Annotated in this window: 47 protein-coding genes (1 of these 47 running past the window's edge); 31 read left to right on the top strand and 16 right to left on the bottom strand. The window is 64.1% G+C overall.

Annotated elements, in window-relative coordinates; translation table 11 throughout:
* Positions 1 to 121: 121 nt before the first annotated feature.
* Complete coding sequence (locus tag DFS21_RS21460; RefSeq protein ID WP_111533049.1) at positions 122 to 1,564, bottom strand: SulP family inorganic anion transporter; 1,443 nt, start codon at positions 1,562 to 1,564, stop codon at positions 122 to 124.
* Between the two features lie 175 nt (positions 1,565 to 1,739).
* On the opposite strand from DFS21_RS21460, the gene DFS21_RS21455 reads away from it, so the two are divergent.
* The 17 genes from DFS21_RS21455 to DFS21_RS21375 all read left to right on the top strand — a co-directional run bounded on the left by DFS21_RS21455 (position 1,740) and on the right by DFS21_RS21375 (position 22,690).
* Complete coding sequence (locus DFS21_RS21455; protein WP_173862476.1) at positions 1,740 to 2,504, top strand: secretin N-terminal domain-containing protein; 765 nt, start codon at positions 1,740 to 1,742, stop codon at positions 2,502 to 2,504.
* Between the two features lie 490 nt (positions 2,505 to 2,994).
* Positions 2,995 to 4,320 carry an isocitrate lyase gene (gene aceA, locus DFS21_RS21450; protein WP_110700796.1) on the top strand — a complete coding sequence of 442 codons (1,326 nt, stop codon included), beginning with the start codon at positions 2,995 to 2,997 and terminating at the stop codon, positions 4,318 to 4,320.
* 187 nt (positions 4,321 to 4,507) lie between these two features.
* Positions 4,508 to 5,170 (top strand): lysoplasmalogenase, encoded by a 663-nt coding sequence (locus DFS21_RS21445; protein WP_110700798.1) that lies wholly within the window; start codon positions 4,508 to 4,510, stop codon positions 5,168 to 5,170.
* Between the two features lie 380 nt (positions 5,171 to 5,550).
* Positions 5,551 to 5,964, top strand: coding sequence for an NADH-quinone oxidoreductase subunit A (locus tag DFS21_RS21440; protein ID WP_011534614.1), 414 nt, complete (start codon positions 5,551 to 5,553; stop codon positions 5,962 to 5,964).
* A gap of 9 nt (positions 5,965 to 5,973) precedes the next feature.
* A complete protein-coding gene (locus tag DFS21_RS21435; RefSeq protein WP_008096180.1) occupies positions 5,974 to 6,651 on the top strand; it encodes an NADH-quinone oxidoreductase subunit B family protein in 678 nt (225 codons plus the stop codon).
* A 79-nt stretch (positions 6,652 to 6,730) separates the two neighbouring features.
* Positions 6,731 to 8,512 carry an NADH-quinone oxidoreductase subunit C/D gene (gene nuoC, locus DFS21_RS21430; protein ID WP_023630474.1) on the top strand — a complete coding sequence of 594 codons (1,782 nt, stop codon included), beginning with the start codon at positions 6,731 to 6,733 and terminating at the stop codon, positions 8,510 to 8,512.
* Between the two features lie 2 nt (positions 8,513 to 8,514).
* Positions 8,515 to 9,012 carry an NADH-quinone oxidoreductase subunit NuoE gene (gene nuoE, locus DFS21_RS21425; RefSeq protein ID WP_012313767.1) on the top strand — a complete coding sequence of 166 codons (498 nt, stop codon included), beginning with the start codon at positions 8,515 to 8,517 and terminating at the stop codon, positions 9,010 to 9,012.
* Positions 9,009 to 10,373 (top strand): NADH-quinone oxidoreductase subunit NuoF, encoded by a 1,365-nt coding sequence (gene nuoF, locus DFS21_RS21420; protein WP_110700800.1) that lies wholly within the window; start codon positions 9,009 to 9,011, stop codon positions 10,371 to 10,373. Before nuoE ends, nuoF begins: the two co-directional genes overlap by 4 nt.
* 132 nt (positions 10,374 to 10,505) lie before the next feature.
* Positions 10,506 to 13,220, top strand: a complete 2,715-nt coding sequence (nuoG, locus tag DFS21_RS21415) for an NADH-quinone oxidoreductase subunit NuoG (RefSeq protein WP_111533048.1) — start codon at positions 10,506 to 10,508, stop codon at positions 13,218 to 13,220.
* Complete coding sequence (gene nuoH / locus DFS21_RS21410) at positions 13,217 to 14,224, top strand: NADH-quinone oxidoreductase subunit NuoH (RefSeq protein WP_046855038.1); 1,008 nt, start codon at positions 13,217 to 13,219, stop codon at positions 14,222 to 14,224. Before nuoG ends, nuoH begins: the two co-directional genes overlap by 4 nt.
* An 11-nt stretch (positions 14,225 to 14,235) precedes the next feature.
* On the top strand, positions 14,236 to 14,784 hold the full coding sequence (gene nuoI / locus DFS21_RS21405; RefSeq protein ID WP_003251442.1) for an NADH-quinone oxidoreductase subunit NuoI: 549 nt from the start codon (positions 14,236 to 14,238) through the stop codon (positions 14,782 to 14,784).
* Positions 14,785 to 14,794: 10 nt separating this feature from the next.
* Positions 14,795 to 15,295 (top strand): NADH-quinone oxidoreductase subunit J, encoded by a 501-nt coding sequence (nuoJ, locus tag DFS21_RS21400; RefSeq protein WP_023631348.1) that lies wholly within the window; start codon positions 14,795 to 14,797, stop codon positions 15,293 to 15,295.
* Positions 15,296 to 15,298: 3 nt separating this feature from the next.
* A complete protein-coding gene (nuoK, locus tag DFS21_RS21395) occupies positions 15,299 to 15,607 on the top strand; it encodes an NADH-quinone oxidoreductase subunit NuoK (RefSeq protein WP_023631349.1) in 309 nt (102 codons plus the stop codon).
* Positions 15,604 to 17,457, top strand: a complete 1,854-nt coding sequence (nuoL, locus tag DFS21_RS21390; protein ID WP_102685133.1) for an NADH-quinone oxidoreductase subunit L — start codon at positions 15,604 to 15,606, stop codon at positions 17,455 to 17,457. Before nuoK ends, nuoL begins: the two co-directional genes overlap by 4 nt.
* A 40-nt stretch (positions 17,458 to 17,497) precedes the next feature.
* A complete protein-coding gene (gene nuoM, locus DFS21_RS21385) occupies positions 17,498 to 19,030 on the top strand; it encodes an NADH-quinone oxidoreductase subunit M (protein ID WP_102685132.1) in 1,533 nt (510 codons plus the stop codon).
* A 7-nt stretch (positions 19,031 to 19,037) separates the two neighbouring features.
* Complete coding sequence (gene nuoN / locus DFS21_RS21380; protein ID WP_102685131.1) at positions 19,038 to 20,507, top strand: NADH-quinone oxidoreductase subunit NuoN; 1,470 nt, start codon at positions 19,038 to 19,040, stop codon at positions 20,505 to 20,507.
* Positions 20,508 to 20,638: 131 nt separating this feature from the next.
* Entirely contained in the window at positions 20,639 to 22,690 is a 2,052-nt protein-coding gene (locus DFS21_RS21375) for a TonB-dependent receptor domain-containing protein (RefSeq protein WP_111533047.1), read from the top strand.
* 27 nt (positions 22,691 to 22,717) lie between these two features.
* Here DFS21_RS21375 and DFS21_RS21370 read toward each other — a convergent pair whose 3' ends face one another.
* Positions 22,718 to 23,782 carry an AI-2E family transporter gene (locus tag DFS21_RS21370; RefSeq protein WP_110700806.1) on the bottom strand — a complete coding sequence of 355 codons (1,065 nt, stop codon included), beginning with the start codon at positions 23,780 to 23,782 and terminating at the stop codon, positions 22,718 to 22,720.
* A 123-nt stretch (positions 23,783 to 23,905) separates the two neighbouring features.
* Here DFS21_RS21370 and yegQ point away from each other — a divergent pair, with 123 nt between their 5' ends.
* The 6 genes from yegQ (at position 23,906) to DFS21_RS21340 (ending at position 29,931) form a co-directional block, all read left to right on the top strand.
* Positions 23,906 to 25,240, top strand: a complete 1,335-nt coding sequence (gene yegQ, locus DFS21_RS21365) for a tRNA 5-hydroxyuridine modification protein YegQ (RefSeq protein WP_110700808.1) — start codon at positions 23,906 to 23,908, stop codon at positions 25,238 to 25,240.
* A gap of 79 nt (positions 25,241 to 25,319) precedes the next feature.
* Complete coding sequence (locus DFS21_RS21360) at positions 25,320 to 27,056, top strand: copper resistance system multicopper oxidase (protein ID WP_110700810.1); 1,737 nt, start codon at positions 25,320 to 25,322, stop codon at positions 27,054 to 27,056.
* Positions 27,049 to 27,954 carry a copper resistance protein B gene (locus DFS21_RS21355; RefSeq protein ID WP_110700812.1) on the top strand — a complete coding sequence of 302 codons (906 nt, stop codon included), beginning with the start codon at positions 27,049 to 27,051 and terminating at the stop codon, positions 27,952 to 27,954. Before DFS21_RS21360 ends, DFS21_RS21355 begins: the two co-directional genes overlap by 8 nt.
* Positions 27,955 to 27,996: 42 nt before the next feature.
* The gene (locus DFS21_RS21350) at positions 27,997 to 28,425 is read left to right on the top strand and encodes a DUF411 domain-containing protein (RefSeq protein WP_110700814.1); all 429 of its coding nucleotides are present in this window, start codon (positions 27,997 to 27,999) and stop codon (positions 28,423 to 28,425) included.
* Positions 28,425 to 28,862 (top strand): YqaA family protein, encoded by a 438-nt coding sequence (locus tag DFS21_RS21345; RefSeq protein WP_110700816.1) that lies wholly within the window; start codon positions 28,425 to 28,427, stop codon positions 28,860 to 28,862. The genes DFS21_RS21350 and DFS21_RS21345 overlap by 1 nt, the downstream gene beginning before the upstream one ends.
* A gap of 70 nt (positions 28,863 to 28,932) precedes the next feature.
* Positions 28,933 to 29,931 (top strand): alpha/beta fold hydrolase, encoded by a 999-nt coding sequence (locus tag DFS21_RS21340; protein ID WP_111533046.1) that lies wholly within the window; start codon positions 28,933 to 28,935, stop codon positions 29,929 to 29,931.
* A 69-nt stretch (positions 29,932 to 30,000) separates the two neighbouring features.
* Here the strand turns inward: DFS21_RS21340 and DFS21_RS21335 are convergent, their stop codons facing one another.
* From DFS21_RS21335 to DFS21_RS21290, 11 genes are all read right to left on the bottom strand, one after another.
* Positions 30,001 to 31,212 carry a hypothetical protein gene (locus DFS21_RS21335; RefSeq protein ID WP_146603163.1) on the bottom strand — a complete coding sequence of 404 codons (1,212 nt, stop codon included), beginning with the start codon at positions 31,210 to 31,212 and terminating at the stop codon, positions 30,001 to 30,003.
* A gap of 72 nt (positions 31,213 to 31,284) precedes the next feature.
* Positions 31,285 to 32,076, bottom strand: coding sequence for a YopD family type III secretion system translocon subunit (locus tag DFS21_RS21330; protein ID WP_158539573.1), 792 nt, complete (start codon positions 32,074 to 32,076; stop codon positions 31,285 to 31,287).
* 43 nt (positions 32,077 to 32,119) lie between these two features.
* Positions 32,120 to 33,253, bottom strand: a complete 1,134-nt coding sequence (sctE, locus tag DFS21_RS21325; RefSeq protein ID WP_158539572.1) for a type III secretion system translocon subunit SctE — start codon at positions 33,251 to 33,253, stop codon at positions 32,120 to 32,122.
* Between the two features lie 22 nt (positions 33,254 to 33,275).
* Positions 33,276 to 33,773, bottom strand: a complete 498-nt coding sequence (locus DFS21_RS21320) for a SycD/LcrH family type III secretion system chaperone (RefSeq protein ID WP_110700826.1) — start codon at positions 33,771 to 33,773, stop codon at positions 33,276 to 33,278.
* A gap of 8 nt (positions 33,774 to 33,781) precedes the next feature.
* The gene (locus tag DFS21_RS21315) at positions 33,782 to 34,708 is read right to left on the bottom strand and encodes a virulence-associated V antigen (protein WP_158539571.1); all 927 of its coding nucleotides are present in this window, start codon (positions 34,706 to 34,708) and stop codon (positions 33,782 to 33,784) included.
* A 162-nt stretch (positions 34,709 to 34,870) separates the two neighbouring features.
* Positions 34,871 to 36,970, bottom strand: a complete 2,100-nt coding sequence (gene sctV, locus DFS21_RS21310) for a type III secretion system export apparatus subunit SctV (RefSeq protein ID WP_110700830.1) — start codon at positions 36,968 to 36,970, stop codon at positions 34,871 to 34,873.
* On the bottom strand, positions 36,967 to 37,296 hold the full coding sequence (locus tag DFS21_RS21305) for a type III secretion protein (RefSeq protein ID WP_110700832.1): 330 nt from the start codon (positions 37,294 to 37,296) through the stop codon (positions 36,967 to 36,969). Before DFS21_RS21305 ends, sctV begins: the two co-directional genes overlap by 4 nt.
* A gap of 4 nt (positions 37,297 to 37,300) precedes the next feature.
* On the bottom strand, positions 37,301 to 37,666 hold the full coding sequence (locus DFS21_RS26675) for a hypothetical protein (protein ID WP_158539570.1): 366 nt from the start codon (positions 37,664 to 37,666) through the stop codon (positions 37,301 to 37,303).
* Entirely contained in the window at positions 37,663 to 38,034 is a 372-nt protein-coding gene (locus tag DFS21_RS26670; RefSeq protein WP_158539569.1) for a type III secretion chaperone SycN, read from the bottom strand. The genes DFS21_RS26675 and DFS21_RS26670 overlap by 4 nt, the downstream gene beginning before the upstream one ends.
* Positions 38,035 to 38,036: 2 nt before the next feature.
* The gene (locus DFS21_RS21295) at positions 38,037 to 38,321 is read right to left on the bottom strand and encodes a TyeA family type III secretion system gatekeeper subunit (protein ID WP_110700836.1); all 285 of its coding nucleotides are present in this window, start codon (positions 38,319 to 38,321) and stop codon (positions 38,037 to 38,039) included.
* Entirely contained in the window at positions 38,302 to 39,150 is an 849-nt protein-coding gene (locus DFS21_RS21290) for an HrpJ domain-containing protein (RefSeq protein WP_110700838.1), read from the bottom strand. The genes DFS21_RS21295 and DFS21_RS21290 overlap by 20 nt, the downstream gene beginning before the upstream one ends.
* Positions 39,151 to 39,355: 205 nt before the next feature.
* Between DFS21_RS21290 and sctN the strand changes: the two genes are divergently transcribed.
* The 8 genes from sctN to sctU all read left to right on the top strand — a co-directional run bounded on the left by sctN (position 39,356) and on the right by sctU (position 45,605).
* The gene (sctN, locus tag DFS21_RS21285; RefSeq protein ID WP_111533051.1) at positions 39,356 to 40,684 is read left to right on the top strand and encodes a type III secretion system ATPase SctN; all 1,329 of its coding nucleotides are present in this window, start codon (positions 39,356 to 39,358) and stop codon (positions 40,682 to 40,684) included.
* Positions 40,675 to 41,145 carry a YscO family type III secretion system apparatus protein gene (locus DFS21_RS21280; protein ID WP_111533044.1) on the top strand — a complete coding sequence of 157 codons (471 nt, stop codon included), beginning with the start codon at positions 40,675 to 40,677 and terminating at the stop codon, positions 41,143 to 41,145. The genes sctN and DFS21_RS21280 overlap by 10 nt, the downstream gene beginning before the upstream one ends.
* Before the next feature lie 473 nt (positions 41,146 to 41,618).
* Positions 41,619 to 41,933, top strand: coding sequence for a type III secretion system needle length determinant (locus tag DFS21_RS21275; protein ID WP_158539568.1), 315 nt, complete (start codon positions 41,619 to 41,621; stop codon positions 41,931 to 41,933).
* A complete protein-coding gene (sctQ, locus tag DFS21_RS21270; RefSeq protein ID WP_110700844.1) occupies positions 41,930 to 42,853 on the top strand; it encodes a type III secretion system cytoplasmic ring protein SctQ in 924 nt (307 codons plus the stop codon). Before DFS21_RS21275 ends, sctQ begins: the two co-directional genes overlap by 4 nt.
* Positions 42,850 to 43,503, top strand: coding sequence for a type III secretion system export apparatus subunit SctR (gene sctR, locus DFS21_RS21265; RefSeq protein ID WP_110700846.1), 654 nt, complete (start codon positions 42,850 to 42,852; stop codon positions 43,501 to 43,503). Before sctQ ends, sctR begins: the two co-directional genes overlap by 4 nt.
* A 1-nt stretch (position 43,504) precedes the next feature.
* Positions 43,505 to 43,771, top strand: coding sequence for a type III secretion system export apparatus subunit SctS (sctS, locus tag DFS21_RS21260; RefSeq protein WP_110700848.1), 267 nt, complete (start codon positions 43,505 to 43,507; stop codon positions 43,769 to 43,771).
* Positions 43,768 to 44,556, top strand: a complete 789-nt coding sequence (gene sctT, locus DFS21_RS21255) for a type III secretion system export apparatus subunit SctT (RefSeq protein WP_110701004.1) — start codon at positions 43,768 to 43,770, stop codon at positions 44,554 to 44,556. Before sctS ends, sctT begins: the two co-directional genes overlap by 4 nt.
* Positions 44,553 to 45,605 (top strand): type III secretion system export apparatus subunit SctU, encoded by a 1,053-nt coding sequence (gene sctU, locus DFS21_RS21250; protein ID WP_111533042.1) that lies wholly within the window; start codon positions 44,553 to 44,555, stop codon positions 45,603 to 45,605. The genes sctT and sctU overlap by 4 nt, the downstream gene beginning before the upstream one ends.
* 39 nt (positions 45,606 to 45,644) lie before the next feature.
* Here the strand turns inward: sctU and DFS21_RS21245 are convergent, their stop codons facing one another.
* The 3 genes in view from DFS21_RS21245 to DFS21_RS21235 are tightly spaced (each overlapping or abutting the next) and all read right to left on the bottom strand, a layout consistent with a single transcriptional unit that may run on beyond the window.
* Positions 45,645 to 45,833, bottom strand: a complete 189-nt coding sequence (locus DFS21_RS21245; RefSeq protein ID WP_110700852.1) for a hypothetical protein — start codon at positions 45,831 to 45,833, stop codon at positions 45,645 to 45,647.
* The gene (locus DFS21_RS21240) at positions 45,830 to 46,465 is read right to left on the bottom strand and encodes an HrpE/YscL family type III secretion apparatus protein (RefSeq protein ID WP_110700854.1); all 636 of its coding nucleotides are present in this window, start codon (positions 46,463 to 46,465) and stop codon (positions 45,830 to 45,832) included. The genes DFS21_RS21245 and DFS21_RS21240 overlap by 4 nt, the downstream gene beginning before the upstream one ends.
* Positions 46,444 to 47,038, bottom strand: the 3' portion of a protein-coding gene (locus tag DFS21_RS21235) for a SctK family type III secretion system sorting platform protein (protein WP_256591480.1). Its footprint extends 20 nt past the window's final position; 595 of the gene's 615 nt are visible here — the last part of the coding sequence; the start codon falls outside the window, past its right edge — the gene reads right to left on this strand; its stop codon occupies positions 46,444 to 46,446. Before DFS21_RS21235 ends, DFS21_RS21240 begins: the two co-directional genes overlap by 22 nt.

Raw genomic sequence — 47,038 nt, 5'->3', positions numbered from 1 at the left:
TGCTCTAGGGCACCGCCGGCTTGCAGTCTGCCATCCACCGCTCTCACCCCTTCAGTCTAAGAGCCTTTCAAGACACAAGCCGGCTTGCCGGCGATAGGGCCGGTGCAGGCAACCATTGCCTTCAATGCTGCTCCCCTGCCCGCTTCAACAGCTTCTTGCAGCGTTCGGAAAGATGCACCACCCGCAACTGCTTGCCCGCCTTGGCATAGCGCTCGCGCAGGGTCTTGAGCGCCGCGATCGCCGAATAATCGACAAAGCTCAGGTGCTGGCAATCCAGCGTCACCTTGGCCGGGTCGTTGGCCGGGTCGAACTGGTTGAGGAACGGCGTGGTCGAGGCGAAGAACAGCGTGCCGTGCACCTGGTAATGCTTGCTCCCCTCGGCGTCCTCATGACTGTCGGCATACAGCTCGCGCGCGTGCTGCCAGGCAAAATTGATGGCCGCGATGACGATACCGAACAGCACCGCCGTGGCCAGGTCGGTGAACACCGTGACCACGGTCACGGCGATGATCGCCAGCACATCGCTCACCGGCACCTTGTGGAGCACCCGCAGCGATGCCCAGGCGAAGGTCTGCTGGGCCACCACGAACATCACCCCCACCAATGCCGCCAGCGGAATACGTTCGATCAGCGGCGACAGGAACAGCACGAACAGCAGGATCATCACCCCCGCCACCACGCCCGACAATCGACCACGGCCATTGGAGCTGAGGTTGATCACGGTCTGGCCGATCATCGCGCAACCGCCCATGCCGCCGCACAGGCCCGAGACCATGTTGGCCGCGCCCAGGGCCACGCACTCGCGGTCCGGGTAACCGCGACTCTCGGTGACCTCGTCGGTGAGGTTGAGGGTCAGCAGGGTTTCCAGCAGGCCGACCATGGCCATCAGCACCGCGTAAGGCGCGATGATCTTCAAGGTCTCAAGGTTCCAGGGGATGTCCGGCATCGCCAGTCTTGGCAGGCCGCCGGCGATGTGCGCCATATCGCCGAGGGTGCGGGTTGGAAGGCCAAGCAGGTAGACCAGCAGGCCGACGCCGAGGATCGCCACCAGCGCCGGCGGCACGGCGCGGGTCAGCCTGGGAAGCACGTAGACCACCAGCATGGTCAACGCCACCAGGCCGATCATCAGGTACAGCGGCGCGCCGCTGAGCCAGTGTTCGCCTTCCTTGAAGTGCTCCAGCTGGGCCAGGGCGATGACGATAGCCAGGCCGTTGACGAAGCCGAGCATCACCGGGTACGGCACCAGGCGCACCAGCTTGCCCAGGCGCAGGGCGCCGAACAGGATCATCACCAGCCCGCCCAGCAGCACCGTGGCCAGCAGGTACTGGACGCCGTGCTGCACCACCAGGGCGACGATGACCACCGCCATCGAACCGGCGGCGCCGGAGATCATCCCCGGGCGGCCGCCGAACAGCGCGGTCAGGGTGCAGATGATGAAGGCACCGTACAGGCCCATCAGCGGGTTGAGGTGGGCCACCAGGGCGAAAGCGATGCACTCCGGTACCAGGGCGAACGAAGTGGTGAGGCCGGCGAGCAGGTCGGCGCGTAGGCGTGCGGGTTTCATGGAGTTCCTGTAAACAACCCCGGCATTACGCTGCGTGGGAGCGTAATGCCGAGGGAATGAGCTCGAAATCGAGGATCGGGATGTTACGGAATTTGCCTGACTGCAACCACTGAAAAGCCGACCTGTGCATGCCGCTGTGATCCACAACCAGCAAGATGCCGACAAATTTGCCATCATGTCCATTCCACCCGCGGAGATCATGGACATGCCGCTACGCCCCCTCCTCGCCTCGCTGCTGCTGGCCGCCAGCCTTACGGCCCAGGCCGCCACCGAGGTCATTCCCTTGCAACACCGCAGCAGCGCCGAACTGCTGCCCGCCGCCCAGTCCTTCCTGGGCAAGGACGGCAGCGTCAGCACCTTCGAGGACAAGCTGATCGTCAACGCCAGCCAGGAACGCATTGACGATCTGCGCGCCCTGCTGCAACAGCTCGACACCGCGCCCAAACGCCTGCTGATCAGCGTCGACAACAACGACAGCAACTTCCAGGACAACCGCGGCAATGCCCGCGTGATCCGCTACGGCACCGCCAACCGCGAAGGCGGCATGCAGCAGGTACAGGCCAGCGACGGCCAGCCGGCACTGATCCAGGTGGGCCAGAGCATCCCCGTCACCAGTACTTCCACCGACGGTTACGGGCGCATCCAGAGCAACACCGAATACCGCAACGTTACCCAGGGCTTCTACGTCACGCCACGCCTGAGCGGTGATAACGTTCGCCTGCAAATCAGCACCAATAACGACCGAATGAGCCAGGAACGTGCCGATGTAGTGAAAGTGCAGAGCACCGACACGACCGTCACCGGCAAGCTCGGCGAGTGGATCACCCTGGCCGGATTCAACCAGCAGAGTCAGTCCGATCGCAGTGCGTCAAGCCTCAGTTACAGCACCCAGCGCGGTGAAAACATGACTTTGCGGGTCAAAGTCGACCTTCTCGACTGAACCCAGGCAATTCAAGGCCTCGACCAAGGGCCTTGAAACTGACCGCCAAGTCGCATTAGACCAAAGATGTAGTAAGCCCAAAAAAGCACTACAAAGTGTTTGACAGGCTGTTTTCGCCAAGGGCATGATGGCCTCGCTCCCGCTAATCAGAGGCCCTGGCTAGGGTCTTCGAGGTGCGCTCCTCCCACCGTGGAGGCACCTCGTGTCCATACGGCCCACAAGGCGGTTCGACGGGATTGCGACTGCAACGAAGAAGTTGTCCCGAGGGACGGAAGCGCATCACCGCAGTTCTGGCAATCGCGTCGCACCGCAGCAAGGCATCCACGAGCCAACCTGCAGGGCACACCTTCGCCTGGCCTGCCCACCCTTCCCCTTCGCACTTCCCCGTTCGCCGCCGCACTCCCCCGGACAGCACAGCCTGGCCCTCTGACCCGCGTATCCGAGCATCAGCACAATTACACTCAAGATCGATGCGACGAGGTTTATTTCCATGGCACTGACACGCGAACAGCAAATTGCAGCCCTCGAGAAAGACTGGGCCGAAAACCCGCGCTGGAAAGGCGTGACCCGTACCTACACCGCCGCCGATGTCGTTCGCCTGCGTGGCTCGCTGCAACCGGAGCACACCCTGGCTCGCCAGGGCGCGGAAAAACTGTGGAAGCTGGTCACCCAAGGTGCCCACCCGTCCTTCCGCCCAGAAAAAGATTTCGTCAACTGCATGGGCGCCCTGACCGGCGGCCAGGCAGTGCAACAGGTCAAGGCCGGCATCCAGGCCATCTACCTGTCCGGCTGGCAGGTTGCCGCCGACAACAACTCGGCCGAGTCGATGTACCCCGACCAATCGCTGTACCCGGTTGATTCGGTACCGACCGTGGTCAAGCGCATCAACAACTCGTTCCGCCGCGCCGACCAGATCCAGTGGAAAGCTGGCAAGAACCCAGGTGACGAAGGCTACATCGACTACTTCGCACCAATCGTGGCTGACGCCGAAGCCGGTTTCGGCGGCGTACTGAACGCCTACGAACTGATGAAAAACATGATTGAAGCGGGCGCCGCCGGCGTGCACTTCGAAGACCAGCTGGCCTCGGTGAAAAAATGCGGCCACATGGGCGGCAAGGTACTGGTACCGACCCAGGAAGCCGTACAGAAGCTGGTGGCTGCCCGTCTGGCCGCCGACGTTGCCGGTGTACCGACCATCATCCTGGCCCGTACCGACGCCAACGCCGCTGACCTGCTGACCAGCGACTGCGACCCGTACGACCAGCCGTTCGTGATCGGCGAGCGTACCCGTGAAGGCTTCTACAAAGTCCGCGCCGGCCTCGACCAGGCGATCTCCCGCGGCCTGGCGTACGCGCCGTATGCCGACCTGATCTGGTGCGAAACCGCCAAGCCGGACCTGGACGAAGCCCGTCGCTTCGCCGAAGCGATCAAGAAGGAATACCCGGACCAACTACTGTCGTACAACTGCTCGCCTTCCTTCAACTGGAAGAAGAACCTGGACGACGCCACCATCGCCAAGTTCCAGCGCGAACTGTCGGCCATGGGCTACAAGCACCAGTTCATTACCCTGGCCGGCATCCACAACATGTGGCACGGCATGTTCAACCTGGCGCACGACTACGCCCGCAACGACATGACCGCCTACGTGAAGCTGCAAGAGCAGGAATTCGCCGACGCCAGTAAAGGCTACACCTTCGTGGCGCACCAGCAGGAAGTCGGCACCGGCTACTTCGACGACATGACCACCGTGATCCAGGGTGGTGCATCGTCGGTAACCGCACTGACCGGTTCGACCGAGGAAGAGCAGTTCCACTGAGTCTGGTGAACTGTTGAACAGGAAGGCCCGGGGCTTGGAAAGCCCTGGGCCTTTCTTCTTGCCTGTACCGACCCTTTCGCGGGGCAAGCCCGCTCCCACGCAACATTGCAGCCCCGCGAAAGGGCCGGCACGGGCAATACCGCAGATCAGGTCTATGCTTGTGGCTACCCAGCAGCAAGGACCGCCCATGCCTCGTCCAAGCCACCTGATCCTGATCGCCGTCGCAGCCGCCACCTGCTATCTATATGCACTGGCGAGCGACAATGCCCTGCTTGGCCTACTGGTCAAACCCATTCCGGTACTGGCCCTGATCGCCTGGCTTAGGACCATGCCCACTACGCCCTACCGTCGCTGGATCATGATCGGCCTGGCCTTCTCGGTACTGGGCGACATCCTCCTGGCCATCCCCCGCGATCTGTTCGTGTTCGGCCTGGCCGCGTTCCTTTGCGCCCACCTGGCGTACCTTCGCGGTTACTGCAGCCTGACTCAACGCCCGGCCTACCCGTCACTGGCCCTCGCACTGCTGGTGGGCGCCTCGCTATTCGGCCTGCTCGCCAGCCACGGCCTGGGCCCACTGCTGATCCCGGTGGCGCTGTATGCCCTGGCGATCGGCTGCATGCTCTGGCGCGCCTTGGCCTGCGGCGGTGTCGCCGCACTGGGTGCCTGCGCCTTCGTCTTCTCCGACAGCCTGATCGGCATCGACCGCTTCGTCAGCCCGTTTGCCGCTGCCGAGTACCTGATCATCCTGTCCTACTGGCTTGGCCAGTGGCTCATTGCCGCGTCGGTCAGCCGCAGCACAAACGACAAAGCATTGATCCAGAGCGGTACGCGCTGCGCCGGAAGCTGCTAGAACGAGAGTTTTTCGCATTTGCAAGCGGACAGATCGGCTGATGAACTTTGCAAGGCCCAGAACAGCTAAAACAATACAGCCCAGGTTAAATGATATCAATTATCATTACGCAACTAACCAGTCATTACGCGAGGTAAGAAACATAATTAACAAATCCACGTGCAATGCCCGAAACTCAAGGCTTTCAGCCAGTTACGAAAGATTTTTGTTCTTAAACCTACGAATAAATTTGCAACGGAAATTTTACTTGCACTGGGTTTACCCATAAAATCAGCGCGATTGATTCAGCTGCGACATTTGGTCACTGCGTCTGCGACACCACGTCGCCGCTCTACTTATTTCAGACTGCAGAGCTGGGTCTCTGTATAAGGATTTCTAGCATGTCCGATTCGGCAGGACTCATCGCCCACAACTGGGGCTTTGCCATCTTCCTCCTGGGTGTCGTCGGCCTGTGTGCCTTCATGCTCGGCCTGTCCAGCCTGCTCGGTAGCAAGGCCTGGGGTCGCGCCAAGAACGAACCCTTCGAATCCGGCATGCTGCCCGTCGGCAGCGCCCGCCTGCGCCTGTCCGCCAAATTCTATCTGGTCGCGATGCTGTTCGTGATCTTCGATATCGAAGCCCTCTTCCTGTATGCATGGTCTGTGTCCGTCCGCGAAAGCGGCTGGACCGGATTCGTCGAAGCACTCGTTTTCATAGCAATTCTGTTGGCAGGTCTTGTCTACCTATGGCGCGTCGGGGCGCTCGATTGGGCTCCCGAAGGTCGCCGCAAGCGGCAAGCGAAGCTGAAACAATGAGGCTTTGGCATGCAATACAATCTCACCAGAATCGATCCGGACGCACCTAACGAGCAGTATCCGGTCGGTGAACGGGAAACCGTCACCGATCAACTGCTGGAAGACCAGGTCCACAAGAACATCTACATGGGGAAACTCGAAGATGTGCTGCGTGGCGCGGTCAACTGGGGTCGCAAGAACTCCCTCTGGCCGTACAACTTCGGCCTTTCCTGCTGCTACGTGGAAATGACCACGGCCTTCACGGCGCCCCACGACATCGCCCGCTTCGGCGCCGAAGTCATCCGGGCCTCGCCGCGTCAGGCCGACTTCATGGTCATCGCCGGTACATGCTTCGTGAAGATGGCGCCGATCATTCAGCGCCTGTACGAGCAGATGCTCGAACCCAAGTGGGTCATCTCCATGGGCTCGTGCGCCAACTCCGGCGGCATGTACGACATTTACTCGGTCGTTCAGGGGGTCGACAAGTTCCTCCCCGTGGACGTGTACGTGCCCGGCTGCCCACCGCGCCCCGAGGCGTTCCTGCAAGGCTTGATGCTGCTGCAGGAGTCGATCGGCCAGGAGCGACGCCCGCTTTCCTGGGTGGTTGGCGATCAAGGCATCTACCGTGCCGAGATGCCCGCCCAGAAAGACCTGCGTCGCGAACAGCGTATCGCGGTAACCAACCTGCGCAGCCCCGACGAAGTCTGATCCAGCGACCTGCCGCCCGCTCCCCCAGGAGCCGGCGGCCTGGCTTCATTCTTAACGTTGACCCAAAGCGACCGAGACCATGACAGCGGACAACGCTATTTATATTCCGCCTTACAAGGCTGACGACCAGGATGTGGTCGTCGAACTGCACAACCGATTCGGCGCCGACGCTTTCGTCGCCCAGGAAACCCGTACCGGCATGCCGGTACTGTGGGTAAAGCGTGCCCAGCTCAAGGAAATCCTCACCTTCCTGCGCAACGTCGCCAAGCCGTACAGCATGCTGTACGACCTGCACGGCGTCGACGAGCGCCTGCGCACTCAGCGCCGCGGCCTGCCGGCCGCCGACTTCAGCGTGTTCTACCACCTGCTGTCGGTCGAGCGTAACAGCGACGTGATGATCAAGGTGTCGCTGAGCGAAGGCGACCTGAACCTGCCCACCGTGACCGGCATCTGGCCCAACGCCAACTGGTACGAGCGTGAAGTCTGGGACATGTTCGGCATCGACTTCGCCGGCCACCCACACCTGAGCCGCATCATGATGCCGCCGACCTGGGAAGGTCACCCGCTGCGAAAGGACTACCCCGCCCGCGCCACCGAATTCGACCCCTACAGCCTGACCCTGGCCAAGCAGCAGCTTGAAGAGGAATCGGCACGCTTCAACCCGGAAGCCTGGGGCATGAAGCGTTCGGGCGCCAACGAGGACTACATGTTCCTCAACCTCGGCCCCAACCACCCTTCGGCCCACGGTGCCTTCCGTATCGTCCTGCAGCTGGACGGCGAAGAGATCGTCGACTGCGTCCCGGACATCGGCTACCACCACCGTGGCGCCGAGAAGATGGCCGAGCGTCAGTCGTGGCACAGCTTCATCCCCTACACCGACCGTATCGACTACCTCGGCGGGGTGATGAACAACCTGCCGTACGTACTGGCGGTGGAAAAGCTGGCCGGCATCCAGGTGCCGCAGAAGGTCGACGTGATCCGCATCATGCTCGCCGAATTCTTCCGCATCACCAGCCACCTGCTGTTCCTGGGTACCTACATCCAGGACGTCGGCGCCATGACCCCGGTGTTCTTCACCTTCACCGACCGCCAGCGCGCCTACACCGTGATCGAAGCGATCACCGGTTTCCGCCTGCACCCGGCCTGGTACCGCATCGGTGGCGTCGCCCACGACCTGCCGCGCGGCTGGGACAAGCTGGTCAAGGACTTCGTCGAATGGCTGCCCAAGCGCCTCGACGAATACACCAAGGCTGCCCTGCAGAACAGCATCCTCAAGGGCCGTACCATTGGCGTTGCCGCGTACAACACCAAGGAAGCCCTGGCCTGGGGCACCACCGGTGCCGGCCTGCGCTCCACCGGTTGCGACTTCGACCTGCGCAAGGCGCGCCCCTACTCCGGCTACGAGAACTTCGAGTTCGAAGTACCGCTGGCCCACAACGGCGATGCCTACGATCGCTGCATGGTCCGTGTCGAGGAAATGCGCCAGAGCATCCGCATCATCGACCAGTGCCTGCGCAACATGCCGGAAGGCCCGTACAAGGCGGATCACCCGCTGACCACGCCGCCGCCGAAAGAGCGCACCCTGCAGCACATCGAGACCCTGATCACCCACTTCCTGCAAGTCTCGTGGGGCCCGGTCATGCCGGCCAACGAGTCGTTCCAGATGATCGAGGCGACCAAGGGCATCAACAGTTACTACCTGACGAGCGATGGCGGCACCATGAGCTACCGCACCCGGATCCGTACCCCGAGCTACCCGCACCTGCAGCAGATCCCTTCGGTGATCAAAGGCAGCATGGTCGCGGACCTGATCGCGTACCTGGGCAGTATCGACTTCGTTATGGCTGACGTGGACCGCTAAGCATGAACAGCACGCTTATCCAAACCGACCGTTTCGCCCTGAGCGAAACCGAGCGCTCGGCCATCGAGCACGAGATGCACCACTACGAGGACCCGCGCGCGGCGTCCATCGAAGCCCTGAAGATCGTGCAGAAAGAGCGCGGCTGGGTGCCGGATGGCGCCATCTACGCCATCGGCGAAGTGCTGGGCATCCCCGCCAGCGACGTCGAGGGCGTGGCCACATTCTACAGCCAGATCTTCCGCCAGCCAGTCGGCCGTCACATCATCCGCGTGTGCGACAGCATGGTCTGCTACATCGGCGGCCATGAGTCGGTGGTCAGCCAGATCCAGAGCGAACTGGGCATCGGCCTCGGCCAAACCACCGCGGACGGACGCTTCACCCTGCTGCCGGTGTGCTGCCTGGGCAACTGCGACAAGGCCCCGGCGCTGATGATCGACGACGACACCTTTGGCGACGTGCAACCTGCCGGCGTCTCCAAGCTGCTGGAGGGTTACGTATGACCATCACTTCCTTCGGCCCGGCCAACCGCATCGCGCGCTCGGCCGAAACCCACCCGCTGACCTGGCGCCTGCGTGACGACGGCGAGCCGGTCTGGCTAACCGAGTATGAATCGAAGAACGGCTATGCCGCCGCGCGCAAGGCGCTGGCCGACATGTCCGCCGACGACATCGTGCAGAGTGTCAAGGACTCCGGCCTCAAGGGCCGTGGCGGCGCGGGCTTCCCCACTGGCGTGAAGTGGGGCCTGATGCCCAAAGACGAATCCATGAACATCCGCTACCTGCTGTGCAACGCGGACGAAATGGAGCCCAACACCTGGAAAGACCGCATGCTGATGGAGCAACAGCCCCATCTGCTGGTCGAGGGCATGCTGATCAGCGCCCGCGCGCTGAAGGCCTACCGTGGCTACATCTTCCTGCGTGGCGAATACACCACCGCGGCGAAGAACCTCAACCGCGCCATCGATGAAGCCAAGGCCGCCGGCCTGCTGGGCAAGAACATCCTCGGCAGCGGTTTCGACTTCGAGCTGTTCGTGCACACCGGTGCCGGCCGCTACATCTGCGGCGAAGAAACCGCGTTGATCAACTCGCTCGAAGGCCGTCGCGCCAACCCGCGCTCCAAGCCGCCCTTCCCTGCCGCCGTCGGCGTGTGGGGCAAGCCGACCTGCGTGAACAACGTCGAGACCCTGTGCAACGTGCCGGCCATCGTCGCCAACGGCAACGACTGGTACAAGTCGCTGGCCCGCGAAGGCAGCGAAGACCACGGCACCAAGCTGATGGGCTTCTCCGGCAAGGTGAAGAACCCGGGCCTGTGGGAGCTGCCGTTCGGCGTCACCGCCCGCGAGCTGTTCGAGGACTACGCTGGCGGCATGCGCGACGGCTTCAAGCTCAAGTGCTGGCAGCCTGGTGGCGCCGGTACCGGCTTCCTGTTGCCCGAGCACCTCGATGCGCAGATGTATGCGGGCGGCATCGCCAAGGTCGGCACCCGTATGGGTACCGGCCTGGCCATGGCGGTGGACGACAGCGTCAACATGGTGTCCTTGCTGCGCAACATGGAAGAGTTCTTCGCCCGCGAATCGTGCGGCTGGTGCACCCCTTGCCGTGACGGCCTGCCGTGGAGCGTGAAGATGCTGCGCGCGCTGGAGAACGGCCAAGGCCGCGCCGAAGACATCGAGACGCTGCTGGGGCTGGTCAACTTCCTCGGCCCAGGCCGTACCTTCTGTGCTCACGCACCAGGTGCCGTCGAGCCGTTGGGCAGTGCCATCAAATACTTCAGGTCCGAGTTCGAGGCCGGTGTCGCGCCAGCAACTGCTACCGACACTCTGCGCCCGAACCTGGCGAAGCCGATTGTGGTCGGCGCATAAAAAGATAGAACGCGGGTGGTCCGTGCCACCCGCCAGCCTGCAGGCCGGCCCGCATGAAGCGTGGCGTGCCACAGGCGTACAGATTTCCATTAGCCACGCCCGCTCACGCGGGCCAACGAAGAACTTTGAACAATGGCCACTATCCACGTAGACGGCAAAGCGCTCGAAGTCAACGGTGCAGACAACCTGTTACAGGCGTGTCTGTCACTCGGCCTCGATATCCCTTATTTCTGCTGGCACCCGGCGCTTGGTAGCGTCGGTGCCTGCCGGCAGTGTGCAGTCAAGCAGTACACCGACGAGAACGACACCCGTGGTCGTATCGTCATGTCCTGCATGACCCCTGCCTCCGACGGCACCTGGATCTCCATCGAAGACGAAGAGTCCAAGGCGTTCCGCGCCAGCGTCGTCGAATGGCTGATGACCAACCACCCGCACGACTGCCCGGTGTGCGAGGAAGGCGGTCACTGCCACCTGCAAGACATGACGGTAATGACCGGCCACAACGAGCGCCGCTACCGTTTCACCAAGCGTACCCACCAAAACCAGGACCTCGGCCCGTTCATCGCCCATGAGATGAACCGCTGCATCGCCTGCTACCGCTGCGTGCGCTACTACAAGGACTACGCCGGCGGCACCGACCTGGGCGTATACGGCGCCCACGACAACGTGTACTTCGGTCGCGTCGAAGACGGCGTGCTGGAAAGCGAGTTCTCCGGCAACCTCACCGAGGTCTGCCCGACCGGTGTGTTCACCGACAAGACCCACTCCGAGCGCTACAACCGCAAGTGGGACATGCAGTTCGCCCCGAGCATCTGCCATGGCTGCTCCAGCGGTTGCAACATCAGCCCCGGCGAGCGCTACGGCGAACTGCGCCGCATCGAGAACCGCTTCAACGGCTCGGTGAACCAGTACTTCCTGTGCGACCGCGGCCGCTTCGGCTACGGCTACGTCAACCGCAAGGACCGCCCACGCCAGCCACACCTGGCCGACGGCACCAAGCTGTCCCTCGACGCCGCCCTGGACAAGGCCGCCGACCTGCTGCGCGGCCGCACCATCGTCGGTATCGGCTCGCCACGCGCCAGCCTCGAGAGCAACTACGGCCTGCGCGAGCTGGTCGGTGCCGAATACTTCTACTCCGGTATGGAAGCTGGCGAACTGGCCCGCGTGCGCCTGGCGCTGAACGTGCTGAACGACAGCCCGCTGCCGGTGCCGACCCTGCGCGACATCGAAGACCACGACGCCGTGTTCGTGCTCGGCGAAGACCTCACCCAGACCGCCGCCCGTGTTGCCCTGGCCGTGCGCCAGGCCACCAAGGGCAAGGCCGAGGCCATGGCTGACGCCATGCGCGTGCAGCCTTGGCTGGACGCCGCGGTGAAGAACATCGGCCAGCACGCGCTGTACCCGCTGTTCATCGCTTCGCTGGCTGAAACCAAGCTGGACGACGTGGCCGAAGAGTGTGTACACGCCGCACCTGCGGACCTGGCCCGCATCGGTTTCGCCGTGGCCCACGCCATCGACCCAAGCGCCCCTGCCGTCGAAGGCCTGGACACTGAAGCCAAAGCCCTGGCCCAGCGCATCGCCGACGCCCTGGTCGCTGCCAACCGCCCGCTGGTGGTCGCCGGTACCTCGCTGGCGGATCCTGCGCTGATCGAAGCCGCCGCCAACATCGCCAAGGCCCTCAAGCTGCGCGAGAAGAACGGTTCGCTGAGCTTGGTCGTGCCTGAGGCCAACAGCCTGGGCATGGCGATGATGGGCGGTGAGTCCGTCGACGCGGCGCTGGACGCCGTGATCAGCGGCAAGGCCGACGCCATCGTCGTGCTGGAAAACGACCTGTACGCCCGCGTACCGGCCGCCAAGGTCGACGCAGCCATGGCCGCGGCCAAGGTGGTGATCGTCGCCGACCACTCGAAAACCCCAACAGTCGACCGCGCCCACCTGGTGCTGCCAGCCGCCTCGTTCGCCGAAGGCGACGGCACCCTGGTCAGCCAGGAGGGCCGTGCCCAGCGCTTCTTCCAGGTGTTCGACCCGCAGTACCTGGACAGCAGCATCCAGATCCACGAAGGCTGGCGCTGGATGCACGCCTTGCGTGCGACCCTGCTGAACAAGCCGGTGGACTGGACCCAACTGGACCACGTCACCAGCGCCTGCGCCGAAGCCGCCCCGCAACTGGCCGGCATCGTCAACGCAGCGCCAAGCGCCGCATTCCGCATCAAGGGCATGAAACTGGCCCGCGAGCCGCTGCGCTACTCCGGCCGTACCGCCATGCGCGCCAACATCAGCGTGCACGAGCCGCGTACCCCACAGGACAAGGACACCGCGTTCGCCTTCTCCATGGAAGGCTACTCGGGCTCGGCCGAACCGCGCCAGCAGGTGCCGTTCGCCTGGTCGCCGGGCTGGAACTCGCCGCAAGCCTGGAACAAGTTCCAGGACGAAGTCGGTGGCCACCTGCGTGCCGGTGACCCGGGCGTGCGCCTGATCGAGTCGCAAGGCGATCGCCTGAGCTGGTTCAGCGCCATCCCGGGCGCGTTCAACCCGGCTCGCGGCACCTGGACCGCGGTACCGTTCTTCCACCTGTTCGGCAGCGAAGAGTCCTCCTCCCGCGCCGCCCCGGTGCAGGAGCGCATTCCGGCCGCCTACGTCGGCCTGGCCAAGTCCGAAGCCGACCGCCTGGGCGTCAACGACGGTGCGATGCTGAGCCTGAACGTGGCCGGCGTGTCACTGCGCCTGCCGCTGCGTATCAATGAAGAACTGGGCGCTGGCCTGGTTGCGTTGCCCAAAGGCCTGGCCGGCATTCCGCCCGCCATCTTCGGTGCAGCCGTCGAAGGCCTGCAGGAGGCAGCACAATGAGCTGGTTCACCCCCGAAGTGATCGATGTGATCATTCAGGTCGTCAAGGCCATCGTGGTGCTGCTGGCCGTGGTGGTCTGCGGCGCGCTGCTCAGCTTCGTCGAGCGTCGCCTGCTGGGCTGGTGGCAGGACCGCTACGGCCCGAACCGCGTCGGCCCGTTCGGCATGTTCCAGATCGCCGCCGACATGCTGAAGATGTTCTTCAAGGAAGACTGGAACCCGCCCTTCGTCGACAAGATGATCTTCACCCTGGCGCCTGTGGTGGCCATGAGTGCGCTGCTGATCGCCTTCTCGATCATCCCGATCACCCCGGGCTGGGGCGTGGCCGACCTGAACATCGGCCTGCTGTTCTTCTTCGCCATGGCCGGCCTGTCGGTCTACGCCGTGCTGTTCGCCGGCTGGTCGTCGAACAACAAGTACGCCCTGCTCGGCAGCCTGCGGGCCTCGGCGCAGACCGTGTCGTACGAAGTGTTCCTGGGCCTGGCGCTGATGGGCGTGGTGGTGCAGGTGGGTTCGTTCAACATGCGCGACATCGTTGACTACCAGGCCCAGAACCTGTGGTTCATCATTCCGCAGTTCTTCGGCTTCTGCACCTTCTTCATCGCTGGCGTCGCCGTGACCCACCGTCACCCGTTCGACCAGCCGGAAGCGGAACAGGAACTGGCCGACGGCTACCACATCGAATACGCCGGCATGAAATGGGGCATGTTCTTCGTCGGTGAGTACATCGGCATCATCCTCATCTCGGCGCTGCTGGTGACCCTGTTCTTCGGTGGCTGGCACGGCCCGTTCGGCCTGCTGCCGCAGGTGCCGTTCCTGTGGTTCGCCCTGAAGACCGCGTTCTTCATCATGCTGTTCATCCTGCTGCGCGCCTCGATCCCGCGCCCACGCTATGACCAGGTGATGGACTTCAGCTGGAAGTTCTGCCTGCCGCTGACCCTGATCAATTTGCTGGTGACCGCTGCGATCGTGCTTTACAACACGCCAGCCGTCGCGGCCCAGTGAGGATTTGACCCATGTTCAAGTATATCGGCGACATCGTTAAGGGCACCGGCACCCAGCTGCGCAGCCTGGCAATGGTGTTCTCCCACGGGTTCCGCAAGCGCGACACCCTGCAGTACCCCGAAGAACCCGTGTACCTGCCGCCGCGCTACCGTGGCCGCATCGTCCTCACCCGCGACCCCGACGGCGAGGAGCGCTGCGTGGCGTGCAACCTCTGCGCGGTGGCCTGCCCGGTCGGCTGCATCTCGCTGCAGAAGGCCGAGACCGAGGACGGCCGTTGGTACCCCGAGTTCTTCCGCATCAACTTCTCGCGCTGCATCTTCTGCGGCCTGTGCGAAGAGGCGTGCCCGACCACCGCGATCCAGCTGACTCCGGATTTCGAAATGGCCGAGTTCAAGCGTCAGGACCTGGTGTACGAGAAAGAAGATCTGCTGATCTCCGGCCCCGGCAAGAACCCTGACTACAACTTCTACCGTGTTGCGGGTATGGCGATCGCTGGCAAGCCGAAGGGCTCTGCACAGAACGAAGCCGAGCCGATCAACGTGAAGAGCTTGCTCCCATAAGGACAGAAAGATGGAATTCGCTTTCTACTTCGCATCCGGTGTCGCCGTTGTCTCCACGCTGCGCGTGGTGACCGGCACCAACCCGGTGCACGCCCTGCTCTACCTGATCATCTCGCTGATTTCCGTGGCGATGATCTTCTTCTCCCTCGGCGCCCCCTTCGCCGGTGCCCTGGAAGTGATCGCCTACGCCGGTGCCATCATGGTGCTGTTCGTCTTCGTGGTGATGATGCTCAACCTCGGGCCGGCCTCGGTCGCGCAAGAGCGTGGTTGGCTCAAGCCGGGCATCTGGGCGGGGCCTGTGATCCTCGCCGCCCTGCTGCTGCTGGAGCTGCTCTACGTGCTGTTCGTCACCCCGTCGGGCGCCGCCATCAGCGGTACCACCGTCAGCGCCAAAGAGGTCGGCATCAGCCTGTTCGGGCCGTACCTGTTGGTGGTCGAACTGGCGTCGATGCTGCTGCTCGCGGCAGCCGTCACCGCCTTCCACCTGGGCCGCAACGAGGCGAAGGAGTAAATCATGGGTGCTATCCCTCTCGAGCATGGTCTGGCGGTCGCCGGCATCCTGTTCTGCTTAGGTCTGGTTGGCCTGATGGTCCGCCGCAACATCCTCTTCGTGCTCATGAGCCTGGAAGTCATGATGAACGCCGCTGCCCTGGCGTTCATCGTCGCCGGTGCCCGTTGGGTCCAGCCCGACGGCCAGGTGATGTTCATTCTGGTGATCAGCCTGGCAGCCGCCGAGGCCAGCATTGGCCTGGCGATCCTGCTGCAGCTGTATCGCCGCTTCCACACTCTCGACATCGATGCTGCCAGTGAGATGCGCGGATGAACCTTATCTTCCTGACGTTCGTATTCCCCCTGATCGGCTTCCTGCTGCTGTCGTTCTCGCGCGGCCGCTGGTCCGAGAACCTGTCGGCGCTGATCGGCGTCGGCTCGGTCGGTCTATCGGCGGCCACCGCCGCCTACGTGATCTGGCAGTTCAACGTCGCCCCGCCTGAAGGCGGCGCTTACAGCCAGCTGCTATGGCAGTGGATGTCGGTGGACGGCTTCGCGCCGAACTTCACCCTGTACGTGGATGGCCTGTCGGTCACCATGCTGGGCGTGGTCACCGGCGTGGGCTTCCTGATCCACCTGTTCGCCTCCTGGTATATGCGTGGCGAAGCCGGCTACTCGCGCTTCTTCTCGTACACCAACCTGTTCATCGCCAGCATGCTGTTCCTGGTGCTGGGCGACAACCTGCTGTTCATCTACTTCGGCTGGGAAGGCGTGGGCCTGTGCTCGTACCTGTTGATCGGTTTCTACTACAGCAACCGCAACAACGGTAACGCGGCACTGAAGGCATTCATCGTCACCCGCATCGGCGACGTGTTCATGGCCATCGGCCTGTTCATCCTGTTTGTCCAGCTGGGTACCCTGAACGTGCAGGAACTGCTGGTACTGGCGCCGCAGAAGTTCCAGGCCGGTGACACCTGGATGGTCCTGGCGACCCTGATGCTGCTGGGTGGCGCGGTCGGTAAATCGGCCCAGCTGCCGCTGCAGACCTGGCTGGCCGACGCGATGGCCGGCCCGACCCCGGTTTCGGCACTGATCCACGCCGCCACCATGGTGACCGCGGGCGTGTACCTGATCGCCCGTACCAACGGCCTGTTCCTGCTGGCGCCGGACGTGCTGCACCTGGTTGGCGTCGTGGGCGGCGTGACCCTGGTCCTGGCCGGCTTCGCCGCCCTGGTGCAAACCGACATCAAGCGTATCCTCGCCTACTCGACCATGAGCCAGATCGGCTACATGTTCCTGGCCCTGGGCGTTGGCGCGTGGGACGCGGCGATCTTCCACCTGATGACCCACGCCTTCTTCAAGGCCCTGCTGTTCCTGGCCTCCGGTGCGGTGATCGTCGCCTGCCACCACGAGCAGAACATCTTCAAGATGGGCGGCCTGTGGAAGAAGCTGCCGCTGGCCTATGCCAGCTTCGTGGTCGGTGGCGCCGCCCTGGCCGCCCTGCCGATCCTGACCGTGGGCTTCTACTCCAAGGACGAGATCCTCTGGGAAGCCTTCGCCAGCGGCAACAGCGGCCTGCTGTACGCCGGCCTGGTCGGCGCATTCATGACCTCGCTGTACACCTTCCGCCTGATCTTCATCGCCTTCCACGGCGAAGCCAAGACCGAAGCCCACGCCGGCCACGGCATCAGCCACTGGCTGCCGCTGGGCGTGCTGATCGTGCTGTCGACCTTCGTCGGCGCCTGGATCCACCCGCCACTGGCAGGCGTGCTGCCTGAAAGCGCCGGCCACGCCGGTGGCGAAGCCAAGCACTCGCTGGAAATCGCCTCGGGCGCCATCGCCATCGCCGGTATCCTGCTGTCGGCCCTGCTGTTCCTGGGCAAGCGTCGCCTGGTCACCGCGATCGCCAACAGTGGTATCGGTCGCGTCCTGTCGGCCTGGTGGTTCGCCGCCTGGGGCTTCGACTGGATCTACGACAAGCTCTTCGTCAAACCTTACCTGCTGATCAGCCACATCCTGCGCAAGGATCCGGTTGACCGCAGCATCGGCCTCATTCCTCGCCTGGCTCGCGGCGGTCACGTCGCCATGAGCAAGACCGAGACCGGCCAGCTGCGCTGGTACACCGCTTCGATCGCCGTCGGTGCCGTACTGGTACTCGGTGCCGTGGTAGTGGCCGCGGTATGACCATGAATCTTGCGACTTTGCCAAAGGAAACCAACCCGTCATGATTTTGCCTTGGCTGATCCTGATCCCCTTCATCGGCGGCTTCCTGTGCTGGCTGGGTGAGCGCTTCGGCTCCACCCTGCCGCGCTGGATCGCGCTGCTGACCATGTCCCTGCTGCTTGGCATCGGCCTGTGGCTGTGGGCGAACGGCAACTACACACTGGCCCCGGCGCCGGGTGCCGAACCGGCCTGGGCCCTCGAATACAAGGTCGAGTGGATCAAGCGCTTCGGCATCAGCATCCACCTGGCCCTCGACGGCCTGTCGCTGCTGATGATCCTGCTCACCGGCCTGCTCGGCGTGCTGTCGGTGCTGTGTTCGTGGAAAGAGATCCAGCGCCACGTCGGCTTCTTCCACCTCAACCTGATGTGGATTCTCGGCGGCGTGGTCGGTGTGTTCCTGGCCCTGGACCTGTTCCTGTTCTTCTTCTTCTGGGAAATGATGCTGGTGCCGATGTACTTCCTCATCGCGCTCTGGGGTCACAGCTCGTCGGACGGCAAGAAGACGCGGATCTACGCGGCGACCAAGTTCTTCATCTTCACCCAGGCCAGCGGCCTGATCATGCTGGTGGCGATCCTCGGTCTGGTGCTGGTCAACTACAACAGCACTGGCGTAATCACCTTCAACTACAGCGACCTGCTCAAGGCCGAACTGCCGGCCGGCGTCGAGTACATCCTGATGCTGGGCTTCTTCATCGCCTTCGCGGTGAAACTGCCGGTGGTGCCGTTCCACTCCTGGCTGCCGGACGCCCACGCCCAGGCGCCGACCGCCGGTTCCGTGGACCTGGCCGGTATCCTGCTGAAGACCGCGGCCTACGGCCTGCTGCGCTTCGCCCTGCCGCTGTTCCCGAACGCTTCGGCCGAGTTCGCGCCGATCGCCATGACCCTGGGCCTGATCGGTATCTTCTACGGGGCCTTCCTGGCCTTCGCGCAAACCGATATCAAGCGCCTGGTGGCCTTCTCCAGCGTCTCGCACATGGGCTTCGTGCTGATCGGCATCTACTCCGGCAGCCAGCAGGCCCTGCAGGGCGCGGTGATCCAGATGCTGGCCCACGGCCTGTCGGCCGCCGCGCTGTTCATCCTGGCCGGCCAGCTGTACGAGCGCCTGCACACCCGTGACATGCGCGAGATGGGTGGCCTGTGGCACCGCATCGCTTATCTGCCAGCCATCAGCCTGTTCTTCGCCGCCGCCTCGCTGGGCCTGCCGGGTACCGGCAACTTCGTCGGCGAGTTCCTGATCCTGATCGGCAGCTTCGCCCACGTCCCATGGATCACCGTGATCGCCACCACCGGCCTTGTGTTCGGCTCGGTGTACTCGCTGATCATGATCCACCGCGCCTACTTCGGTCCGGCCAAGGCCGACACCGTGCTGGCCGGCATGGACAGTCGCGAGCTGATCATGGTGCTGGGCCTGGCTGGCCTCTTGATCCTGCTGGGCGTGTATCCACAGCCGTTCCTCGACACCTCTGCCGCCACCATGAGCGGTGTGCAGCAGTGGCTCGGTTCCGCTTTCACTCAACTCGCTTCGGCCCGGTAAGAGCGCTATGGAATTCACCACTCAACACTTCATCGCATTGGCGCCGATGCTGATCACCACCATCACCACGGTGGTGGTGATGCTGGCGATCGCCTGGAAGCGCAATCACTCGCAGACCTTCCTGCTGTCCACCGTGGGCCTGAACCTGGCCCTGCTGTCGATCCTGCCGGCGCTGAAGGTCGCGCCCTTGGCGGTGACCTCGCTGGTGACCATCGACAAGTTCGCCTGCCTGTACATGGCGATCATCCTGGTGGCCACCCTGGCCTGCGTCACCCTCGCCCACGCCTACCTCGGCGAAGGCTCCAAAGGCTTCCCGGGCAACCGTGAAGAGCTGTACCTGCTGCTGCTGATGTCGGCACTGGGTGGCCTGGTGCTGGTCAGCGCCAACCACCTGGCCGGCCTGTTCATCGGCCTGGAGCTGCTGTCGGTGCCGGTCTACGGCCTGGTGGCGTATGCGTTCTTCAACAAGCGCTCGCTGGAAGCCGGCATCAAGTACATGGTGCTGTCGGCCGCCGGTTCCGCCTTCCTGCTGTTCGGCATGGCGCTGCTGTATGCCGACGCCGGCGCCCTGACCTTCGACCAGCTGGGCAAGGCCCTGGCCGCTACCAGCATGCCAAGCCTGCTGGCGCAACTGGGCCTGGGCATGATGCTGGTGGGCCTGGCCTTCAAGCTGTCGCTGGTGCCGTTCCACCTGTGGACCCCGGACGTGTATGAAGGCGCCCCGGCGCCGGTCGCCGCCTTCCTGGCCACCGCCAGCAAGGTCGCGGTATTCGCCGTGGTCGTGCGCCTGTTCATGCTCTCCCCCGCCGCCAGCAGCGGCGTACTGAGCACCGTACTGGCAGTCATCGCCGTGGCGTCGATCATCATCGGCAACCTGCTGGCGCTGACCCAGAGCAACCTCAAGCGCCTGCTGGGTTACTCGTCCATCGCCCACTTCGGCTACCTGGTCATAGCCCTGGTCGCCAGCAAGGGCCTGGCCCTGGAAGCCATGGGCGTGTACCTGGTCACCTACGTGATCACCAGCCTCGGCGCCTTCGGCGTGATCACCCTGATGTCCTCGCCATACGCCGGCCGTGACGCCGACGCCCTGTACGAGTACCGCGGCCTGTTCTGGCGCCGTCCGTACCTGACCGCGGTACTGACCGTGATGATGCTGTCGCTGGCCGGTATCCCGCTGACCGCAGGCTTCATCGGCAAGTTCTACATCATCGCCACCGGCGTCGAGTCGCACCTGTGGTGGCTGGTCGGCGCCCTGGTGATCGGTAGCGCCATCGGCGTGTACTACTACCTGCGTGTCATGGTCACCCTGTACCTGGTCGAGCCGAACTTGCGTCGCCACGACGCCCCGCTGAAGTGGGAACAGCGCACCGGCGGCGTGATGCTGCTAGCCATCGCGATCCTTGCCTTCGTGCTGGGCGTGTACCCGCAGCCGCTGCTGGAGATGGTGCAGCAGGCTGGTTTGCAACTGATCGGCTGATCGGCTGCCAGCGTCACTAGACACCCCGCCTCGGCGGGGTGTTCTTTTTTGGGGTCCTACAGATCGTCCCCTGTGCTTCGTCTGCCCTTTGCAGCGTCAGACTCCCGCACCCGATCTGGAACCTCGTCCCCATGCGCCCAACCCTGCCCTACTCCCTGCTGGCCCTGTTCGTCGCCGGCTCCGCCCAGGCCGCCAACCGCGTCGAACTCGACCAGGTGCTGATCCAGGACCATCAACAGTCCGAGCTGGAAGCCGCCGCCGATCACCTGCGTGAAATCCCCGGCGCCAGCAACCTGGTGGACATGGACAAGGTGGGCCAGGGCCGGGTGGCGACCAATCAGGATGTGCTGGCCTACCAGCCGGGAGTGTTCGCCCAGTCGGCGGGCAACGACGGCATCAAGCTGTCGATCCGTGGTTCGGGCATCAACCGTGCGCCGGGTGCCCACGGTTCGGGCGTCTACACGATGTTCGACGGCCTGCCGCTGACAGGTCCCGGCGGCACGCCCTATGAGCTGTTCGAACCGCTGTGGCTGAGCCGCGCCGAAGTGCTGCGCGGTGCCAACGGTTTCGCCCAGGGCTCGCTGGCCCTGGGCGGCGCGATCAACTACGTGACCCACACCGGTTACGATGCCGCGCCCTTGCAGGTGCGCTACGAAGTCGGCAGCCGTGGCTACCAGCGCCGGCACATCAGCTCCGGGCAGGTGCTGGGCAACCTCGACTATTACGTAGCGCTTACCGACGCCGAGTACGACGGCTTCCAGCGGCACAGCAGTGGCAGCGCCAAGGGCATCGCCGCCAACGTCGGCTATCGCTTCAACCCGAACCTGGAGACGCGCTTCTACCTGCGCTACCGCGAGACCGAGAACGATCTGGCCGGACGCCTGACCAAGGATCAGATCAAGCACGATCCGCGCGCGGCAAACCCGGCCTACCTGGCCCGCGATGACAGCCGCCCGCAACCGGGCAGCACCTGGGTGGGCAACAAGACCACTTTCTTCCTGGATGACGACTCGCGTCTGGAGGCGGGGCTGGTCTATCACGACTACCCGATGGACCTGCGTGAAGGCCCGATGCGCCTGAAGGTCGCCTACACCGATGTCAGCGGCACGCTGAACTACTTGCGTCGTGACACCCTGTTTGGCCATGAGAGCAAGACCACGCTAGGCTGGCGCACCACCAAGCACCTGCCCAACAGCGGCGCCTCGCAGTTCGCCCGCCCCGGCGGCGACAACTTTGGCGCCCGCACCCGCGACTTCAGCTACCAGGGTTCAGATACCGTGCTGCATGCAGGCAACGACCTGGAGCTGATTCCGAACCTGTGGCTGAGCACGGGCCTGGCGATGATCTACACCCGCCGCGAAAGCGACGTAACCTACCCATCCAGTGGCGGCAAGGTCAGCCAGCACGACTGGGACTACGCCCCACGCCTAGGCCTGCGCTACGACATCCGCCCGGACCTGCAGGTCTACGGCAACCTCAGTCGCTCGGTGGAGCCACCACACCCGTGGTCGCTGGTCTGGAGTGCGCCAGTCGCCAACCAGCCGATGAAGATGCAGAACCAGACCGCCACCACCCTGGAACTGGGTGCCCGCGGTGATTCGGCGCTGGGGCGCTGGGACCTGGCCTGGTACTACGCCCAGGTACGTCATGAGCTGCTGAACGTTGAAGTCGTACAAGGTTTGCCGTTCAAGGAATTCAATGCCAGCCCCACCGTGCACCAAGGCATCGAAGCCGGCCTGGACAGCCTTCTCTGGGAACAACCCGGCACCGGCAAGCTCAGCCTGCGCCAGGCCTACACCTTCAGCGATTTCCACTACCGCGACGACGACAAGTTCGGCGGCAACCGCCTGCCCGGCATCCCCATGCACTACTACCAGGCAGAACTGCGCTACGACTGGCCGAGTGGTTTCTACGCCGGAGTCAACACGCAGATGGCGTCCAAGGTGCAGGTGGACTACGCCAACAGCTACCATGCCGACGCCTACGCACTGCTCGGCGCACGCCTGGGCTGGGATTCGCCCAAGCGCGACTGGCAGACCTGGCTCGACCTGCGCAACCTGACCAACAAACGTTACGCGGCGACGGTGACGCCGGGGTACAACGATGCCGGGCAGGACATCGCCCGCTCGACGCCGGGGGAAGGGTTCGGGGTTTATACCGGGGTTTCCTACAGCTTCCGTTGACCCCGGGGGGGGCGCCTTGCGCCCCATTCAAGACGGCAACTGCACCTGCGGCTTGGTCGAGGCAAAGATCGCCCAGCTGGAAATGAACAGCGCCGCGATCAACGGCCCGATCACAAACCCATTGAGCCCGAACACCGCCAACCCGCCCAGGGTCGAAACCAATACCAGGTAATCCGGCATGCGCGTGTCCTTGCCCACCAGGATCGGTCGCAGAAGATTGTCCACCAGGCCGATCACCAGCACACCGAACGCGGTCAGCACGATCCCCTGCCAGATCGCCCCGGTCAGCAGGAAGTACAGCGCCACCGGCCCCCAGACGATCCCCGCGCCCACTGCCGGCAGCAATGACAGGAACGCCATCAGCACCGCCCACACCAGCACGCTGGGAATGCCCAGTACCCAGAAGATCAGCCCGCCCAGCGCACCCTGGGTGATCGCCACCAGCAGGTTGCCCTTGACCGTGGCCCGCACCACGCGCTTGAACTTCAGCTGCAGACGGCGTTTCTGCTGCTCGGGCAGTGGCACCGCCTGGCGCACCTTGCGCGCCAGCTCCGCCCCCTCGCGCAGGAAGAAGAACAGCAGGTAGAGCATGATGCCGAAGCTCACCAGGAACTCGAAGGTGCCCTGGCCGAAGCTGAACGCCTGGCCGGCGAGGAACTGGCTGCCCTGGGTCGCCCACTTGGTGATCTTGTCGCGCAGGCCATCGAGGTTGCCCATGCCCATGCGGTCGAGGAAATGCTGGGCATAGGCCGGCAGCATGTCCTTGCCCCGTTCGATATAGCCGGCGATATCCAGCTGGCCACTCTCGATGCGCTGGTACAACGCTGCCCCCTCCTGCACCAGCAGGGCGCTGATGATGATCACCGGCAGCACCGCCACCAGCAAGCAGGTGGCCAGGGCCACCGCCGTCGCCAGGTTGCGTCGCCCGCCACAGCGCAGCAACAGGTGGCGTTGCAGCGGTGCGAAGAGGATGCCGAGGATCACCGCCCAGAAGATCGCGCCGGAATACGGCAACATGATCCAGATGAAGGCGATGGTCACCAGGGCCAGCAACACGGTCAGGGCTTTGTTCTGCAGTACGGTTTCGTTCATCGGCGTTCCTCGAGGGCTCAACCATTTAGTGCGCTGCGCATCGGTAAAAGTGCCGTTGACCCAGATCAATACTTGCAAGGCGCCGCCGCCTTAGCATCCGCGCCTTTTGCCCCGGTGCGCACCATGACCTCTCCCGCCAAGCCCGAACTGCTCGCCCCCGCCGGTACCCTCAAGACCATGCGCTACGCCTTCGCCTACGGCGCCGACGCGGTCTACGCCGGGCAACCGCGCTACAGCCTGCGGGTGCGCAACAACGAGTTCGACCATGCCAACCTGGCCCTCGGCATCCAGGAGGCGCAGGCCCTGGGCAAGCGCTTCTACGTGGTGGTCAACATCGCCCCGCACAACGCCAAGCTCAAGACCTTCCTCAAGGACCTGGCGCCGGTGATCGAGATGGGCCCGGATGCGCTGATCATGTCCGACCCTGGGCTGATCATGCTGGTTCGCCAGCACTTCCCACAGATGCCCATCCACCTCTCGGTGCAGGCCAACACGGTCAACTGGGCCAGCGTGAAGTTCTGGCAGGGCATGGGCCTGACCCGGGTGATCCTCTCGCGGGAGCTGTCGCTGGAAGAGATCGAGGAGATCCGCCAGCAGGCGCCAGAGATGGAACTGGAGGTGTTCGTGCATGGCGCGCTGTGCATGGCCTACTCCGGGCGTTGCCTGCTGTCAGGCTACCTGAACAAGCGCGATGCCAACCAGGGCACCTGCACCAATGCCTGCCGCTGGAAGTATGAGGCGACCCCGGCCACCGAGAACGCTACCGGCGACATCGTCCGCGAATTCGAACCCACGCTGGGCATAGGCACCCCCACCGACCAGGTGTTCCTGTTGCAGGAGTCCAACCGCCCGGGCGAAGAAATGCCGGCGTTCGAGGACGAGCACGGCACCTACATCATGAACGCCAAGGACCTGCGCGCCATCCAGCACGTCGAGCGCCTGGCACATATGGGTGTGCATTCGTTGAAGATCGAGGGCCGTACCAAATCGCACTTCTACTGCGCCCGCGCCGTGCAGTCCTACCGCCAGGCCATCGACGACGCCGTGGCCGGACGGCCGTTCGACCGCGGCTTGATGGCCAGCCTCGAATCCCTCGCCCAGCGCGGTTACACCGAAGGCTTCCTGCGCCGCCATGTGCACGACGAGTACCAGAACTACCAGCGCGGCAACTCGGTGTCCGAGCGCCAGCAGTTCGTCGGCGAGCTGACCGGGGCGCGGGTCGATGGCCTGGCCGAGGTCAAGGTGAAGAACCGTTTCGCCGTGGGCGATCACCTGGAACTGATGACTCCGCGTGGCAACTACCATTTCGACCTGCACCGCCTGCGCAACCGTCAGCAGCAGGCCATCGAGGTGGCGCCGGGCGATGGCCATGTGGTCTACCTGCCGATCCCCGAGCAGGTATCCCTGGAGTTCGGTTTGCTGATGCGCGACCTGGAAAGCGCCGAGACGGCTGCCTGACAAATCTGTAATCCGCGCCTCAGCCAGCTGACAGGCACTGGCGGCGAGGATGGTGGCAGTTTCGTAGCGAGAGCACGCCATGCCACCGACTCCAACCCGCCGCACCTTCGTCAAGGGCCTGGGCGCCGCCACCGCCCTGGCCGGCCTCGGCCTGTGGCGCCCGCTGGCCCAGGCAGCAGAGGGGCGCTTGCCGCTGCACGACCTGAGTGGCCAGCAGTTCGAACTGTTCATCGGCCAGACCGCGGTCAATATCACCGGCCGCCCACGCACCGCGCAGACCATCAACGCCAGCCTGCCCGGCCCGCAGCTGCGCTGGCGCGAAGGCGACACCGTGACCCTGCGCGTGCGCAACCGCCTGGACCAGCCCACCTCGATCCACTGGCACGGCATCATCCTGCCGGCCAACATGGACGGCGTGCCGGGGCTGAGCTTCGCCGGCATCGAACCGGGCGGCGACTACCTCTACCAGTTCACCCTGCGCCAGAGCGGCACCTACTGGTACCACAGCCACTCCGGCTTGCAGGAGCAGGCCGGCGTGTACGGCGCCATCGTCATCGAACCCCGCGAGCCTGAGCCGCACAGGTACCAGCGCGACCATGTACTGCTGTTCAGCGACTGGTCGGACCAGGCGCCGGAAGCGCTGATGGCTACGCTGAAGAAACAGTCCGACGCCTTCAACTACCACAAGCGCACGGTGGGTGACTTCATAAACGATGTCGCCGAAAGCGGCTGGCGCAACACCCTCGACAACCGCTGGGCCTGGGCGAAGATGCGCATGAGCCCCACCGACCTCGCCGACATCAGCGCTGCCGGCTACACCTACCTGCTCAACGGTCAGCCACCGGACGGCAACTTCACCTGCCTGTTCCAGCCCGGCGAAACCGTGCGCCTGCGCCTTATCAACGCTTCGGCGATGACCTATTTCGACTTTCGCATCCCCGGCCTGAAGCTCACGGTGATCGCCGCCGACGGCCTGCCGGTGACCCCGGTTACCGTGGACGAACTACGCATCGCCGTGGCCGAAACCTATGACGTGCTGGTCACCGTAGGCGACCTGCCCGCCTACACCTTGTTCGCCCAGAGCATGGACCGTACCGGCTTCGCCCGTGGCACCCTGGCCCGCGCCGCTGGATTGCAGGCTCCAGTACCCGAGCCGGATCCACGCCCGGTGCTGAGCATGGACGACATGGGGCATGGCGGCATGGGCCAGATGGACCATTCGAACATGCCGGCGATGGACCACGGCAGCATGGCGGGCATGGACCACTCGGCCATGGCCGGCATGCCCATGATGCAAAGCCACCCCACCAGCGAGACCGACAACCCGCTGGTGGATATGCAGACCATGGCCCCCCGCGCCAACCTCGCCGACCCCGGCATCGGCCTGCGCGGCAATGGCCGCCGGGTATTGACCTACGCCGACCTGCGCAGTCCCTATCCCGACCCGGACGGGCGCGAACCGTCACGGGACATCGAACTGCACCTGACCGGACACATGGAACGCTTCGCCTGGTCGTTCGACGGCATCAAGTTCAGCGATGCCGAGCCGCTGCGTCTGAAGTATGGCGAGCGGGTGCGCATCACCCTGGTCAACGACACCATGATGACCCACCCCATCCACCTGCATGGCATGTGGAGCGACCTGGAAGATGAACAAGGGCGCTTCCTGGTACGCAAGCACACCCTCGACATCCCTCCCGGCAGCCGGCGCAGCTACCGTGTGACCGCCGACGCCCTGGGCCGCTGGGCCTACCACTGCCACCTGCTCTACCACATGGAGACCGGCATGTTCCGCGAGGTACGGGTCGATGAATGAGAACTGCAACCGCCGTATCGTCACCGGTGTCGCACTGATGGCCTTGCTGGCCAGCGAACGGACCCTGGCCGCAGGCATGGACCATAAGAACCACGGCGCCATGCCAATGGACCACGGCCAGATGAGCCATGGCAGCATGCCCATGGACCACAGCCAGATGAACCACGCGGCGACGCCCCCCGATCAACCACGCACACCCTTGCCGGTAGTCACCGACGCCGACCGCCGCGCCGCCTTCCCGCTCCTGCCAGGGCATCAGGTGCACGACCGGGCAACCAACTGGGCAGTGATCGTCGACCAGCTGGAGTACCAGAACTTCGAAAACAGTGGCGCCCTGAACTGGAACGCCACCGCCTGGGTCGGCGGCGATATCGACCGCCTGTGGCTGCGCACCGAGGGTGAACGCGAACAGGGCAAGACCCACAAAGCTGAGCTGCAGGCCCTCTGGGGCCATGCCATCAGCCCCTGGTGGGAGCTGGTCGGCGGTCTGCGCCAGGACTTCAAGCCCGCCAGCGGCCAGGCCTGGGCAGCCTTCGGCATCCAGGGCACGCCGCTCTATGGCCTGGAGCTGGAAGCCACCGCCTACGCCGGCGAGCGGCAGCAGACCGCGCTGCGCCTGGAAGCCGGTTACGCTATGCTGCTGACCAATCGCTGGATCCTCGAACCCACCGTCGAAGCCAACTTCTTCGGGCGCAATGACGCCGGGCGCGAACAAGGCGCGGGGCTGGCCGAAAGCGAGGTGGGCCTGCGCCTGCGCTACGAGATCACCCGGGCGTTCGCGCCCTATGTCGGGGTCAGCTTCAACCGCCTGCACGGCAACCGCGCCGAGCAGGCCCGGGAAAATGACGAGGACAGCGGCCAGACCCGGTTGGTGGCCGGGGTCCGCCTGCGCTTCTAGCCACCCGGTCAATGAATCATGCTGTTTCACAGGAGCTTCACCATGCTGCGCAAACACCTGCTCACTCTCGGCCTGCTGGCCATCACCGGCCTGGCCCAGGCCGCCGAGACCATCGACGTCTACCGCGACCCCAACTGCGGTTGCTGCAAGGAATGGATCAAGCACCTGGGCGACAACGGCTTCACCGTCAACGACCATGTCGAGCCGAACATGAGCGCGGTCAAGCAGCGCCTGGGCGTGGCGCCACGCCTGGCCTCGTGCCACACCGGGGTAATCAACGGCAAGTTCGTCGAGGGCCATGTGCCGGCCGAGCAGGTACGCCTGCTGGCCAACCGCTCCGACCTCAAGGGCCTGGCCGTGCCCGGCATGCCCATGGGCTCGCCGGGCATGGAGATGGGTGACCACAAGGACGCCTACCAGGTCATCGGCGTGACCCAGGACGACCGGGACACCGTGGTCGCCAACTACTGATGCTCAGCCTCTGGGCGCTGTTCCTCAGCGCCTTCGGCGCCGCGACCCTGCTGCCACTGCAATCGGAGGCGGTGCTGGTCGGGCTGCTGCTGCGCGACCCGCAAGCCTGGGCAACCCTACTGCTGGTCGCCACGCTCGGCAATGTGCTGGGGTCCATCGTCAACTGGCTGCTGGGCCGGGCCATCGAGCACCTGCGCGACAAACGCTGGTTCCCGTTCAGCGCCCGCCAGCTGGAGCGCGCCCAGCAGCGCTACCAACGCTGGGGGCAATGGTCGTTGCTGCTGAGCTGGATGCCGGTGATCGGCGACCCGCTGACCCTGATCGCCGGGATCATGCGCGAACCCTTCTGGCGCTTCGTACTGCTGGTCACCTTGGCCAAGGGTGGCCGCTACATCGTGGTGGCGATGATCACCCTGGGCTGGTTTCAGACCGGGTAACACGTTTCACGGCGGGTAGCAGCCAGCGGCTGCTACAGTCGCTCTATTCCTACCTGGACGGAGTGCTCCCATGTTGCGCGCAACTGCCCTGGCCCTGGCCTACCTCATCACCGGCACGGCCATCGCCGCCGAGCCGCCAACCTACGGCAAGCAACTCGAAGGCTTCGCCTACCCGTACCCCTTGCAGCACTTCGACTTCCAGTCCCAGGGCCAGGCCTTGCAGATGGGCTACATGGACGTTCCCGCCAAGGGCAAGGCCAACGGCCACAACCTGGTGCTGATGCACGGCAAGAACTTCTGCGCCGCCACCTGGGAAACCACCCTCGATGCGCTGAGCCAGGCCGGCTATCGGGTCATCGCCGTGGACCAGATCGGTTTCTGCACCTCGAGCAAACCCGCACATTACCAGTACAGCTTCCAGCAACTGGCCGACAACACCCATGCGTTGCTGGCCAGCCTGGGGGTGGACAAGGCCATCGTACTCGGCCACTCCACCGGCGGCATGCTCGCCACCCGCTACGCCCTGATGTACCCGCTACAGGTGGAACGCCTGGCCATGGTCAATCCCATCGGCCTGGAGGACTGGAAAGCCCTGGGGGTGCCCTATCGCACCGTGGATCAATGGTACGCCCGGGAGCTGAAGCTCGAGGCCGAGGGTGTGCGCAATTATGAGCGCACTACCTACTATGCCGGGCGCTGGAAGCCCGAGTACGAGCGCTGGGTGCAGATGCTGGTTGGGCTGAACAAGGGCCTGGGGCACGAGGCGGTGGCATGGAATTCGGCGCTGATCTACGACATGATCTTCACCCAGCCAGTGGTGCACGAGTTCAAGGACCTTAGGATGAAGACCCTGCTGCTGATCGGTGACCAGGACACCACGGCCATCGGTAGCGATATCGCCCCGCCCGAGGTGAAGGCCATGCTGGGCAGGTACAAGACCCTGGGAGCGCAGGTGGCCGGGTTGATTCCGAAGGGTGAACTGGTGACATTCGAAGGGCTCGGGCATGCCCCGCAGATCGAGGAACCCGGGCGGTTCCATAAGGCGCTGATCGACTGGCTGGGGCGCTGAGGCCCCAGACCAGTGCTGACGCTAGTGTGGTGTTTTGCAAATACGACCGGTTAGTTGTGGAACACCCTACTAGGCCCCGCGAGCTACGGGCAGCGCCTCGAGTTGGCGAACGGCGGAGCTACACTTTCTCTCCAGCGCATCCGTCATGGCGATCGCCCGGAAACCTGCAAGCGGCACGGGCTCCTGCCTCCGATGCCCGAAAAGATCGCCGAAGGCATGGGTCTGCCCCAGCGCCTTGTGCTCCAGCACCATCGCGGCGATCTTCTGCTCAGACACACTGCCCTGCCCGGCCAGCGACTCGAAATGCCCGAACAGTCGAGACAGCGGGCCCACAGGATCCTGCAGCGACTTCATCGCCGCGTGGAAGTCATCGAGCTTCGGTAGATAGCCGTCAGCGCCGAAACCGAACTTCACCTCTTTCAAAACCTTGGCAGGATCAATTCCGCCATCGGCCGATACCTCGGTTGGCGCAACCCGCTCGATGGCCTGCGCCTGGACTGCATCGCCCTGGCCACTGGCGACCAGTACCGGTCCCGTGGCACGCGCCGCGCCGTTTGTCTCTTCGACCGTGCTTGCCGCTGGCGGCGCAGGCCGTTGGGCAAACCGCTCGATGAACTGTGTTTCAACATCCTTGATGAACGTGACCACTGCGGCGGCCCCCACCTGATCAGGGTCAGGGAACTCGGCGAATCGCGCGGCAAGGAACCCTACCGCATCAAGGACCTTGCCAGCGGCCTGTCGATCATTGCGCATCAGTTCGATATTCGCCGGGGACTGCGATTCGATGAACGAAAAGCCGTTGGTGATATCGAGCTTGTTGATGCCTGTATCTACCCGCAACTCGGCGACAAGCTGCCCAAGCATGGCGACATTCGTGAACAGGCAACAGGTGCTGCGCATGATATTGCTGCCATTCAGCTGCTCTGTGTAAGTGTCTATGAACTGTTCAAGCGAGAGCTTTTCCAGCTTGGCCGTTATTCGGCTGGCTTGCGACCTCATGACCTCAGGCAGCCCCTTGGCCGCCCCCTCGTTCAACGAACTCATCACATCCGACGCCGACGTCGGAGCCTGTTGGGCAACCGGAGCCGTACTTATGCGAAAGCCAAGAAATTTGGCAACGGCAATGAACAGCCGCATCAGGATGCCATGTTTCTGCGGCTCCTCCTGACGGGCCAACCGCTGCGCGGTATCGGTAGTCTTGACCTGCGCGCAGTCACTGCGCTCGTTGAGTGGGTTCAGGCTGGCACCAAATACCCAACCTGTGGAAACCGATTCAATCACTCTGCAAACCCCTATCAAAGTACTGGTAAAAAGGACCGCGTCCTCAGTCGATATGCATGCTTCTCGACGCGCTCAAGCCATAACGCCCGCGGCCCGGAATGCCTGGTTGTCGTTACGCAGGATCTCCTGGAGGAGCTGGAGCACTTGGTTGATCAATTTCGCCTCCTCATCGGTGTGGCGCTGGAACTGTTCCTTCTGGTTGCCGGCAACCGTTGCTTCAAGCTCCTGCTCCTTGGCCCAGACATCCTGCAGCGACTTGATGGCGTGGGCGATGCCGGTGGCGAACCCAGCCCCACTTTGTGCCACACCATTGAGCGTGTGCAGGATGGTGTTGCGGGTATCGATGCCGTTCTGCAGATGCTTGACCTCGATACGATTGGAGTCGATCTGCTTTTTCGAGGCCATTGTCACCTTGCCAGGCTGACCATACCTGGCGCTATGGCTGGCTTGCTCCAGGCTCTTGATCGTGCGCGCATCACCCAGGTTTCGGAGCATGCCGGTGGTGCCACTGGCCAACGTGATAACACTCAAAGCACCACTGACAGCCGCCGAGGCGAACAGCGCGTTGCTGGCGGTTCTCATCCAGCCGATCTGTTCCTTGCTGGCCTGCACGCTGACCTCAGCCTGGGCTCTGCGCCCTTGCGCGTTACCGTCGCGCACCTGCATGGCAGCGCGGAGAATGGCCAGCAGGCTCTGAAGATCCTGGCTGCAGGGCGTCGCCCGTGGCGCATCCAGGCCGACCTGCCCTGGCCGCTCGCCGGTCGTCGCTTGCGCTGCTGGGCTGGGCATGGCCGGCATCGCCCACAAGGGCTTCGCGGCATTCTGCCCCTCGATGAGCGATGACGGCGAGTCGAGGACGGACAATTGATCGATGTTGGTAATAGACAGACTCATGATTGCTCCTTGATCAAGCGATGAAGTTTCGACTGGCGATATCCGCGCAGGCTTTGTGGCGTGCGCTCAGCATTTCCAGCATTTGCTCGATGTGTTGCTGCTTTTTTGCGAGTAGTTGTTCAAGTTCCTTGGCCAGTTGCTCGAGATAGCCGTGGCCCTGCTCCAGCACCAGGCGCATTTCGGCCAGTTGCGCCTCGCTGCGCAGCGCCAGCCCTTGCATGACCGAACTGGCCGCCTCACTCGCGCCCGACAGTGTGGTGGTCGCCATGCTGGCACCGCTCAAGGTCATCTGCAGCTTGGCCTGGGTGCCCGCGCTGGCAGCCGAGGAGCCCCCGCTGCAGGCCACACTCTGGATTTTCTGGCCCACCGAAAGGGCAACCTGTGCAGCCTTGCCACTCACCCTGCCGGCCACTTTGGCCGCGACCACCGCAAGGCTGCCGCCACAGGTGAGCACCACCGAGGCAAGCGCCAGGGCGACTTCCACCGCCATCAGCGCAGGCCCGAGGTACTTCATCACTTCTTTGGAGATATGCCCGTCCTCGGCCGCCTGGTTCAACGACATGGACACCACCCCCATGACGCCACCGGCGATCATCAGCGCGCCCGCCACGGCGCCCAGGCCCGTCGCAACCATCACCGTGCCGACCACAATGGACACGATGGCCGCTGCCCAGCCGAAGACCTTGGCAAAAACGCTCGCCGTGCCGGCGTCCTGGTGGCGCTGGGTCACCTCTGCCATTTTTTGCGCGTTGAGCGCCATCTGCTGGCGGTTCTGTTCGGTCATCAGCCGAACCTGCTGCAGGTTGAGTTCGGTCTGGCGGGCGCCCAACCGGCTCAGCAGTTCAGTGAGGCGGATATCCAGCTCGGCATCGGAGATCTCTCCGGCGAGCTGCCCGAGTATCAATGCCCCGACATCGGGTACCGTGGCCAATGCCGGCTGCATGAAGCGCCCGGGGTCGACACTTTTATCGAGCAGGCCGTGAAGGTGCCGTCCTGTTGCCAAGGATTCCTGAATCAACGGAGGATCCAACCTGACACTGCGATCAGGCCGCAATGGTGTGTCTACCGAGGCCATGCCGGTATCGCCTGGCAAGCGGACGGCAGTACCCGTCACTGGCGTTTCAATCTCGCTTGCAGCGGCGACCACCCGCGGTTCAGCGACGAAATGTTCAGTTCGCATGGCTCGCAGCCTCCTTCTGTCGCAATGCCTCAAGCAGCGCCTGCGCCCTGCTCGCCAAGCCGCCATGTTCACCGCTCTCTGCCAGCACCTGCGCATGTTCGTAGCCGCTGCGCGCCGAAACCAGGTCACCCAGATGCTGCTGGCATTCAGCGGCATGCAAGCAGAAGCGTGGGTCGTGCGGTGCGAGCATTGCGCCGTAGGCGTAGGCAGGCAACGCCTCCTGATAACGCTCCAACGCCTGGTAGCAGGCCGCCACCCCGAGAAATGCCCGGGCGTCGTAGTGGTCGAGCGCCGCCAGCCCCTTGAACATCGTCAAGGCATCCTCCAGCCGCCCCGCCTGGTAGAAGCCGAATGCCTGGGCATAGAGCGTTTCAAGCTGTGCCGCGCCAACCCCGCGCAACATGGCGAACGTGCCACCCTCAGCGAAGAAGCCTTCGATCGCCTCGGCCTCGATGGCATCGGCGCCTCTGTGTTGTGCTGCAGTCATCAATCACCTCAGTTCTGCATAATCTTCGACAGCATCGAGTACCATGTCTCGACGAACTTCATCATCACCTCGGTGGAGGTGGTGTACCGCGACCCCACGTCATTGAGCAGGGTGGTCTGCTCGGTCACCTTGTCGTTGACGATGCGGGTGCGATCGCTCAAGGCCTGGGAGAAGTTGGCCAGCGGGTTATTGTCCTTGTGCCATTTGTATTGCGATTGCAGGCCATCCATCGGTCCGCTGACCCTGTGTGGACGACGATCATTGCCGCTGGGCGTGCTTGCCAGGAACTGCTGCACCGTCACGCCTGCACTGCCGTACGAAGCAAGCAATCGGCGTTCAGGGCTGGTTTCCCAGGCAGCCGCATCCAGGTCGTACAACTTCGGGTCAAAAAGGTTGAAGCCCGAATCCTGAAGATCGAAGGTGCCTTTGGCTGCCATGACCACGTTGACCTTGGACTGGATCACGCTGAAGATCTTCAGCTCCGCGGTGAGGCTCTTCAGCTGCTCGCTGAGCTCGATACGCTCGGTCTTCTGCTTGCGCATGCGCAAACCCATCGCCGCCATTACCAGCTCGTCCGTGCGTAGCCGTTCGCCCAGGTTCACCAGCTGCACGGGGGCGCCCGGCAACCACGCCGCATAGGCTTCCAGCAACTGGATCAGCGCATCGACAGGCTGGTCGGGCAGCGGATGCGGCAGCAGGCTGTCGAAGTAGGGTCGACTCTGCGCCAATCGCGCCTGCCCCTCGGGGCCCAGCAAGGTCTCGATGACCTGCCGCCGGCGCTCGCGGCTCAAAGGCAGGCCTTGATCATCCACAGCCGTAATCGCTTTCTGGTCGAGAAACCCCTCCACCCTCTGAATGTCGACCCAGATCTGCGAGGGTGCCACGCGATCGACAGGCGGCAAGGGGTCTGGGCGATTGAATGCGTCGATAGTCATCATCTGTTCCCGGTTGGCTGGGTACCCCGTCTCGAGGTGAGGCTGGCCATGACCAGTCTGAGGTACCGACAGATGAAGTCTATTGAGGCAGTGGCGGTCATTCCGTCAGGCCCGGCCGCGATTTTGTAGTTCAGGGGTACGGTTTCTGACGCCAGAATGGCGTCAGCCAATGCGTCCCAGTGGCTGGATGTTGATCTGCGTGGTGAGTTCCTGAAAGGACAGCACCGGCAGATCGGAATAAACGCCTTCGACCAGCTTGCGCACATAGCGCCGGATGTCCATGGACACCACCAGCACCGGCCTTGCCTGGGCTTCATGCAGGTTGCCCACCGCAGCCTTGACCTGGGCGAGAAAGGCATCGCTTTGCGCAGGTTCCAGGGCCAGGTAGCTACCGGCACTGGTCTGACGGATGCCATTGCGGATCATCTCCTCGACCGCCGGGTCTAGCAGGTAGGCCGGCAGCAGGTTGTGGCCACTGGCGTACTTGTAGCAGATGTAGCGTTTGAGGCTGCTGCGCACATATTCGGCCAGCTGCACCACGTCCTTTTCCTTCTGCCCCCATTCGACCAAGGCCTCGAGGATCGAACGCATGTTGCGGATCGAGATGCCCTCGCTCACCAGCCGCTGAAAGACCTCGGTGATTCGTTGCAATGGCAGGATCCGCTGTACCTCCTTGACCAGCTCGGCGTAGCCCTGCTCCATCTGCTCCAGCAGGTAGCGGGTCTCCTGGATGCCGACGAAATCCCCGGCGTATTCGCACAGCACATGGGTCAGGTGCCAGGCAAGCACCTGGTCGACCGCCAGGAAGGCACAGCCGGCACGCTCCAGGCGATCACGCAGGTCCTGCTCCACCCAAAGGCTCGCACGCCCAGGCAAGAGCGCTTCGTCTTCTACGTAGGGCACGCCTACAAGCTCCAGCTGGCTGAGCTTCTCCTGAACCAGAAGACACCCAGGCATCAGCTTGCCTCGCGCCACCGGCACTTCCTGCAACAGGATGCGGTACTCCCCAGGGCCGAGCGCGCTGTTGAAACGCAGGCGGATACCAGGGAACGGCACGCCATGGTCCAGGTAGAGCGCCTGGCGGACCCGTGCCAGTTCATCGTTCAACGAGGCGGCCTCCAGGGCGGCTTGCAACTCGCTGTCCACATCGATGAGCAAGGGCACCGTCAGGGCAAAGGCCTGCGGGTCGGCGCCCATCTTCGCCTTGCCTGCGGGTTTCAGCGCTGGCGCGCCGGCACCATTGGCCAGCAACACCGGCAGACCGCCGCTGTGCTGCTGGTCAGCCTCTTCGACACGCCGCTGGCGGAGTGCCCACCAGCCACCGCCCCCTACCATCAACGCGAGAATGAAGAACGTGACTGTCGGGAAGCCCGGGATGAGACCGAACAACCCCAGCAAGGCGCCACCGATCAGCAGCGCCTTGGGCTGCGCCATGACCTGGCTGCCAATATTCGCCCCCAAGTCATGAGCGCCTTGACCGTCGCGGGTGACGATGATTCCCGCCGTGATGGCGATCAACAACGCCGGCACCTGGCTGACCATGCCGTCACCGACGGTGAGCACCGCGTAGAGCTGCAGCGCATCACCCGCGCTCATGCCCTTCTGCATCACGCCGATGGCCAGCCCTGCCAGCAGGTTGACGATGATGATCACCAACCCGGCGATGGCATCACCCTTGACGAACTTCATCGCGCCATCCATGGCACCGAACATCTGGCTGGCCTTCTCCACCTCGCCACGGCGCTCACGGGCCTCGTTGACGTCGATGACGCCGGCGCGCAGGTCGCCGTCGATGCTCATCTGCTTGCCCGGCATGGCGTCGAGGGAAAACCGCGCGCTGACTTCCGCCACCCGTTCGGCGCCCTTGGTGATGACCAGGAACTGCACGATGGTGATGATCAGGAACAGGATGCAGCCCACCACCAGGTTGCCACCCACCACGAAGTCGCCGAAGGTCTGCACGATCTGCCCGGCATCGGCCTCCAGCAGGATCATCCGCGTGGTGCTGATTGACAGCGCCAGGCGGAACAGCGTGGTGACCAGCAGCACCGAGGGGAACACCGAGAAATGCAGCGGCGAGACCACGTACACCGACATCATCATCAGCACCACGGCGATGGTGATGTTCAGGGCGATCAGCAGGTCCAGCAGCAGGGGCGGCAGCGGCAGGATCATCATGAACACCACCGCCAGCAACATCACGGCCAGCATCAGGTCCTTGCGCGCGCCGATCCGGCCGAGTATCCGGGTCAGCTGATTCATGGGCGTGCCTTGCGAAGCAGGTACTCGGCATAGGTGGCCTGGGCCTGCTCCAACCGGCCGGCCATTTGCTGTGCCTGGCTCAGGCACAGCCACAAGGGCGGCTGCAGCTCGCCTGCGTCACGCAGCGCCAGGCACTGACGCTCGGCCCCCGCCCAATCGCCCAGCTCCAGCGCCACCACCACTGCGGCTCGACACCCGGCGCGATGCTGGGGATCGTCGCACAACAGCACCTCCAGCAACACCCGCGCCCGTTCGGGCCAACCGCATTGCAGATGCAACCAGGCCAACAACTGCAAGACATCCTGCTGTTCGTTCGACAATTTCATGTGTTCACACCTTGAGCAGGACGTTAACGCAGCACTCCAGCGTACGGCGGTCGGCCAGCAGCGCTTGCACCAGTGCCGCCGCCTCTGGGCATCCGGGGGCCTGCGACGCAAGCAGCTGTTCCACTAGCGAGCCCAGTGCTCGGGTAAAATGGTGCGGGTTGTACAGGATGCGCAGTTCATGTCCGGGCCTGGCGTACGCCAGACGCAGGCGTGCCGCCTGATGCTGCGGGTACAGCTCACGCAAGTGCGCCTGCACTGGCTGCCCCGGCATAGGCAGAGCGTCGCATCCTGGCTGGGCAAGCGCCGCGTCGGCTGGCGCCCACGGCAGCGAGAGATCATGGGCCTGCCCGGCCAGCTCGATAACGCTCATGCTGCCAACACCTCGGTGCGTACCCGCATCAGCAAGCGATAGGCCCGGTGCAAGGCCTGCTCGGTCAAACCATGTTCGTCGAGGCCTGCCAGCAGTACCAGACGATCGTTGGCAAGCAGACCACAGCGCAGCAGGCAACCACAGGCCTGGTGTTCGTACACCTGCCTGAGCGCACACCGCATGGCGCGCTCGAGCATCGCCCCGTGCACGTAAAGATCCAGCCACAGCGTCAACTGCCCCGCTAGCCGTTCGAGCTGCAAAACGCCTGCATCTGGTAACTCCAGGCACAGCAACGGTTCCTGCGGTTGCGCTGGCGCCACACCCAAGTCGCGACAGAACTGGGCCACGGCTGCCGTACAAAAGCCCATGCTCATGCCTCCCGCGCGCCACACAGCAACGCCTCCTCATCGTCGACGGCCTGGTCCATGGCCAACTGCGATATCGCCAACAGATGCTCGCGTTGTGCCTCGTCGCTGAAGACTTGCACGGGCAGCAGGCGGAAGATCCGCTGCAACTCCCGCAGGCACTGGATACGATGCACCTGCGGGCCAAGCGGCAACGCCGCGAGCAGGCACTGGATGTCCTGCACCGTCGCCCAGCGTTTGTCGATCAACGCCAGCAGGTCGCTGACCAGGTCAGAAGGTCCGTACGCCACTGGGCTCTCCGGCAAGCTGGCGGAACAGCGCGACAGTGTCGCCTTCCAGTTTCTTGAGCGCCTGCACCAGCTTCATGTCGCTGATGACCTGTTGCAGCTGGTTGCTGTCCAGACTCGAGGACGGCCCATTGATATGGCTGGCCAGGCCGTTGAGCATGAACTGCGCGATATCGCCGATAGCGGCATCGCCAAAGCGCGCCCGCAGCTCATCCCAGGCATGCCTGAGCCCGCGATAGTCGCACAGGAAATCGCAGTACACGCCGCGCAACGCCCCCACTTCGGCCACCCCCTGCGCCTGCGTCGCCTGGGCCAGCGGACCGATCTCGATACCCAGCTCGATCGCCTGGCCGTGGCTCTGCGTCATGGTTGCCATGGCCTGGTCCAGCTTGTCGGCCAAGCCATGCGCATCGACCGACGTGCCCAGCGCATGGCGGGCATAGGCCAGCGCCAGGTAGCGATGACAGGCCTCAGCGGAAAATCCATCCAGGCGGGCCTGCAGCTCACCCGGGGTCAACTGAGGGTGCTGGCGCAGCCAGGCCACCATTTCATCCAGTGAACGACGCTGCACATCCGGCACCTTGGCCAGCATGGCCTCGGCTTCCTGGCCGGCGCGCAACCCTAGCTGGCGCGCATCGGTCACGCGACTGCGGGTACTGAGCCGCGCGTTGGCCAGTGACGAGAACGCCATGGACACCTCCTCCGCCATACTGGCCTGCTGCGCCATCGGTGCCACCTGCCGCGCTTGCAAGGCCGGCTGTCCCTGCGCCTCCCAACCGGGCACCATGGCCAGCACCGGTTCACTCCGTAAAAAGCCGACGCCTTCGCTCATCTCCACCTCGTCGTCGCATCAAAGAATGAGCGCCATGCTAGAGGCAAGCTCAGCGCCCCACTGTTGCTGCTGGCCGCTTCTTTTTAGCCTGTCGCCAGGCGCGGCAGTGATCGACCGAAAACTAAAAATATGCGCCTTACAGTGAAATCCGCCGCGGGGCAGGCTACCTAGAATGGCGCCCATCATTCGCGCTGCAACCTTTCCCATGCCGCCATCGCTGCTCCAGACTCCCCAGGCCCTGCTGGCCGCCGTGAACAACGCCACCTTGGTGCAGGTCAACGGCAAGGTCACCCAGATCACCGGCACCCTGATCCGCGCTTTGGCGCCCGGCGTGCAGGTCGGCGAGCTATGCCGTCTGCGCAGGCCGGGCGGCCTGCCTGAACTGTTGGCCGAAGTCATCGGCCTGCAGCAGGACCAGGCGCTGCTCGCTCCGCTGGGCGACATGCAGGGGCTGTGCACGCGCACCGAGGTCTGCCCCACCGGTGGCATGCACCGAGTGGGGGTAGGTGAGCATTTGCTGGGGACGGTGCTGGATGGCCTGGGCAACCCGCTCGACGGCAGCGCGCCGGCTGCACCACAAGCCTGGTACCCCGTGCATCGGGACGCGCCATCACCACTGAGCCGCAAGCTGGTCGATGCCCCCTTGAGCCTGGGCGTGCGCTGTATCGATGGCCTGCTCACCTGTGCCGAAGGGCAACGCACAGGCATCTTCGCCCCCGCCGGTGGCGGCAAGAGCACCCTGCTGGCCACGCTGCTGCGCAACGCCGACGCGGACGTGATCGTGCTCGCCCTGATCGGCGAGCGCGGCCGCGAGGTACGTGAATTCATTCACTACGAACTCGGCGAGCACGGCCTGCGCCGTGCGGTGCTGGTGGTCGCGACCTCTGACCGCCCGGCCATGGAACGCGCCCGGGCGGCCTTCGTCGCCACCAGCGTCGCTGAATATTTCCGCGACCAGGGTAACAAGGTGCTGTTGATGATGGACTCCCTGACCCGCTTCGCACGGGCCCAGCGGGAGATCGGCCTGGCCGCGGGCGAACCACCGACCCGGCGCGGCTTCCCGCCTTCGGTGTTCGCCCAGCTGCCGCGCCTGCTGGAGCGTGCCGGGCAATCAGCCAAGGGCTCGATCACCGCGCTTTATACGGTGCTCGTTGAAGGCGACGACCTGAACGAGCCGATCGCCGAGGAAACCCGTTCGATCCTCGACGGCCATATCGTCCTGTCCCAGGCCTTGGCAGCCGCCAACCACTACCCGGCCATCGACGTGCTGCGTTCGGTCAGCCGGGTCATGAACCAGGTGGTCAGCCCGGAACACCGTGCCGCCGCCGGCCGACTGCGCGAATGGATGGCCCGATATGAGGAAGTCGAACTGCTGCTCAGGGTCGGTGAATACACGCAGGGCCAGGATCCGCTCGCAGACGAGGCCATCGGCAAACGCGAAGCCATCCGCTCCTGGCTGTGCCAGCCTTGCGACGAAAACGTCTCGCTGCGACAAAGCCTCGACCAATTGCTGGAGATTACCCGATGCCCCTGACCGCCCTTGCGAAAATCAAGCAACGCAGACTTGAGCGGGCCGAGCGTGAAGCGCGAAGCCAACTGGCCCGTCTACAGGCGGCAGAGCAAGCCGAGGCAGAGGCCATCGATGCGCACCTGGCGTTTCAACGCGGATCCCGCGAAGAACAACAGCGCCTGTTCGCCGCGCATGTCGGCCAGTTGATCGACTGTCGTGCCTTGGAGCACTGGCGCCGGCAGGTCGGTCTGCTCGGTGAGCGTGAAGCGAGCCTGCATGGGCAAGTCTTTGCCTGCGAGAAGGCACTGGCGCGGCAGAACACGGCGCACCAGCAGGCCCAAGCGCAGCTCGCCCAGACTCGGCAAAAAAGGGACAGCTTCGTCCAACTGCGGGACGAGGCACACCAACGTGCCACTCGGCTGGCGGAATGCAGGCAGGAGCTCGAGTTGGAGGAGCACTGTTCACACGGTGGCTTGCAACCATGAAGACCTTGCCTGTGCCTGCATTATTGCCCCCCTCGACTGACACGCCTCGCTCGCCTCCCCGGAACAGCCAGCGGCTGTTGTTCGAACAGCTGCTGCTACCACCACCAGAAAGACGGGCCATGCCTCGGGAATCTGGCCATCTGAGCCTTGGCTACCCGTTGCTGCCCGCCCTGCCCCGGGCGGACCACTGTCCACCTGTGCCTGCACCACCCGCGCTCACCGAGGATGCTGTCAGTCATCCGCTCACCTCGACGACGCCCGAAGAAATCGAGGCGCCCGGGCCGACGGTCCAGAGCATGCCCGAGGCCATGCATCGAGACATTCGCGAGCACGCCGACAACCCGCCAAGTCGCCTGCAATCACATGAAAGCGCCATACCTGCCCCGGTTCATGCCGTGACCTGTGAACGTGCAGTGGTAGACAGGGTAATGTCCTCGCCAGGCATCACACTCACCGAAGACCTGTAGACACTGGTGGATCGCCTGCAATTGCAAGTGCTCGGTTGCAAGGCCGACAACCGTGAATTGACCCTGCTGCGTGCTCGGTTGCCGCAGCTGGGACCTGTCGAGGTGCACATGCGCCATGCAGGCACAGGCTTGCAGGTGGAGATCCAGGCCGCGCCAGCGAGTCTGCGGCAATTGCAGGTGGCTTGCACGGACCTGCTGGATCGCCTGCAACGGCTTGATCCTGCGCAGCAGGTCAGCCTCGGGTTTGCCGCCAACGGCGGCGGCGAGCAGGGCTCACGCAATCGGCGCCACGTGCTCGACGAGTGGTGGCCCGAACCATGAACCCAGCGAGCTTCCCATCCGCTAACGAACAGGAGCTGCACCTGCAGCGACTGCTGAGCCATCGCCAACGCAACTATGTCGACGCAGAGCGCCAGGCCTTGCTGGACATCGCCGTTTGCGAAGGCGACCCCGACTTGGCCGTGCTGGTCGATTGGCAGGGCGTGTCGGCGCGCCTGCTGTGCCGTCGGCAGCAACTGGCGCTATGGCTGGCGCCGCATTTGCAGGAAGCCGACTTCGCCAGCCTGCCGGCGCCATTGCAACTGGCGTTGCTGCAACGGGACAGCCCTTGGATACCGGGCCTGCAATGCCTGGGTATCGAACCGGCAGGTGACTATCAGGGCTGGCCCTGCCTGCAAGTATCGCTGAAGCATGCCGCAAGCGCCCTGACCTGTTGGGTGCAGGGCGATCCTGAGCGCCTGCTGGCCAGATTGCCGCTGCGCCCGTTGCGCGAACGCCTGAACATCGCGCTGAACCTCTCGCTGCAATGGCGCCCTCTCGAGCTGTCGCTGCACGAGCTGCGTGGCCTCGGCATGGGCGACATCCTGCTGCTGCCCGCCGCCGCGCCAGTGCCAACCCGGTTGCTCGGCGTGCTCGACGGCCACCCCTGGGCAGAACTGCTGCTCGACGACACACATCTGGAGCTAGTCCGCATGCACGATTCGTTACCGCTGCCCGATACCGCACTGGGGGAACTGGAGCAATTGCCGATTGCGGTCAGTTTCGAGGTCGGTCGCCAGACCCTCGAGCTGCACACTCTGTCGACCCTGCAGCCTGGCGCCCTGATCGAGCTGCACAGCCCGCTGGCGGCCGAGGTGCGCATTCTCGCCAACCAGCGCTGTATCGGCAGCGGACTGCTGGTGCGCATCGACGGCCGCCTCGGGGTACGCGTGACCCGGCTGCTGGAAAACGACCCGACATGATCCAGTTGCCGGACGAACTGAGCCTGATCCTTGGCCTTGCGCTGCTGTCGCTGGCCCCCTTCATCGCGGTCATGGCCACCTCGTTCCTGAAGATGACCGTTGTCTTCTCGCTACTGCGCAACGCCCTGGGTGTGCAGCAGATCCCACCCAACATGGCCCTGTATGGCCTGGCGATCATTCTCAGTATCTACGTCATGGCGCCGGTGGGCATGGCCACCTACGACTACCTGAATGCCCATGAGACGGCCCTCGGTGATGCCGACTCGGTCGAACGTTTTCTCGACGAAGGTCTGGGGCCATTTCGCACGTTCCTCGACAAGCATGCCAACGAACGCGAGCGCGCCTTCTTCCTCGACAGCACCCGCCAGTTGTGGCCCAGCCACTACGCCGAACAGGTCGACGGCAACAGCCTGCTCGTCCTGCTGCCCGCGTTCACCATCAGCGAACTGACCCGGGCCTTCGAGATCGGTTTCCTGATCTACCTGCCGTTCATCGCCATCGACCTGATCATTTCCAACATCCTGCTGGCCATGGGGATGATGATGGTGTCGCCCGTGACCATCTCGCTACCATTCAAGCTGTTGCTGTTTGTCCTGCTCGATGGCTGGGGGCGCCTCTCCCATGGCCTGGTGCTGAGCTACGGGGGCTGAGATGAGCAGTACCGAAATCCTGCACTTCGCCAGCCAGGCGCTGTGGCTGGTATTGATCCTGTCCCTGCCGACGGTGCTGATGGCCGCGCTGGTGGGTACCCTGGTGTCGTTGGTCCAGGCGCTGACCCAGGTGCAGGAACAGACCCTGGGCTTCGTCGCCAAGCTGGTCGCGGTGGTCGTTACCCTGTTCGTCACGGCCGACTGGATGGGCAGCGAGCTCTACCACTACACCGACCTGATGCTCGAGCGAGTCCTGTGGGTGCGATGACTGCCCAGGCCCTAGAACAGGCCCTGCTGAACTTCAGCCTGATCCTGCCCAGGCTGTTCAGCTGCTTCATCGTGCTGCCGATCCTCGGCAAGCAGGTACTGGGCGGCGCATTGGTACGCAATGGCGTGGCGTGCTCGCTGGCGCTGTTCATCTACCCCAGCGTGGCGGGCACGCTGCCGCCAGGCCTGGATGGTCTGCAACTGGGGCTGCTCATTGGCAAGGAAGTGCTGCTCGGGTTGCTCCTCGGGTTCATCGTGTGCATCCCGTTCTGGGCGCTTGAGGCCTGCGGCTTTCTCATCGACAACCAACGCGGCGCGACCCTGGCGTCCACCCTCAACCCGTTGCTGGGCAGCCAGACCAGCCCTACCGGAGCGCTGCTGCTGCAGACCCTGGTCACCCTGTTCTTCACCGGTGGCGCCTTCCTGGGACTGCTCGGCGCATTGCTGGGCAGCTACGCCAGCTGGCCGGTGGCAAGCTATTACCCACGGATCAGCGACCAGTGGAACGCGTTCTTCCTGGCCCAGTTTGGCTACCTGATGACCCTGTGCATACTGTTCGCCGCCCCCCTGCTGATCGCCATGTTCCTCGCCGAGTTCGGCCTGGCACTCATCAGCCGTTTCGCCCCCACGCTGAACGTGTTCATCCTGTCCATGCCGATCAAGAGCCTGGTCTGCAGCGCGTTGCTGGTGCCCTACCTGTACCTGCTGATGGCGCAGGCCCAGGATCAGGTATTTAGCGCGCTGCACGCGGTGCGCCTGCTCGGTCCCTTGCTGGAGCAGCCATGAGCACGGAGAAGACCGAACATCCCACTCGGGCCAAATTGCGCGATGCACGACATAAGGGCCAGGTGGTCAAGAGCAAGGAACTGGTATCCAGCATGCTGATCCTGAGCCTGGCCGTGTTACCCCTGGGCTTTCCCAACTACTTCCTCAGACACCTGCGAGCGCTGATGCTGCTGCCTGATCCCCTGCTCCACCTGCCTTTTCGCCAGGCATTGGAGCTGATGCTGCAGCAGTTGCTGCACGAACTGCTGTGGCTCACCCTGCCGTTCCTGCTGACCACATTGATTGCCGCCAGCGCGGGCAACCTGCTGCAGACCGGCTGGGTGTTCAGCACGCAGCCGCTCTCACCCGAGCTGAAGAAGGTCAGCCCGCTCGAGGGGATGAAGCGAATCTTCTCGGTCAGGAACCTGCTCGACTTCTTCAAATCTTTGCTCAAGGTACTGTTGCTCGGCGCACTGGTGCTCGGCCTGCTCAGCGACAACCTGCATGCGTTGCTGCAGGTCCCGCTGTGCGGTATCGGCTGCATCCTGCCTGTGCTGGGCAGCCTGCTGGGCCAGCTGATCGGCGTCTGTGCCGTTGGTTTCATGGCGATTTCGGCGGCCGACTACGGCCTGGAGCGCAGGCAGCATCATCGGCAGTTGCGCATGAGCAAGGATGAGGTCAAGCGTGAGCACAAGGAGCAGGAAGGCGCGCCAGAGCTCAAGCTCGAGCGCCGCAAACGCCACCGTGAACTGCAGCAAGGAACGTTGCGTGCGGACGTCAGGCGTTCGTCGGTCATCGTCACCAACCCGACCCACATCGCCGTGGGCCTGCGCTACGAGGCCGGGGAAACCCCGTTGCCGCTGGTCACCCTGAAGTACACCGACGAGCAAGCCCTGCGGGTGCGCCGGATCGCCGAGGAAGAAGGCGTGCCGGTGCTGGAACGCATCCCCCTGGCCCGGGCGCTGTTCGCGGACAGCCTGGAGGAGCAGTACATCCCCGGCGAGCTTATCCAGCCGGTCGCCGAGGTGATCCGCTGGTTGCAGGCGCAAGAGAAGACGCCGCCGGCCTGAACAGGTTGTGCCCGTTTCCGCAGGCCTTGGGGCCAGGTGCTATACCAAGATCCCACGCTGCGGCAATGGCCGGCGCACGGGCAAGATGTCCTCCCGCACAGACGCTCGAGCAGGCTGACGAAGCTGCGCCCAGAATACCTGGAGCAGCGCATCACGCTCCTGGTCATCGCGGATAGCCCGCGCAGCGGCGGCCAGCACCGCCCCATGGCCATGTTCGAGCAGGTTCATGCGTATCCAGCCTCATTATCAGGAACTCCTTGCAACAACGCCCGCTGCAAAGCGCTCAGTTGCCCCTCGATGCTGGCGTCGATGACGCAACCTTCGGTTTCCAGTCGGCAACCACCGCGTGCAAGCCCAGCATCACCGCAGATTTCCAGGGGGCCCGCGTCGGGAAACCGCGCGAGTATTTCATCGATACGCAGGCGAACCTCCGGCACCTGGTCAGGGCGCACGTGCAGGATCAGTTCCTCCCGTGGGCGAACCTGAGCCAACGCCTGACGTGTGGCCGCCAGCGTCAGCTCGATGTCCGGGTATGCCCCCAGCACCTTGCCCACCGCCTGGTACACCACCTCGCTCATCTGTCGATCGGCCCGGCGATAGAACTCGGCACAGCGCAATCGCACACTGTGCATCAACGCCGCCTGCTCGACCGCGGCCATTTCCAGCCCGACCTCCCGCCCAAGCCGATGCTGCGCCTCGAGCACCGCGTCGGCCTGGGCTTCGATGTCGCTGGCACGCTGGCGGGCGCTTTCGGTCAATGCGCCGGCTTCGAGAAAGCGCTGGTAGTCGGCGCCGCGCAACACGGTACAGCCTGGTTCGACCATCGGCCGGCAATCATTCAGTTCAATAAATGGCAACATTCCGGGCTCCTGTCTTGGGCCACTTTCAGGCAAAGGGTGCGCGCCAGGGCGCGCTGATCGTCGCTCATCGGCCAGGTCGGCAATGCCTCGGTGCCAGGCAGTCGCAGGGCCAGGCGCCGGGCAAAACCGGGATCGGTACAACCGCAGGCCTGTAGCCAGAACGCCAGGCCCTGCACGGGCAGCTCCACCTCCAGCACGCCGCTTGGCAGCGCCTGCTGCCAGCCTGGCGGCCATGGGCCGATGATCAGCCGCCATTTCTCCAGGCAGTAGCGCAGGCCTTGATCGCCGAGCGCGTGCCGCAAGCGCATCTGGCCGGCTCGGTCGAGCAGTCGCACAATGGCCTGGCCATGCAACAAACCACCAACAGAGGCCAGAACGCGTTCGAACGCTGGCTGCGGATAGAGGGCCAGCCCACCCAGCCGCTCCGGTATTTCAAAGGGTTCGCTCAGGTCCAGCGCCGACAGCAACCAACCATTGATCGAGCTGTCCCGGCGCCAGTCTGGCAAGGCCTGGGCCACCTGCCGCAAAGGTTCCGGGCAATGAGCCTGGTGCAGGTAACGCGCCGGGCAGTAG

Source organism: Pseudomonas sp. 2848, from assembly GCF_003253945.1.
GTDB lineage: Bacteria > Pseudomonadota > Gammaproteobacteria > Pseudomonadales > Pseudomonadaceae > Aquipseudomonas.
Note: the sequence above shows the minus strand (reverse complement) of the source record. Positions and strands in the feature narration are given on the sequence as shown.

Coding starts and splice junctions, on each gene's coding strand:
- DFS21_RS21460 (WP_111533049.1), bottom strand. CDS start 1,564: ATGAAACCCGCACGCCTACGCGCCGACCTGCTCGCCGGCCTCACCACT.
- DFS21_RS21455 (WP_173862476.1), top strand. CDS start 1,740: ATGTCCATTCCACCCGCGGAGATCATGGACATGCCGCTACGCCCCCTC.
- aceA (WP_110700796.1), top strand. CDS start 2,995: ATGGCACTGACACGCGAACAGCAAATTGCAGCCCTCGAGAAAGACTGG.
- DFS21_RS21445 (WP_110700798.1), top strand. CDS start 4,508: ATGCCTCGTCCAAGCCACCTGATCCTGATCGCCGTCGCAGCCGCCACC.
- DFS21_RS21440 (WP_011534614.1), top strand. CDS start 5,551: ATGTCCGATTCGGCAGGACTCATCGCCCACAACTGGGGCTTTGCCATC.
- DFS21_RS21435 (WP_008096180.1), top strand. CDS start 5,974: ATGCAATACAATCTCACCAGAATCGATCCGGACGCACCTAACGAGCAG.
- nuoC (WP_023630474.1), top strand. CDS start 6,731: ATGACAGCGGACAACGCTATTTATATTCCGCCTTACAAGGCTGACGAC.
- nuoE (WP_012313767.1), top strand. CDS start 8,515: ATGAACAGCACGCTTATCCAAACCGACCGTTTCGCCCTGAGCGAAACC.
- nuoF (WP_110700800.1), top strand. CDS start 9,009: ATGACCATCACTTCCTTCGGCCCGGCCAACCGCATCGCGCGCTCGGCC.
- nuoG (WP_111533048.1), top strand. CDS start 10,506: ATGGCCACTATCCACGTAGACGGCAAAGCGCTCGAAGTCAACGGTGCA.
- nuoH (WP_046855038.1), top strand. CDS start 13,217: ATGAGCTGGTTCACCCCCGAAGTGATCGATGTGATCATTCAGGTCGTC.
- nuoI (WP_003251442.1), top strand. CDS start 14,236: ATGTTCAAGTATATCGGCGACATCGTTAAGGGCACCGGCACCCAGCTG.
- nuoJ (WP_023631348.1), top strand. CDS start 14,795: ATGGAATTCGCTTTCTACTTCGCATCCGGTGTCGCCGTTGTCTCCACG.
- nuoK (WP_023631349.1), top strand. CDS start 15,299: ATGGGTGCTATCCCTCTCGAGCATGGTCTGGCGGTCGCCGGCATCCTG.
- nuoL (WP_102685133.1), top strand. CDS start 15,604: ATGAACCTTATCTTCCTGACGTTCGTATTCCCCCTGATCGGCTTCCTG.
- nuoM (WP_102685132.1), top strand. CDS start 17,498: ATGATTTTGCCTTGGCTGATCCTGATCCCCTTCATCGGCGGCTTCCTG.
- nuoN (WP_102685131.1), top strand. CDS start 19,038: ATGGAATTCACCACTCAACACTTCATCGCATTGGCGCCGATGCTGATC.
- DFS21_RS21375 (WP_111533047.1), top strand. CDS start 20,639: ATGCGCCCAACCCTGCCCTACTCCCTGCTGGCCCTGTTCGTCGCCGGC.
- DFS21_RS21370 (WP_110700806.1), bottom strand. CDS start 23,782: ATGAACGAAACCGTACTGCAGAACAAAGCCCTGACCGTGTTGCTGGCC.
- yegQ (WP_110700808.1), top strand. CDS start 23,906: ATGACCTCTCCCGCCAAGCCCGAACTGCTCGCCCCCGCCGGTACCCTC.
- DFS21_RS21360 (WP_110700810.1), top strand. CDS start 25,320: ATGCCACCGACTCCAACCCGCCGCACCTTCGTCAAGGGCCTGGGCGCC.
- DFS21_RS21355 (WP_110700812.1), top strand. CDS start 27,049: ATGAATGAGAACTGCAACCGCCGTATCGTCACCGGTGTCGCACTGATG.
- DFS21_RS21350 (WP_110700814.1), top strand. CDS start 27,997: ATGCTGCGCAAACACCTGCTCACTCTCGGCCTGCTGGCCATCACCGGC.
- DFS21_RS21345 (WP_110700816.1), top strand. CDS start 28,425: ATGCTCAGCCTCTGGGCGCTGTTCCTCAGCGCCTTCGGCGCCGCGACC.
- DFS21_RS21340 (WP_111533046.1), top strand. CDS start 28,933: ATGTTGCGCGCAACTGCCCTGGCCCTGGCCTACCTCATCACCGGCACG.
- DFS21_RS21320 (WP_110700826.1), bottom strand. CDS start 33,773: ATGACTGCAGCACAACACAGAGGCGCCGATGCCATCGAGGCCGAGGCG.
- DFS21_RS21315 (WP_158539571.1), bottom strand. CDS start 34,708: ATGACTATCGACGCATTCAATCGCCCAGACCCCTTGCCGCCTGTCGAT.
- sctV (WP_110700830.1), bottom strand. CDS start 36,970: ATGAATCAGCTGACCCGGATACTCGGCCGGATCGGCGCGCGCAAGGAC.
- DFS21_RS21305 (WP_110700832.1), bottom strand. CDS start 37,296: ATGAAATTGTCGAACGAACAGCAGGATGTCTTGCAGTTGTTGGCCTGG.
- DFS21_RS26675 (WP_158539570.1), bottom strand. CDS start 37,666: ATGAGCGTTATCGAGCTGGCCGGGCAGGCCCATGATCTCTCGCTGCCG.
- DFS21_RS26670 (WP_158539569.1), bottom strand. CDS start 38,034: ATGGGCTTTTGTACGGCAGCCGTGGCCCAGTTCTGTCGCGACTTGGGT.
- DFS21_RS21290 (WP_110700838.1), bottom strand. CDS start 39,150: ATGAGCGAAGGCGTCGGCTTTTTACGGAGTGAACCGGTGCTGGCCATG.
- sctN (WP_111533051.1), top strand. CDS start 39,356: ATGCCGCCATCGCTGCTCCAGACTCCCCAGGCCCTGCTGGCCGCCGTG.
- DFS21_RS21280 (WP_111533044.1), top strand. CDS start 40,675: ATGCCCCTGACCGCCCTTGCGAAAATCAAGCAACGCAGACTTGAGCGG.
- sctQ (WP_110700844.1), top strand. CDS start 41,930: ATGAACCCAGCGAGCTTCCCATCCGCTAACGAACAGGAGCTGCACCTG.
- sctR (WP_110700846.1), top strand. CDS start 42,850: ATGATCCAGTTGCCGGACGAACTGAGCCTGATCCTTGGCCTTGCGCTG.
- sctS (WP_110700848.1), top strand. CDS start 43,505: ATGAGCAGTACCGAAATCCTGCACTTCGCCAGCCAGGCGCTGTGGCTG.
- sctT (WP_110701004.1), top strand. CDS start 43,768: ATGACTGCCCAGGCCCTAGAACAGGCCCTGCTGAACTTCAGCCTGATC.
- sctU (WP_111533042.1), top strand. CDS start 44,553: ATGAGCACGGAGAAGACCGAACATCCCACTCGGGCCAAATTGCGCGAT.
- DFS21_RS21245 (WP_110700852.1), bottom strand. CDS start 45,833: ATGAACCTGCTCGAACATGGCCATGGGGCGGTGCTGGCCGCCGCTGCG.
- DFS21_RS21240 (WP_110700854.1), bottom strand. CDS start 46,465: ATGTTGCCATTTATTGAACTGAATGATTGCCGGCCGATGGTCGAACCA.